Source organism: Acinetobacter variabilis (genome assembly GCF_000369625.1).
Taxonomy (GTDB): Bacteria; Pseudomonadota; Gammaproteobacteria; order Pseudomonadales; family Moraxellaceae; genus Acinetobacter; species Acinetobacter variabilis.
This window is the reverse complement of the sequence record NZ_KB850116.1, coordinates 57,051-103,500: the sequence shown is the minus strand read 5'-3', so window position 1 is coordinate 103,500 and position 46,450 is coordinate 57,051. Positions and strand designations below refer to the sequence as shown.

General features: G+C 39.2%; 38 protein-coding genes and 3 pseudogenes. 14 read left to right on the top strand and 27 right to left on the bottom strand.

Annotated elements, in window-relative coordinates:
* Nucleotides 1–240 (top strand): integrase core domain-containing protein (locus tag F897_RS15955; protein ID WP_005237546.1); only part of this gene is annotated, 240 nt, incomplete at its 5' end.
* A gap of 321 nt (nucleotides 241–561) precedes the next feature.
* Here F897_RS15955 and F897_RS15950 read toward each other — a convergent pair.
* The 12 genes from F897_RS15950 to F897_RS15895 form a co-directional block, all read right to left on the bottom strand.
* Nucleotides 562–1,494 carry an IS5 family transposase gene (locus F897_RS15950; RefSeq protein WP_002002847.1) on the bottom strand — a complete coding sequence of 311 codons (933 nt, stop codon included), beginning with the start codon at nucleotides 1,492–1,494 and terminating at the stop codon, nucleotides 562–564.
* Between the two features lie 110 nt (nucleotides 1,495–1,604).
* Entirely contained in the window at nucleotides 1,605–2,831 is a 1,227-nt protein-coding gene (gene actD / locus F897_RS15945; RefSeq protein ID WP_004781038.1) for a putative acinetoferrin export transporter ActD, read from the bottom strand.
* Between the two features lie 52 nt (nucleotides 2,832–2,883).
* On the bottom strand, nucleotides 2,884–5,121 hold the full coding sequence (locus tag F897_RS15940) for a TonB-dependent receptor (RefSeq protein WP_004954509.1): 2,238 nt from the start codon (nucleotides 5,119–5,121) through the stop codon (nucleotides 2,884–2,886).
* Between the two features lie 9 nt (nucleotides 5,122–5,130).
* On the bottom strand, nucleotides 5,131–6,366 hold the full coding sequence (locus F897_RS15935; RefSeq protein ID WP_004683789.1) for an MFS transporter: 1,236 nt from the start codon (nucleotides 6,364–6,366) through the stop codon (nucleotides 5,131–5,133).
* Nucleotides 6,363–6,734, bottom strand: a complete 372-nt coding sequence (actB, locus tag F897_RS15930) for a protein ActB (RefSeq protein ID WP_004281762.1) — start codon at nucleotides 6,732–6,734, stop codon at nucleotides 6,363–6,365. Before actB ends, F897_RS15935 begins: the two co-directional genes overlap by 4 nt.
* A complete protein-coding gene (acbD, locus tag F897_RS15925; RefSeq protein ID WP_004639035.1) occupies nucleotides 6,731–7,369 on the bottom strand; it encodes an acinetoferrin biosynthesis acetyltransferase AcbD in 639 nt (212 codons plus the stop codon). The genes actB and acbD overlap by 4 nt, the downstream gene beginning before the upstream one ends.
* A 27-nt stretch (nucleotides 7,370–7,396) precedes the next feature.
* Nucleotides 7,397–9,214 (bottom strand): acinetoferrin biosynthesis protein AcbC, encoded by a 1,818-nt coding sequence (acbC, locus tag F897_RS15920; RefSeq protein WP_004781127.1) that lies wholly within the window; start codon nucleotides 9,212–9,214, stop codon nucleotides 7,397–7,399.
* Complete coding sequence (gene acbB, locus F897_RS15915) at nucleotides 9,211–10,692, bottom strand: acinetoferrin biosynthesis monooxygenase AcbB (RefSeq protein WP_004781126.1); 1,482 nt, start codon at nucleotides 10,690–10,692, stop codon at nucleotides 9,211–9,213. Before acbB ends, acbC begins: the two co-directional genes overlap by 4 nt.
* Complete coding sequence (acbA, locus tag F897_RS15910) at nucleotides 10,685–12,469, bottom strand: acinetoferrin biosynthesis protein AcbA (protein ID WP_004781124.1); 1,785 nt, start codon at nucleotides 12,467–12,469, stop codon at nucleotides 10,685–10,687. Before acbA ends, acbB begins: the two co-directional genes overlap by 8 nt.
* 405 nt (nucleotides 12,470–12,874) lie before the next feature.
* Entirely contained in the window at nucleotides 12,875–14,164 is a 1,290-nt protein-coding gene (locus F897_RS15905; RefSeq protein ID WP_000137810.1) for an ISL3-like element ISPpu12 family transposase, read from the bottom strand.
* Nucleotides 14,165–14,185: 21 nt separating this feature from the next.
* The gene (gene lspA / locus F897_RS15900) at nucleotides 14,186–14,641 is read right to left on the bottom strand and encodes a signal peptidase II (RefSeq protein ID WP_227541509.1); all 456 of its coding nucleotides are present in this window, start codon (nucleotides 14,639–14,641) and stop codon (nucleotides 14,186–14,188) included.
* 60 nt (nucleotides 14,642–14,701) lie between these two features.
* Nucleotides 14,702–15,598, bottom strand: a complete 897-nt coding sequence (locus F897_RS15895) for a cation efflux transmembrane domain-containing protein (RefSeq protein WP_004781121.1) — start codon at nucleotides 15,596–15,598, stop codon at nucleotides 14,702–14,704.
* A gap of 95 nt (nucleotides 15,599–15,693) precedes the next feature.
* On the opposite strand from F897_RS15895, the gene cadR reads away from it, so the two are divergent.
* Entirely contained in the window at nucleotides 15,694–16,101 is a 408-nt protein-coding gene (cadR, locus tag F897_RS15890) for a Cd(II)/Pb(II)-responsive transcriptional regulator (protein WP_004726831.1), read from the top strand.
* Between the two features lie 245 nt (nucleotides 16,102–16,346).
* Here the strand turns inward: cadR and F897_RS17260 are convergent.
* Both F897_RS17260 and F897_RS15880 read right to left on the bottom strand, forming a co-directional pair.
* Nucleotides 16,347–17,000 (bottom strand): annotated as a pseudogene (locus F897_RS17260) (IS5 family transposase).
* 251 nt (nucleotides 17,001–17,251) lie between these two features.
* Complete coding sequence (locus F897_RS15880; protein ID WP_004658364.1) at nucleotides 17,252–17,473, bottom strand: helix-turn-helix domain-containing protein; 222 nt, start codon at nucleotides 17,471–17,473, stop codon at nucleotides 17,252–17,254.
* A 194-nt stretch (nucleotides 17,474–17,667) separates the two neighbouring features.
* Here F897_RS15880 and F897_RS15875 point away from each other — a divergent pair, with 194 nt between their 5' ends.
* A complete protein-coding gene (locus F897_RS15875; RefSeq protein WP_004658363.1) occupies nucleotides 17,668–17,919 on the top strand; it encodes a hypothetical protein in 252 nt (83 codons plus the stop codon).
* 252 nt (nucleotides 17,920–18,171) lie between these two features.
* Here F897_RS15875 and F897_RS15870 read toward each other — a convergent pair whose 3' ends face one another.
* The 3 genes from F897_RS15870 to F897_RS15860 form a co-directional block, all read right to left on the bottom strand.
* Entirely contained in the window at nucleotides 18,172–18,393 is a 222-nt protein-coding gene (locus F897_RS15870; RefSeq protein ID WP_001986288.1) for a hypothetical protein, read from the bottom strand.
* A gap of 33 nt (nucleotides 18,394–18,426) precedes the next feature.
* Entirely contained in the window at nucleotides 18,427–19,626 is a 1,200-nt protein-coding gene (locus F897_RS15865; protein WP_000059658.1) for a tyrosine-type recombinase/integrase, read from the bottom strand.
* Nucleotides 19,627–20,019: 393 nt separating this feature from the next.
* Nucleotides 20,020–20,733, bottom strand: coding sequence for a phosphoribosyltransferase (locus F897_RS15860; RefSeq protein WP_001986287.1), 714 nt, complete (start codon nucleotides 20,731–20,733; stop codon nucleotides 20,020–20,022).
* Nucleotides 20,734–21,590: 857 nt separating this feature from the next.
* On the opposite strand from F897_RS15860, the gene F897_RS15855 reads away from it, so the two are divergent.
* From F897_RS15855 to F897_RS15830, 6 genes and pseudogenes are all read left to right on the top strand, one after another.
* Nucleotides 21,591–22,301, top strand: a complete 711-nt coding sequence (locus F897_RS15855) for a hypothetical protein (protein ID WP_001052588.1) — start codon at nucleotides 21,591–21,593, stop codon at nucleotides 22,299–22,301.
* Between the two features lie 12 nt (nucleotides 22,302–22,313).
* On the top strand, nucleotides 22,314–23,420 hold the full coding sequence (locus tag F897_RS15850; protein ID WP_000482094.1) for an ImmA/IrrE family metallo-endopeptidase: 1,107 nt from the start codon (nucleotides 22,314–22,316) through the stop codon (nucleotides 23,418–23,420).
* Between the two features lie 246 nt (nucleotides 23,421–23,666).
* Nucleotides 23,667–24,308 (top strand): annotated as a pseudogene (locus tag F897_RS15845) (SOS response-associated peptidase).
* Nucleotides 24,309–24,419: 111 nt separating this feature from the next.
* Nucleotides 24,420–25,046, top strand: a complete 627-nt coding sequence (locus F897_RS15840) for a LexA family protein (RefSeq protein WP_000038643.1) — start codon at nucleotides 24,420–24,422, stop codon at nucleotides 25,044–25,046.
* A 14-nt stretch (nucleotides 25,047–25,060) separates the two neighbouring features.
* Nucleotides 25,061–26,356, top strand: a complete 1,296-nt coding sequence (locus F897_RS15835; protein WP_001190352.1) for a Y-family DNA polymerase — start codon at nucleotides 25,061–25,063, stop codon at nucleotides 26,354–26,356.
* Between the two features lie 4 nt (nucleotides 26,357–26,360).
* Nucleotides 26,361–26,579 (top strand): hypothetical protein, encoded by a 219-nt coding sequence (locus tag F897_RS15830; RefSeq protein ID WP_000550047.1) that lies wholly within the window; start codon nucleotides 26,361–26,363, stop codon nucleotides 26,577–26,579.
* 312 nt (nucleotides 26,580–26,891) lie between these two features.
* Here F897_RS15830 and F897_RS15825 read toward each other — a convergent pair whose 3' ends face one another.
* The 3 genes from F897_RS15825 to F897_RS15815 are packed head-to-tail and all read right to left on the bottom strand — an operon-like array spanning nucleotide 26,892 to nucleotide 32,913.
* Entirely contained in the window at nucleotides 26,892–30,092 is a 3,201-nt protein-coding gene (locus F897_RS15825; RefSeq protein ID WP_002046149.1) for a site-specific integrase, read from the bottom strand.
* A 4-nt stretch (nucleotides 30,093–30,096) separates the two neighbouring features.
* Nucleotides 30,097–32,436 (bottom strand): hypothetical protein, encoded by a 2,340-nt coding sequence (locus F897_RS15820; protein ID WP_002058482.1) that lies wholly within the window; start codon nucleotides 32,434–32,436, stop codon nucleotides 30,097–30,099.
* Between the two features lie 12 nt (nucleotides 32,437–32,448).
* Nucleotides 32,449–32,913 (bottom strand): hypothetical protein, encoded by a 465-nt coding sequence (locus tag F897_RS15815; protein WP_000911011.1) that lies wholly within the window; start codon nucleotides 32,911–32,913, stop codon nucleotides 32,449–32,451.
* Between the two features lie 274 nt (nucleotides 32,914–33,187).
* On the opposite strand from F897_RS15815, the gene F897_RS17250 reads away from it, so the two are divergent.
* The 5 genes and pseudogenes from F897_RS17250 to F897_RS15795 all read left to right on the top strand — a co-directional run bounded on the left by F897_RS17250 (nucleotide 33,188) and on the right by F897_RS15795 (nucleotide 37,062).
* Entirely contained in the window at nucleotides 33,188–33,355 is a 168-nt protein-coding gene (locus F897_RS17250) for a YhfG family protein (RefSeq protein ID WP_002125865.1), read from the top strand.
* A 12-nt stretch (nucleotides 33,356–33,367) separates the two neighbouring features.
* Nucleotides 33,368–33,964 (top strand): annotated as a pseudogene (locus F897_RS15810) (putative adenosine monophosphate-protein transferase Fic).
* A gap of 349 nt (nucleotides 33,965–34,313) precedes the next feature.
* A complete protein-coding gene (locus F897_RS15805; protein ID WP_004726728.1) occupies nucleotides 34,314–34,571 on the top strand; it encodes a hypothetical protein in 258 nt (85 codons plus the stop codon).
* 920 nt (nucleotides 34,572–35,491) lie between these two features.
* Nucleotides 35,492–35,797, top strand: coding sequence for a helix-turn-helix domain-containing protein (locus F897_RS15800; RefSeq protein WP_000366814.1), 306 nt, complete (start codon nucleotides 35,492–35,494; stop codon nucleotides 35,795–35,797).
* Nucleotides 35,797–37,062 (top strand): type II toxin-antitoxin system HipA family toxin, encoded by a 1,266-nt coding sequence (locus tag F897_RS15795; RefSeq protein WP_005237543.1) that lies wholly within the window; start codon nucleotides 35,797–35,799, stop codon nucleotides 37,060–37,062. The genes F897_RS15800 and F897_RS15795 overlap by 1 nt, the downstream gene beginning before the upstream one ends.
* A 783-nt stretch (nucleotides 37,063–37,845) precedes the next feature.
* Here F897_RS15795 and F897_RS15790 read toward each other — a convergent pair.
* From F897_RS15790 to F897_RS17990, 7 genes are all read right to left on the bottom strand, one after another.
* Nucleotides 37,846–38,211, bottom strand: coding sequence for a copper-binding protein (locus tag F897_RS15790; RefSeq protein WP_004726733.1), 366 nt, complete (start codon nucleotides 38,209–38,211; stop codon nucleotides 37,846–37,848).
* 33 nt (nucleotides 38,212–38,244) lie between these two features.
* Nucleotides 38,245–41,391 (bottom strand): efflux RND transporter permease subunit, encoded by a 3,147-nt coding sequence (locus tag F897_RS15785; RefSeq protein ID WP_005237521.1) that lies wholly within the window; start codon nucleotides 41,389–41,391, stop codon nucleotides 38,245–38,247.
* 13 nt (nucleotides 41,392–41,404) lie between these two features.
* Nucleotides 41,405–42,904, bottom strand: coding sequence for an efflux RND transporter periplasmic adaptor subunit (locus F897_RS15780; RefSeq protein ID WP_000945694.1), 1,500 nt, complete (start codon nucleotides 42,902–42,904; stop codon nucleotides 41,405–41,407).
* The gene (locus F897_RS15775; protein WP_005237512.1) at nucleotides 42,904–44,208 is read right to left on the bottom strand and encodes a TolC family protein; all 1,305 of its coding nucleotides are present in this window, start codon (nucleotides 44,206–44,208) and stop codon (nucleotides 42,904–42,906) included. Before F897_RS15775 ends, F897_RS15780 begins: the two co-directional genes overlap by 1 nt.
* An 80-nt stretch (nucleotides 44,209–44,288) precedes the next feature.
* Nucleotides 44,289–44,684 (bottom strand): hypothetical protein, encoded by a 396-nt coding sequence (locus tag F897_RS15770; RefSeq protein ID WP_002071399.1) that lies wholly within the window; start codon nucleotides 44,682–44,684, stop codon nucleotides 44,289–44,291.
* 112 nt (nucleotides 44,685–44,796) lie between these two features.
* On the bottom strand, nucleotides 44,797–45,717 hold the full coding sequence (locus F897_RS15765; protein ID WP_005237511.1) for a copper resistance protein B: 921 nt from the start codon (nucleotides 45,715–45,717) through the stop codon (nucleotides 44,797–44,799).
* Nucleotides 45,704–46,450, bottom strand: a 747-nt coding sequence (locus F897_RS17990) for a multicopper oxidase domain-containing protein (RefSeq protein ID WP_005237510.1), incomplete at its 5' end; no start/stop codon positions are given. The genes F897_RS15765 and F897_RS17990, both read right to left, overlap by 14 nt.

Here is a 46,450-nt window from a genome sequence, read left to right as displayed (position 1 = left end):
CAAATCAGTATGGATGGTAAAGGTCGATGGGTAGATAATGTGATGGTTGAACGATTATGGCGGAGCGTTAAATATGAAGAGGTGTATCTCAAAGCTTATAGCAGTGTCACAGATGCGAAAAAGCAATTAAGTGCATATTTTGAGTTTTATAATTTGAAACGACCTCATTCGAGTCTAGACAAAATGACACCAAATGAGTTTTACTATGATCAGCTACCCCAACAAAACAAGGTGGCTTAACTAGAGCGGAATATCACTTATAAATACGCTTTTAGTTGTTCAAACAAGTGGGACCACCTCTCAGGCATGGAACATGACTGTTCACGTAAAAAGCCCAATCTAGTGTGATCGGGCTTTTTGTTGTGTAATTATATGATTGATTTTAAATGAAAAATTAAAATAATTTCGTATAAGCTGTATTATGTTAATTTTAGAATAAATTAAGAATTATCCAATTGAAATTAAAAAAAATATATATTTATAATTAAATGAACATCCAAGTTAAGAACGGCTTTGTTGCACAAAGATTTGAAAGGCAAAGCGCCCCTAATTGAGCCAAATTTAAGGCGTAACTTGGGTAAGTGGTCGACCTAATTCCGTAAATCTGTTGAGGACTGCTACACGTGCATGAACCTCATTGACTTGGCTATCAAAGCTCCTTGCACTGAGTTTATCTCCTAATAATTTGATGCAGTGCATTTTAGTCTCAACCAAACTTCGGCGATGATAGCCTGACCATTTTTTCCATAGTGTCCTACCTAAACGTTTAATTGTTCGAAGTAATTCATTTCGCTCTAGCGAGCTACTCTTTGTATCTTTCCATGGTTTCGCATTTTTTCTAGGTGGAATCACCGCATGCGCTTGCCGATCTGCAATGACCTGACGGCATTGCTTGGTGTCATAAGCTCCATCAGTATAAACAGAGTCAATCCGCTCATCTTGTGGAATCTGATTAAGTAAATCACCAAGCACCTGTGAATCACTGACATTATTGGTTGTAAGCTGAACTGCTCGTATTTGTAGGGTTTTAGCATCTATACCAATATGAAGTTTACGCCATTGGCGACGATATTCAGGTCCATGTTTCTTGCGTTTCCATTCGCCCTCACCTAGAAACTTCATGCCTGTAGAGTCCATGAGTAGATGCAGCCCATCGCTACTTTTTTGGTAGCTGATTGCAATATCAATATGCTTTTGTCTTCTACAAAGCGTACTGTAATCTGGTGCGGTCCAATTTAATCCGCAAAGTTTAATCAGACTTTGCACAAAGCCAGTGACTATACGTAAAGATAGACGGAATAAGGATTTAATCATTAAGCAGCATTGGATAGCTGCGTCGGAGTAGGTTTGATTTCGCCCTTGTTTGCCTTTTGATGGAGCATACCATTGCGTAGCAGGATCAAACCAAATGGCAATATTTCCGCGACTCATGAGTGCTCGGTTATATGCGGGCCAATTGGTTGTGCGGTAGATTTTGTGTGTAGGCTTCTTCATTTGAAAATTATATCGCTGAAAAAGCCTTTACAGATAGGTTTGTGCAACAAAGCCTTACGAGACTGCAATCATAAAAATTTAATATTCTCTGTCTTTCAAGCATATTCGATTTAGGAGTTAACCTTATTGCTTATCATCGTATTCTGATTTGAATAGGATATGATCAACAAGTAGACCGCCACTGTGACCATCAATATTAAGAGTAAATAAAAAGGTAAGTGAATGCCGAACTGATATAGAAAAGTGCTCAGTAAAGGCGCCACAATGTGACCAATCGCTTGAGTAGCTGTACAAATACTTGCCATTTTGACTTGAGCAGCTTGCGTAACAGATTGAGCCGCCCCTGTGGTAAATGCAGGCAAAAGGCTTGCCACTCCGACCCCATAAAATAAATAACTTATTTGAAACATCCAAATATGGATTGCACTTAAAGATAGGATGAGTCCAATAACCATGCTAAACGTACCCACCAATACCAAAGCTTTCAGTTTTAAATGAAGTACTTTTACAATCAGGATCTGAGTAATCACTAAGCTAAAACCAACAATGAGCATACATTGGGAAAAATAAATCGCACTTTGTTGTGAGCTTAAATGAAAATGGTCTTGAATATAAAAACCTGCCGTCATATTGAGCGTCACGATAGCCATATAGGTAGTAAATCCTAAAATAAGCCAAGGAATAGCTGGTTTTAATGAAAATGAATGCTCTATTTTTACAGGCTGTTTTTGATCCAATATTGTGTTTTGTTTACCCTCATCATGTTTAAAATACATTGTGATAATCAAACTAAAAATCACCAATAAAATAACTGCAATCCACATTGGCAATAAAATTCCACCGAACAATAACACTGAAGTTAGAAATGGGCCGACGATCATACCTAAACTATTCATCGCACCATACATTGCCATTTTTTGACTGCGTTGTTGTTCCTCTGTGACATGTTGCATGACATAACTTTGTAGACCTATTTGTGGCATAGCCATAAAACCACCAGTACTTGCTCGACTAATCACCAACAAAGCAAAAACTATCATTACGGGTAATGTTTGTTGTATTCCCCAATAAAGAATCGCTGTAAATATAGCCCAAGTAATGGTCATGCCCAAGAAACCATAATTCATTAATTGATAAGGAGTCTGTATTTTTTCCCCTCTGGCAATCAGAATAGATGCAATCGCCATACAAATTGCACCCGCTGAAACAATTACTCCGCCCTGTACTTCTGTTAAGCCAAGCTCACGAATTAATGGGGCAAGTAAAGGTAAAATCATTGAAAAACAAGTACCGTTGGCTAGAGTTGCCCAAGCCAATAATTTAAAATTTTGTTGCATAGGTAGTATTCATCAAAAGAAAAGGCATCTAAAAGATGCCTTCTGGATAAGATTAGTACTTGAGAGTGTAGCTCAAACCATAGGTACGACCTTGAGCAGCCAAGCTCGAAATATCGCCGTAAACCGTTGAAACTGCTTGGCTATAAACAGACTTATAGTCCGTATTCCACACGTTATATACACCAAAACCTAAAGTTCCTGGACCTGCTTTTGCATTGGCAATCACATCCATCACTGCAAAACCTTTGATTTCTGCTGGAGGACGAGTACTACCATTCGCAATCGCATCTTTACGTGCTTCATCCGTACCATCAATAGCCAAAGCTTGTACTCGTAAACCTAAACCATCATTGAATTGCCAGTCTGAATAAACCGTTGCTTTCAAAGGTGCTACACGAATTGCATCTAACTCTTGCCATTTACCATTTGAGTTTTTGAACTGACCACGTGTATAAGCTAAAGTCCCACCTACATTCCAATCATCTGAAACGGTATATTTGACATTACCTTCAATACCATACACGCGTTCATCTGTATCAATAACTTCAATTGCAAAACTTGGAGGACCAAATTTCAATGACTTATCAGATTTGTTATAGAACGCAGTGATCCCTGTGCTTAACGCATCATCTTGTAGACGCCAGCCCAGCTCAAAACTATTTACTTTGATTGGATCAATTGTTTGGTTACTTACGACAAAGTTTGCAGGGACATCTCTTAGCATACGTTGTACATCAGGTAAATTTGCACCTTGCGAGAAATTTGCAAACACCTGTTGTGCATCAGTTAAATGATAAAGTGCGCCCACATTAAAGAGTGTTGCATCATGCTTAACTGAACCACCTTTTAAGGTTTTAGCTTGGTATGTTGGAACGAAATCGGCAACCATTGCTTCAGAATATGGAACTGAGTCTTTAACATCACTATCGATGCGCTCATGACGAATACCTGCTTGTAGATTTAAGCGATCAGTTGCTTCAAATTGACTTTGTAAGAAGAAACCAAGCTTTTCAGTATCTACCTCAGGACCAAAAGCATAATTATTTAGGGGCTTAAACTTTAGACCATTACTACTGATAAAAGTATTTAGATCATAAAGTTGTGCTGTTTGTTTGCCATTTTCCTTATCGTAATCCACACCATAAGTTAGATTTAATGCACGTTCTGCCAGATTGAGTTTACTTTGAAGTGCTAAACGAGCACCAAAAACATCAATATCTGTTTCTGATTGGGTAACAATAAATGTTCTTCCACCTGGAATGGATGCATGTGCTAAAGCATTTGCACTTGGGAAGAATCGCCCTTTTTCAGTACGATAATACGCCTCTGCATTTAAAGTCTGACCAAGAAAATCCTGATTTTCATATTGTGCATTTACTGCACTGCGCTTAGTACGTGGTTGAGTATCAAGCTCTAAACCTTTTACAGCTTTTTGACTAGGTTTTGCCCCTAGAAGTAAAACAGATAAGCCTGGACCATAATCAGCGCCATATTCACTGTCCTGCTCATCGTTATAGTATTGCGCACCGATACTTAATTTTTGCTTATCTGCCAACTGCCAGCTTAAACGACCATTCACATCTACAGTTTCAGTATCTTGACGATCTGTTTGTGCAACTTCTGGACCTACACGATCACCTCGACTATCTTGAATTTCACCGCGTTGTGTATAGCTAGCACCTATAAAACCACTCCAATCCCCTTGGTTAAATGATGCAGACTGAAACGCTTCATAAGCTAAAGCATCACTTTTGAAATTATCACCTGAAGTAACGCCGAGTTTGGTTTCAAAATTTACACCATCACCCGAACCTCTTTTGGTGATGATATTGATGATCCCACCTGTAGCACCTGCACCATAAATACTACTTGCACCTGACACGACTTCAACACGTTCGATCATGTCTGGGCTAATGCTATTTAATTGGCGTGAACTATCGCGTGAGCCCGTTTGCGGAACACCATCAATCATATATTGCACTGTACGACCACGCATGGTCATCCCATAGTTACTGGTCGTACCTGAACTTGGTGTTAAAGATGGAACCAACAGTCCTAAAATATCTGCGGTACTTTTACCAGCAGCAGCTTGTTTTGCAATGTCTTCTTGGCTAATACTGTAAACAGTTCCCGCAATCTCAGCGATACTTTGAGCTGAGCGAGTTGCTGTCATAACAATCGGTGCCAGTTGATTTACGGTTGAAGTCTGCTCGACATTTTGAGCATAAAGTTGCGTACTGATCGCCAAGCTGAGCAGTGTTAATGATGTCGAAAGTGAACGAACTTTCATAAATGACCCCTAGATGAGTTGTTGCGTTTGTTTTGCTTTGCGAATAAGCAGTTGACTAAGCAACACGCTTAAAACAGATGAAACTGCGAGAATGAGATAGAAGTTTCCATAACCAAATGCTTTGGCTAAGAAACCTGAGACTGCACCGCCAATAAAATAAACCAATAGTTCGAAGCAAACTAAAATCGTAAAATCAGTACCAGCTTGTTCTTTGGAGCTGGTCTGCATGAAATGTGCATATAAGGCTGTCATTGCGATATAGCGGATGGCAAGAATGACAATGACAAAGCCACCAAGAAGTAAATGCCATTGATTCAACCAACTGAGTAAAACTGCAACACCCAACAAGGCGTAAACCAAACTGCGTGCCCAACCAGCCCAGATCAGCAATTGTGTTGCGGCTATTTTTTTTAATAAAAATGCAGCTGAAACAGCGGCTAATAATCCAATCCCTGCACCTATTACAGACATCAGCACGCCGATTTGTGACAACGACCATTTCTGATCAATCAGCATCGGATTCAGCATCGCCATAGCCGGTGCTTCGACAATTCGATAACATACGATCAAGGCTAATGCCCATAACATTTCTGGACGTTTAAATGCACGGATCAGACTTGGCGGCTGTTTTGAGATTTTCTCTACATTTGATTTTTCTTTAATCTGGAAAATAGCCAACATCGTCAATGCTGTCATAGCGGCTAAGGAAATCAGTGCAGTTTGCCAACCATAAAGCTCATACAGCCATAAAGTTGCTGCTCCACCAACCATACTGCCAAGCGCAACACCTATACTTTGCGCCATACTGCCTAGTCGATACTCAGATTCTGAAAAGGTTTCGACCGTATAGCCATCAATTGCGATATCTTGAGTTGCAGCAAAAGTTGAAATCCATAAACCGACAATAACAAATACACCAAGACCGTAATCGAATTGGGTAAGTGCCAAAGCAACGACCCCCAACACCAAAGCTATTTGCGTAAACAAAAGCCAAGTTTTACGTTTACCGAGTTTTTTGAAATAAAAACGATCAATTAGTGGTGCCCAAAAAAACTTGAATGCCCAAGGAATATAGAGCAGCGACAACATGCCAATCCAACGTAAATCTACGCCTTGATGACGCAGAATCGCAGGTAAGGCCACATTATAAAAATACAGTGGTAAGGCATGCGCGAGATATAAAACCACCACGACACTCAGGCTCAAGGCTGAGACTTTCTGAATATTTAATGAATTTTGATTCATAAATACCTCTGCAAAGCCCATTGTGTGGCTTCAGCTTTATCTACGCTCACAAAATATGGAACATGCCAAGCTTTGTGCAGAGCTGGTGTATCCAATCGAATACGATCTTCTTCATCTTGAGCAATACGAGCAAAACCCAAACAATATTGGTAAAAATCTTGTTTATATTGCTTATACCATTTGCCTTGGATTGCTCTATATTCCTCCGGAAATTCTGTATTTGCATCGGTTTGCATGATCAACACAAAATTTCGCTGATGTTCGAAATAGTGCTGAATCCGTGCTAACCATTGTTCAAATTCTGCAACAGAGACATTCGCCGCAAAGCGCATGTCTAAGATATGCATTTCATTGATATATAAGCTCATGTAACACTCAGGAATTTGGCTGGCTGATCTGCTAGCTGTTGTTGTGATGTTTGGTAATATTCCCCAAACTTGTGATAAAAAGTTTCTCGGAAGCAGTAGTACAACATCGCTGTTTTTTCAGGCATCGGTATTAACCGTTGGCTTTCATAACAAAGTTCTGCCACCACTGCTGCATAAGGTTTAACGGTATGATCTGGCTCACCCACAATTTTTTTAGCTTTCGAATGTTCAAAAATGTAAAAACTGAGTAACCGAATGGTTGGTCGCAAGAAGCCTTTGCCAAACACAGATTTGTCACCAAACAGGAGATGCCAACCGAGATCATTGTCATCACCATCGTAATAACGGCCTAAACGATCTCGTTTACCTTCATAAATTTCGGTATAGCCCACATCTTTGCCATCAATTCCGACGATTAATAAGCGGTGATGGTCATCTGCTAACATTTTGTCGAAGTAAACTTGTAACTCTAGTTCCGATTTATTTAACTGCCACTGAGGAATTACATGTGGCTCATGCATCCATTGATGTAATAAAGGAATATCCTGAGGATATTGCACTTGGCGTAAGTAGTACTGTGTACCATCTTCAAAGTATTCAAAATAATCTGGTAATTGCTGAGAGATTGTTTTCATATCGAACCTATAAAATGACGAATAAAATTAGCCCGCTTTTGCTTGGCGAGGTTGTTCTGCCCATGTTTTCAATGTTTCTGGGCTAACTGGATTTGCAATAGGATCAAGGAAGACAGGAACAGGACGTTCTGCTTCATCGTTATAACTTGTGGTAAATAGACGTACACGGTTTAAACAAATTTTGGTGTAACTTGGACGCAGCATGGCGAATTTATCAGCACGTTCAGCCAGTTCTGGGTGTTTTTGGTTAAATTCAACAATCGTGTTGGAAATGGTCTGCCAGAAATCAAGCTCAGAATATTCAGGATAGTCTTGCAAGAACACATTACAGATATAGCGGTAATGCACCATGAACAGACCTGTGAAAATAAAATGGCTTAGATCAGTCGCTTCATGACGGAGTAATAAATCTGCTTCAGATGGTAACTGAGCTAACTCAGGAAAATCCTCATCCACTAAATTGATGTCATCAATGAAATCTTTTAATACCATGGCTTTCGGCACACCATTTTCATGTACCAACATTGTGTTCTCACCGTGTGGTGAAAATGCTAAACCATAACGATATAAGCAAAGTAATAATGGACTCATGCTTACTTGAGCAAATTGTGCTAACCAATCCAAAGGACTTAAACCTGATGCTTGGATCAACACGCTCAGGATCGATTGACCTGAAATATCACGGTGTAACAATGCTGCTTGAGATAACACTTGATGAGATGGATCAACATAACGATCAACACTTTCACGCCATAAACAACCGAACAGCTCTTTAAATTGATACGGTGCACCGTCAATGCGGTCAAAACACGGCTGATGGATAGTTAAAGTCGCAACTTCACCTAAGAAAATCACACCTGTATTTTGTAAGTCTTGATCTTGTTGATGAATTCTTTTTAACCATGCGGTCACTGCTGGAGCTGCTAGATTACGCTTTGAGGGTAATCCACGATAAACAGCGGTATTAAAAATACTGACAGGCAACTTAATGTAATGGCGTTGTAGGTTTGACGTATTGCATAATGTGCGGATTGATTGCATCGGCACATAGCTATCTTGGCTGATATTTAACTCAATAATTTTCTGATCCACAATCTCATTGGCATAAGTCGGAACAAGCCATTGATGCCATTGCCAAGCATGTACGGGAATCAAAAAGTAATTTTGTGGATCTAGGTTTTTTTCTTGGAGAATATTGATGAACTGCTGTAGTTCATTGGCATCAAATTCATGTTGATATAAACCGCAGGCACTCCAATCTTCAGTACTTCGATACTCTGCTAAATCACGATGTACGGCTAACCACAACACTTTAACTTCAGGTGAAAGCTCTGGTGCAGCGCTTAAATAATCATCATAACCAAAACCCATACGCCCTTTACTCATGATGAGCCAAGGATGACCACGTAGCATGCCTTCAACTTTGTAATGTGGCTCTGTCAAAACCGCTATACTTGGCAAACGTGTTTCATTGAACAAATGTGCTTCTGCCAGCCAAGTATTATTCATTTCTTTGATCAAATACGCTTTGGTAAATGGCTTAACATTAGAACTGTCAGACATTGCGACAATAAACTCATGTAAGTTCCAAGCAGGTTGATCATTTTCCTGACTATGAGTCACATCACGTACCGAAGCTTCCTGAATATTCCAGTGTCCGAGTAGATATTGATTTCCTTGAAACTCATACTGACGATTGCCTAAATCTAAACGATAACGCCCTGCTGACAATGCTTTAACTTCAATAATTTCTTCGTATAGAAACTCTGCAATCGCCATTTCAATAAGACGTTGTCCTGCGGCACGCCATTGCTGCTGATTAATTTTTAAAGTTGCAAAGTTCATATCAGTTTCTCATATGTTGAATGTACAGAAGCAGTTTGTGTATGTGTGTTTGCACCACGACGATTAGGATGCGCCGTCATCACGTTCTGTTCTGTTTTCTTGAAAATTGAATGGTTTTTATTGGGAGAATTTTCGCAAAGGCACTCGTTTGATTGTGCTTTGTCATCTGCCATACAAATTTTTGGATTTTGAGAGAGATTAAAGTGTTGGAATGTCTGCGCTTGATTGCCTAATTCATAAAGAGGCTCAGCAAGCAATTGATTAATGATCTTTGCTGCACGATAAGCACCAAGACCTAAATCAGGTGTGCCGACACCATGACTATGCATTTCCTGATTTTGAACAAAAATATGACCATTCAGCCGATGTACAACACGATAGTCGTCTGTAATCTGCCAACGCTGTTTATGATCAAACTCGATGTATGGCTTGAGCAACTGCATAAAACCAAAATCAGGTGTGAAATAACCCGTCGCGGCTACAAGAAAATCACAGTCGAGATGAAAAGACTGAGCTGTAGCACGATGCTGGAAATGCAGTCGGATTTTTTGTGTATCCAATGCTTCTGCATCTTTCAAATCACATTGACTATGTAAATGTGTCTGTAAGCTTTGACCTGCAATACTGCGGTGATAAAGTCTTTGATAAATTTCCCGAATGGTTTTTGCACTAATTCCCTTGTATAACAAGGCTTGTTGCTTTAACTGCTGTTCCTTTTGCTGCGCAGTCAAATCATAAAAATGCTGTGCATAATCTGGACTAAAATGTTCCAAACCTAATGGCGCATACTCCATCGGGAAGAAACCTTGAGAACGAGTAAACCAATGCAAATCAAACTGATGATTAACAGTATCTTGCTGTTCATCAAATAAGTCGATAAACACTTCAGCTGCAGATTGTCCAGAACCAAGTACGACCACATCGCCATGTAAATCTGTATCGGCATGCGTCATATACTGTGCTGAATGCAGACATTGTTGTGGACGGACTTTCTGAATCTTTGCCAAACATTCAGGCAAATATGGCACATTACCACTTCCAATCACTAAATGACGGCATAAATAACTTTGCTGAACACCGTTTGATTCAACGACTACTTTAAAACCTATCGTTTGAGGTTCAATCTTTAGAACCTGCGACTGGTATTCGATACAATCAAGTTGTTCTGCAACCCATTGGCAATAGTGGTTGTATTCACAACGTGGAATATGTGGCTGCTCTAAAAAGTAAAACTTATACAAACGTTGCTGATGACGCAGATAATTCAAAAAACTAAATGGACTGGTTGGATCAACCATCGAGACTAAATCTGCCATAAATGGCACTTGTAATACCGTATTAGGTAGTTGCATACCTGCATGCCAATCAAATTGCGCCTTTTGCTCAAAAAATACGTAATCGAGTGAGCTTTTGTTTTGTAGCAAACTAGCAAGACTTAAATTAAAAGGTCCTAGACCAATTCCAATAAAATCAAGCATAACTGACATCCTTCTGTGAAATACGCAGTGGATTTGGCAGTTGCACGTAAACAGATTGATTTTCTACAGGTGCGATCAACTCGTCTAATTCATGCAAACGTGTCAGCAAGTTGCCTTTATAAGGCAGCGTTGAATTGAACAGTAGTCCTTGTATTAAGGTACTCTCAGGATATTGCTGTAATTGCTCTTCTAAAAATCCAGTTAGATGCGCTAACAATTCATCTTCAGTGATATAGCCTGTTGCACCGATGGCATTAATAATCCCGAACAAAGTATTGCCAAAGAAATAATAACTAAAACGTTCATCAACAAAAGCTTTCGGACCTACCGCAAAGGCTTTTTCTTTCAGTTCAGGAAGTGCTTGCAGAATTTCAGTGGCAAATTCTTCAATATAATAAAAACCTTGGTTATCACGTAACCATAAAGTTTTAGGAAAATGGTTTTCGAGTTCTAATAATACATTTTGTTGATGTGACTCAAATGCCATACCATAACGATGGTATAGATACATCAAAGGCTGCAAACTGACTTCGAGGAACCGATTAAACCAATCTGAAGCAATCTCTGAAACTTCAGCATCAGGATGGGCTTTCGCAATTTTTGCAAATAAGGCATTAAAACGATTTAAAGGCTTGATCGGATGATCTTGGCACAAAGATGCGATACAAGTGACTTGTTGTTGTGGATGGAATGGTTGATCTCGGAAAATACAAATACTTTCATTGATCACTTCATCATCGATTTTTAAAGCGATCCAAGCTGGATCATTGACTGCTTTTAGACTTGGACACTGTTTAAGAATATTTTGCCCAAACTCACTATGCCACAGACGATGTGTCAATTCACCACGATGACATTCTTTGGCCAAATTCACTCGAATAGAATTGGTAATCATCACTGAAAGTGACGGCTTCATCATCCAAGGTGCATTGAAGCTCGCTAATGTGCGTATGGAAGTGGTTGGAGAGAATTGCCAACCACGCAAGCCCAAATCAATCAGTTGCCCTGTTTGCTTTAATCGTTCAAACCAAGCTTTGCCCTGTAAATAACGCGCTTGCCATGGATGTAAAGGAAGTAACTTATATTCCGCATGTGTCTTTAATAAATTGAGATCACTTTCAGATAAATACCACTGTAACGCAGTTTTTAATTGCGCTGAAATAGGTTCATCAGTCGCACTACCTTCTGCAATATAATCTTGGTGCACTAGCCAATAATGAAGTTGAGTCTTACCTTTATTTTCAGGAGAAAAGTTTAACCAATCTTCATGAACAAAGCCTGTCCTACTTTTTGGCGCGGGATGCATACTATGCCCTAAAATCAAAGCTTGCTCTGTTTCAATAAAGCTTTGCCCTGCTTTTACTAAATCATCAAATTCATATTCACGATTTTGTAAAAACTGTTGTAGCGCATCTCGACTTTGAATCCATTTTTCAACTAATGAAGCAGCATCTAGATGAACAGCGGCTTCTTGAACAAGTTCTTCTAGCAACAACCCAACAATTGCTACAGGACTAAATACCTTAATTTTTTCATCGATGATAATTTGCGGAAGATCTGCTAAGCGATGTCGCCCCACACAGCTCACATAAGATAAAGGGAAAAAGCAACGTGCTTGAATAGAGGTAATCGGTATTGATAACAGCGTCAAACCTTGGCTAAACGTCTGTAGTTGAAGAGATTGCTGACTTTTATGAAGCAAGTGACCTTTGCCAGTTTCTTGCGTATATGCATTGACGAAATGTTGTAACGCCAACCGATTAGCAAGTGAATGCATCTGTCGATATCCTCTTTCAAAAGAGTTAATTTGTTTTTCGAAATGTTTTAGGCCTGAAACACATCTTAAGTACAAGGGAGTTTGTAGTTAAAATAGAACTAATGATAATTATTATCATTTACTATTTCAATTCTATAAAAGAACCTAGAAAAACAACACTAAATCATTGAATTTATTTTGTTTAACAAGGAATATTGCTCAGTAAAGATACAAAAAGATAATAATAATTCTCATTAAATAAAATGATCAGCTTGTAGCCATCAATAGTTTTTATAGATGTATAAAATTTTTAAATAGTCTCAAATGTAATATTTCCCCACATCAAAAATCTAATATGTCAAAAAATGGGGTATACGGATTTAATGGTTGATGGGGCACCTTCACCCCATCAATCTGATACCACCCTCAGATGGTTGATAGATCGACTCCGTAGTTGAGTTCCTCTGCGAAGTCCGGCAGTCCGTAACCGATGGTTTTCTTGTAGAAAGGAGAGACCTTCGCAGTCGGTGCCTTCTTCTTGTGCTTCGTGGTGTAGAGCATTCGTGCCCGCATCACCTCGAAGGAGTAACCGCGCCCTTCACGGTTCTTGTCCTTGGCCAGTCGGTTGATGGACTCCGTGTAAGCGTTGGTGACGGGCATGTCCGTCTCGAAGTAGGTCATGGTCTCTTCGCGCCAGTTTCCCACTGCCCTGACCAGATCGCTCCAGACTTCCTTTTGGCCCTTCGGGATGGTGGCTATCCACTCGTCCAGAGCGGCTTCTGCCTGGAGCCGTGTGGTGGCGTCCCAGATGCCGTAGAAGCGCTCCTTGTGCTCGTAGGCGGCCAGCAGTTGCGGGAACGCGCCTGTCCAGGTCTCCATGATGAGGCGCTCCCGGTCTGAGACTTCGTGAGCGCGTTTCAGCAGGATTTTCCGGTCTCCCTTGAGAGTCCGGCTCTGGGACGGTTTCAGCTCCTTTCTGAGGTCCTTGCGCACTCTCTCTAGGGCATCGTTGGCCATGCGCACCACATGGAACTTATCGACCACGATACGGGCCTGGGGCAGCACAGCCTTGACCGCTGCCCGGTAGGGGTTCCACATGTCCATGCTGACGATCTCGACCTTCTGCCGGTCTTTCAGCTTCATCAGGTAGTTGGTCACCACGTCCTGGCGGCGGGTGGCCAGCAGGTCGAGCAGGGTTCGCTCCTCAATGTTGGTCAGAATGCAGCGGTAGCGCTTGTTCAGGTATAGCTCGTCAATGCCCAGGATGCGGGGCGTCTCGAAGCGGTGCCAGCGCCCCAGCAACTCGGCGCGGGCGTTGAAGATGTCGCGCACCGTCTTCTCGTCCAGGCCGGTCTGTGCCGCCACAAAGGTGTAGGGGTGGTTGAAGGATTCCTTCTCCACGTACTCATGCAGCCGCAGTGTCATACGGAATCCGTCCACCATCTCCGGTAGCTGGGGCCTGAATGTTGTCTTGCAGGCCCGGCAGGTGTATCGGCGGCGGACCACCCAGAGAGTGACCCGCTTGCCGTGGATGGGCAGATCACGATAGGGAACGTCACGCTTGCCGAACCGTACGAACTCACCCTGCACGCCGCATTCCTCGCAGGCGATGGGATCGGGCACGTCCACCTGGAAGTGCATTTCGTCGTCGGTTGATTTGCAGCCCAGTACTTGGTATTGCGGCAGGTGAAGGATGTTGTCGGGAAGTTCGGTCATGGTGTTGTATAGGCGTAGGTGTCAGTCAGATCCATCCGACTCGGCATTGGTGTTTGCTTTTTTACCCAACAAGCTGCTGGAAACTAAAAGTAAGGCACCGAGGACAATTGCAATATCAGCCAGGTTGAAGGCCGGCCAATGCCAGTCTCGCCAATAGAAATCAAAGGAATCCACAACATAGCCGCGAAAGACCCGGTCAATCAGGTTGCCCATGGCGCCACCGAGGATAAGACTGTAAGCGATGGCTTCTCCTTTATGACGATTTTCAAGGATCAGCTTGATCAGAAAAATCGAGACCACTACCGCGATTCCGATAAAAAAGTAGCGCTGCCAGCCTCCACCATTCGCAAAAAGACTGAATGCGGCACCGGTATTCCATACGTGTACCCAGTTAAAGAATGAGGTCACTGAAATAGACTCGCCATATGCCATTGATTGTTGCACCAGCCATTTTATGGCCTGATCAGACGCTGCCAGCAGGCCCGATATGGACAACAGAGCGTACGGTGACAGATGTTTGCCAAAAATGGACATTGCTTAATCCTTGAGCGCCAGAATGCGTCTAGCACCGTTAAGTACAATTACCCCCGCGATGGTGCCGATAATCAGATCCGGATAATTGGACCCGGTCCACGCGACCAGAGCGCCGGCGGTGATGACCCCCAGGTTGATCACCACGTCGTTGGCCGAGAATATCCAGCTTGCCTTCATGTGCGCCCCGCCCTCCCGATGTTTGGATATGAGCAGCAGACAACTGGTATTGGCAATCAATGCGACGAATGCGATAGCCATCATCACCAGCGATTCAGGCTCACTACCGAATACAAAGCGTCTCACCACCTCTATGAGTACGCCCACAGCCAAGATCAGTTGCAGTACACCAGCAAGATGCGCGGCACGTACCTGCATTTTCACGCTATGTCCAACCGCATAAAGGGCAAGCCCGTACACCGCCGCATCGGCAAAATTGTCCAGGGATTCTCCAATCAGGCCGGTGGACCGGGCGATCAGACCGGCAGTCATTTCCACCACGAACAGAAGTGCATTGATGCCGAGCAACCAGCGCAGGGTCCCGGATTCTTGCTTAGCAGAAGCTGCCGAAAACTCGGCGGCCTTGATGGTCTCCGGATTTGCAGCGACGGTTTCCTGAAGCGAGGCGCCTAGCCCCAAGGTCTTCAGTTTCGAGGTGACGGGCTCGACCTCACCGTCATGCACGACCTTCAACCGGCGGTTCGACAAGTCGAAGGACAGTGCCCGAATCCCCTCAACGCCGTTCAGGGCCAGGCGAATCATGCGCTCTTCTGATGGACAGTCCATCTTCGGCACGGCATAAACACTGACCCATTCCCCCGACGCATCGGAGGAGGCCTGCATATCGGTATCCGCCGCAGGCCTTGCATGGTCGCCACAGGGGCCTCCGCAGTTTTTACTCATGATATGACTCCACTTGAATGTGATCGGGTTTTCATTTAAAACTATATAGTAGCTATAATGTCAATAGCGTAGAGAATCCGTTGCGGAGGAACCCGATGCGTATTGGTCAGTTGGCACAGTCAGTAGGGGTAGATACACAGACGATCCGCTTCTACGAACGGCAGGGCTTGTTGCCGCCGCCTGGTCGGCAGGAGAACGGTTACCGTGTCTATACCGAGAAACACGTTGAGCGGCTGGCCTTTATTCGTCGCTGCCGCATCCTGGATCTGTCACTGGCAGAAATTCACGAACTAAAGCGCTATCAGGACGACCCTTATCAGTCCTGTACCGCTGTCAATGCCTTGCTCGATGATCACATCTCTCATGTGCGCTCGCAGATAACCGCTCTACAGGCGCTTGAGAAACAACTCGTTTCACTAAGAGCGCGTTGCAACGATGACCGGGAAGTTAAGGCGTGTGGGGTTCTTGCTGGAATTAGCGAGGGAAGCATGCATCAGCAGTAGGTTGGAGTGCCAACCAGATAATCCGATGAGATGCCGGTTTGCCTCACTCTCATGCAAAGGTAAGATCAACCATTTAATCCGCTTACCCTATTTTTTTTGCTTTCACCTTATCCAAAATTCACCACCCCATAATTGAAAATATTTTGAATTATAAGCCCTTAGGGTGCTCATAATCCATAAATCAATTTCGAAGTTCTTTGTTGCATAAAGCCTTTAAAGATTGAGTTTTCCTAAGCAACTCAAATTTAAGTTACAACTCGGGTATTAGGTCGGCCTAATTCCATAAATCTGTTGAGGACTGCTACGCGAGCATGAATTTCACTCATCTGACTAGGAAAGCTTCTTGCCATTAATTTATCGCCTAATAATTTGATGCAGTGCATCTTTGTTTCGACCAAACTTCGGCGATGATAGCCTGACCATTTTTTCCATAGTGTTCTACCTAGCAGGGTTTTAGTATCTATACCAATATGAAGTTTACGCCATTGGCGACGATATTTCGGCTAATGCTTTTTACGTTTCCATTCACCTTCACCTAAGAACTTCAAATCCGTGGAATCAACGAGTAGATGCAGTCCATTGCAACTCTTTTCATAGCTAATTTGAATATCAATATGCTTTTGTCTTCTGCGAATGGTTGAATAATCCAGAGCTGTCCAATCTAATCCGCAAAGTTTAATCAAGCTTTGGACAAAGCCAGTCACCATGCATACAGAAAGACGAAATAAGGATTTAATCATGAGATAGCACTGAATGGCTATGTCAGAATAAGTTTGATTTCGACCATGTTTTCCTTGTGACTGCGAATATCATTGAATCTTAGTATCAAACCAAATTGTAAAATTACCATGATTGATCAAAGCATGATTGTAGGATGACCAATTCGGTGTACGATAAATTTAGGTGTAGGCTATTGCTGTATAAGACCTTATCGGTAGGTTTGCGCAACAAGGCCTCAAAATCCCACCTTAAAATGCAAATAGCAAAAAAACTCTACCATTCGATTGATTTCATTTTAGAAGTAATGAAATTAGTATCTGTTTGTAATGATATTTTATAAAATTCAATATTAGATCTGCAGAGAAAAACTTATCAAACTAAGTATTGGCTAGTCTTTTTCTTCGAAAAACTTATCAAACGAAGTATTAAGTTAATCTTTTTCTTCAACTTCTTCCTTAAACTCAAACAAATCATTCATCGTACAGTTAAAGTACTTACACAACTTATCGGCGACTGGTAATTCAATACGTACAGCACGGTCATAATACATACTTGTGAGCGTGTTGCGATTGATACCTGTTGCATGCACCACTTCACTTAATTTTAAAATTTTTCTATCGCCCATGAGGCTAGATAACTTACAAGTAATCATATTTAAATTAATTTACAAAAAATAACTTGCTGTGGGTTATTTGAAGTTGTTGACTGAGTAATACTTTGCTAAAATTAACCTACAGCAGGTTATTACAACTTATAGAAAGTATATTTTATCCATTTCAACTAAATTATAACTTTTTAAATATAAGGATTGAACCTGCATTAGATTATTTTGTGGAGATGACCGCCGTGTTACCAAATGAGTTATTGATCAGCCAGCAAGCTCGTGACTTAGGAAATCAATTAATTAAAGAAATGAACATCAATAGAAGTTATGGAATGGCTAATTTTCTTGGAGTAAATACTTGCTATGATAATCATCAGGCTGTACTTATTTGGACATTTCAACTGCTTGAAAGGGAACCTGCCTTAAATGAATTAGCAGAAATTAAAAAATATTTTCTTTTAATCTTTCCAGATAGTGTTTATCAATTAGCCTAAGTTGTTTTTAAAATTAATTTATTAAATAAAAAGCACTAAATCAAAGAAAGCTTTATTTAAAAATACCTATTAATTCAAAAACATACCATTTACTGAATATATGAAGCATAGGTTCCTGCTCTATCACTCACTCGTACTAAAATTACATCGCTCTTTTTACTGATACTAAACAATTTATGTCCACGCCACGTTCTGCGGCTTCGAGGGCTAGTTTTTGTTGAACCACTGAGAACAAGGACAACAAACTGCCTACTATATTTTCCCGGAGAGTGGTGTAGGAACTTTTTCATTATTGCTAATCATATCAGCGACAACATCAGCAACGAGCTCCTCTATTCCTGAGAATGCTTTAGACTGATCCGCATCAAGCCAAGACAATGATGGAAACTCAGCACACAACCCAACATACTCATTATATTCTGCTGACCATGTAACACGGCAAGTATATTGTTTACTATCCATTTGAAACCCCATAATGTTTTAAGTCTATGTATAAAAGTACGATTTTCACTTAGCAGTACTTAAATAATCACCCCACCACTGCATCATTTCAGTCCGCTGGGCTAAATAGTCAGCGTGATTATAGCTGGCACGGGTACGGTTCTTATCAATATGTGAAAGTTGTGCCTCAATCCAGTTATCCTGGAACAAACCTGAGTCATTCAAAATGGTACTAAAAGTGGAACGTAGTCCATGAGAGGATAATTGATGTTTTCCATAGCCCATCTTACGTATAGCCATATTTAATGTATTAAAATGAATCGGTTGATTATGTTTCCGTGGGCTAGCAAAAATGTACTTTTCACCGTATGACCATTGCATGACGTCTTTTAAAATATCTAAAGCCTGATCTGAAAGTGGAACTAAGAAGTCGGGAATCTCATGGCCTAATATGACTTTTCGTCGAAACTGTTTAATATGCAAGGCAGGTATTTTCCAGATTTTTTCATTTAAATCAAAATGATGAGGCTCAGCCAATAACAATTCAGCCCCTCGCACGCCAGTATGTAATTTGAACAGCAGTGCTTTTTTAATAATCGGATGGGCATCCAATTTTAATAAATTTTTCTTAAAATCTGATATATCCTCCGCTTTCAAATACGGATAATTCTTCTTGATTTTACTGTTAATGGCGATTTTATTTAAACCATGCGCGATGTTGAATTCACAATAACCCATCGCTACAGCGTAGTCATAAATTTGGTTCAAATAACTACAAGCTTTCTTGACAGGTTCTTTTACTTGGCGTCCCTCTATTTTTTTGATTACTGAAACCAGGTCATAACGCTTGATGTTTTGAAAAGGTAAATCCTGAAGGTCTGGATAAATATCTTGCTGTAAACATCTTTCTGCTAACTGTAGTACACCGCAGCGGGGTGAATCATTAAATGCATTTTTCAGTTTGAACTGCAGCCACTCCTCCCCTACCTTACGAAAGGTGATGACATTAGAGACAGTATCATGCTCAAAACAATAATTATTGTCTTTAAAGTCATCTTTGACTTGTCGTGCCTTTTTCAGCGATAAATCAGGATAAAGCCCCAACTGAATGCGGCGACGTTTTTTTGTTTGTGGATCTGTATAGCGATAGCACCAAGATTTTCTTCCAGTCGGCTCAATCTTCAGGCTAAGTCCATCTTCATCGGATAAAAAACAAGTTTTTTCCTTGCAATGAGCTTGGCGAACTTTAATTTCAGTAAGACTCATGAAATTTAAATGAAACCTATCAGCGGATTGACGAGATCCATTATATCAAAATAGAAGAAAATATATATGATGCGTACACTACGCATCATATATATTTGTAATATATTGTTTTATATATTTAATATTTTAAGTATTTGTATTTTAGTAACCATTATAAGTACCACCTCTTCTTTAAGTTCCCAACAACTCACTTTTTCTGTCATCAATGTTAAATAAGTCTTGTGCTTTAAATTCTTAGATGACCTCCTCTACCCTTTATTATCATTTTTATAAAAGTAACTATATGTACTCATTAAAATTTGTAGAGCTCAAAAACAAAAAAGACCGCTATATAGCAGTCTTTTAACTTAATTAAATAATAATTAATTCATTTTCATCATAAGTGCATAAGCATCACGTTTGTTTTGACGCAATGATTCTATCTCGGACTTCGTCAGCTGTTTTACGAGAGTTGAGGATATACTTTGCTTCCCACTCTGTGAGCCTTTCGAAATCGTACCCGTAAATCGATTTCCACCATGCTTCAAGATTACCATATACATCCCTCAATTGCTGAAGAGTTTCTTTACTTAGAGCTAATTGTGATGAGTATTGTTTACCCGTCAGTGCATATGCTCCAATAACTTTATTCGTCCCAGTTGTTTCAATATGACCTTTTAATGCTGCAAAAGTACCACCTTGGGTCTGGGTATCATCAACAATAATAACACATTTATCATTGTTTATTGTCCCATCAAATGCTGGTGGGTTGGCTAATCTATGCCACCCATCACCGCCAGTTCTTGATACTTTTATAGCTTGAACTATATTCGTATCAACTTCAAGCCCAAGTTTCTTTGCTATAACTGCTGAAGTAGCTAAAGGAATCATATTACGACCGACTGCTTCCTCAGCATGTACAGGTACTATAATAGTTTCCCGACCATCGATAATTCTTTCTAGTTCAGCAATCGCCTCATCCGAAACTAAATCTTTAGCTAAAATATACGCACTTTCAACATCCCCTGCTTTAGCAGCTTCATACATGTAATGAGAGGTTGCATCTCCAAGACCACGGTCAATAACCGTTTTAGGAAACATATTCCAATCTGTGCGATATAACTTCATATTTTTAAATAAGTTTTAATGATGGCTAGCATTAAATTTTACACTAAATTTACCGCTAGCATCTCTTGGATATTATTTTTCGTATCAGGCAGCACTCTCAAAAGCCGTTTGTTTGGACAGTCCCCATGATCATACACGAGGCAGCTTCAAATACTTATGGGCCCATCCTATCCAGTTGTATCTTCTTGCATCACATGAATATTGTATACTCATTTTGACTACTTGAAAATTATGGAACATCGTCAATAAAAACAATAACTCTAGAGTCTTTAGTCGACATTCCTAAAAAGGTAAATTCAACATTTCTTTCCATATCATTTCTTTGTGTCTCTGGATGAACAAAAGAAACATAGCTTATTTCAAAGAATCGGGCTAGGGTTTTTATGCCAATGATTTTGTTCTCTTCATTAGCAATTAAAACATCTAATTCCAGATCAAACTCTTCTAATTATTTAATTAAATCTTTAACTTTCATTTTACTATCAACCTCTATGAATTATTTAAAAAATTAGCACAATGAAGCTTGTGAAAAAAATGGATTTGAACAAAATTTTTTAGCAAAAAAAGCATAGCAACCAGAAAAATCTTTCCAGCAATCAACAAAAATATCCCCGTGTGCTTCCAGTTTACAACATTTTGACTACCACACTGCCCACAGTAGTAATAATAGCCTTTGATACGGCCACCGCATTCAGGACAATTTTTATGATTAATGAATAAGTTACTCAACGTCTCTTCTTCAAAATTCTTATTATCAAGTTGTAAGTGAAGATAGCACACATTTATAAAAATGTCTTTTTTAAAACATCAAAAGATGTTATAAAAAAGACATTCGCTACTTTAGGATAACTTTTAAGATGAATTTAAACCTCCTTGATGAAGAATCAATCCAACCTTCTGAACCCACGCCATGTGATTTTTTCAAAGGTGAAAATGCTATCAAAAAAGCTAAACAGTTAGGATTACCTGATCTCGAGTTAGTCAGAAACGCTATTATGATCGGTGATGCTGACTATAGAACAAATACTCACTATAACCGTGCACGCTTTATTGCACGATGGGGGAAAATTGGAGAACAGATTGCTTTACTGCTTCGACAATCTGATCCTGCTTGGATATTCCACAATGACAGCCAGCCAAGAATTGAGAATACAGTAAAGAAAATACAAATTATCTTTATGAGCGGGAATATTGCATTGGGGTTAGCTGATCAAGTTGTATCAGCACACTGTGAAAAAGGATTAATGACATTAAATAATATTAAGGAGAATCAGTCTGCTTATGATGATGAGACAAAATTGAGAACATGGATTTTATACTTTCCTTCAGCATCACATCCAGCCTATAAAGACATTGATATCCCAAATATTCCTTTTGAATTTGCATACCCAACTAGCTTCGTACAGGACTTAAAAGCGAAAAAAATTTCAATTTTACCAAGTGACCATACTTGCAGAATTGCATTTGAAATAGATAATACAGTTCCTGTAAAAACTGATCCTAAGCCAGTATTGGAACCATCTAATGAAATTAAACCAGATGATTTTGATATTCAGCTTGTAGTTTAATCTGAGGTTAATGTGTTTAATAAAGATCGTTTACGTATTGCTAAAGAATTACGAGGACTTAGCAATACCGATTTCGCAGAAAAATTGAGTTGCTCTATCTCTAAGGTAAAGCAACTTTTAGACGTGGATAAAGAAATCAATGAAAATGATCAAGATGATATATGCCGTGTATTAAATTTACCCAAGTCATTCTTTGCAGGTAATGACACACAACCACATGAAACAGACCAAATCTTCTATAGATCGGTTGCTCGTATTAAAGCACAGCATAGAAAAGCTAATGAGGCATATACTCTTTTAGCAATAAATATTAACAAGTACTTAAATCAGAAAGTAAAGTTACCTACTTTTCACCGTCCTGATTTAGATATTACTGAGTTTTTGGGTGAATCTAAGTATGCCGATCACCTAGCGTCAGAGTTGAGAGGTTTATGGGCTTTAGGTAATCAACCTATTAATAACATTGTTTCGTTGTGTGAGCTAAAGGGAATCCGTGTCTTTAGATTACCGACTGAAATTCGAGAAATTGATGCACTATCTTTTTTTGATGATGAAAGTGGTAGCCCTTTCATATTTCTAAATACATTTAAGTCTGCCGAAAGAGCCCGCTTCGATTGTGCACACGAACTTGGTCATATCGTTATGCATACGCATAACAAAAAAATTCGTGTCGAGAAAGATAATCGTGTTCTCGAAACTGAAGCGGATCAATTTTCATCTGAATTTTTAATGCCAACAGATGCATTTCTTTCTACTGCTCCACGCTATTTTTCACTAGAAAATATGATTGAGTATAAAAAGATTTGGCGAACATCCCTGAAGGCTATTAACTATAAAGCTCACAAGCTGGGATTAGTTAGTGATTGGGTTAATCGTAGTAACTCTATAAAGATCAATTCGTTGGGCTACAACATTAATGAACCTGAAGAAACTCATCGAGATGAGAGTTTGATGTTGCCCAAAATTATCTCTGTTTTAGCCTCACAACCATCTTTTGATAAAAATAAAATGCTTGATGAAATTGGAATCTCTGAAGAAGATTTTAATCAATTAACATTTGATGCTTTAGCTAAAGTTGAGCCCCCGAAGAAAAAACATAAGTTATATATTGTCGAGTAATACAAACCTTCCTTAAAAATAATGCGCCTTACGGCGCACTATTTATGCAAAATCCTGATTAATTTTTTTATGACTTCACGCCCAACGTAGTTTTGCATCCCATAAGTCATACTTTAACTGAAAATGTAACTTGCCCCATCATGACTTTTTTCATATAGCCTACTTGAACTGACACCATAAATCCCATGTGTTCCATAAAGCATCGTATACAATTTCAGATAAATTCTTTAGTTATGTGATCAGGCTATGTGCTCAAATTACCTATTTCCAAATAAAAGAAATTTGACACTCTTAGGTGTCGATACAAGCCAGTTTGATCTTGAGCTTAAGGATCATGTATTCCCTTCCTATCATGCTCCAATCATTCTGAACGGCTCAGATCACTTAGAGCTTGATATTGCAAAGTTTGGATTACTACCGAGCTGGGCGAAAGAATTGAAGTTCAGCAGTCATACTTATAACGCCAGAACTGAGTCTGTAGCAGATAAGCCTAGCTTTCGACATGCTTGGAAGTACAGCAAGTTCTGCCTAGTCCCAGTACAAGAATTTTATGAGCCGAAATACATCAATGGCAAGCCACACTGATACACCATCAAGCGTAAAGATGATCAGCCTTTTACTGTTGCAGGGATCTATGATGATGCAGTGATTAATGGCAATAAGGTACGTTCCTTTTCAATGTTGACCATCAATTCGGACCATCACCCTTTTATGAAAAAATTCCATGCACCGAAGGATGAGAAGCGATCCATCATCGTTATTCCAGAACAGTACAGAAAAGACTGGCTAACAGCCGATCATGAACATGCGCATGAATATTTCTTTCAAATGCCCGATGAATTCGTCACATTTCCACGCGATGAGCAGAAACAAAACGTCTTATTCTGACACATCCTTGTTTATCCACAACTTTTTAAATTTGAATTTTAAACGCTGTTAGTAATATCCTATTTAAACAAATTCTACTTCCAAACACGCCTCGTAGCGTAGGAGTATCTCATGTCTAAGAAGTTGCCTATTTACTTCTCTGACGACGCATGGTCATCTTTACAAGAGCTCATGGGTCCAGAGGGTAAACCAAGTCCTACCATCAACACCGTGCTTGAACAAATCGCTGTTCAAAATGAGCTTGTTGAAAAATTAGGGCTTACTGCTGTCCTACCCAAATCCAAAGTATCTATTCCCGTCTCTTTAGAGCGTATTTCTGCAGGTCCGGCCTTCAGCACCAAGGATGAGCAAGACAAAGCACTCGATCTGAATGAGTTCCTGATTCACAACCCTATTTCTACTTTTATTGCCTATGTAGACAGTGAATCCATGCTCGATGCTGGCCTAGAGATTAATGATCCAATCATTATTGATCGCAGTATTGAAGCCAAGCATTACGATATCGTGGTTGCCCTGATTGATGACAATGCCTCGACCATTAAGCGGCTGATGATCACCAATAAGATGTCCAAGTCTGAAATCAAAGAAATATTTGGAGATGAAGATTATCCGCTTCCAGAACTTTGGTTGAAGGCTGAAAATTCGAATTACAATCACATCATTCCTGATGATAGTCAGACCATATCAATCTGGGGTGTGGTGACTTTTAATTTAAAGCGTATTTATCACCGCTCATAAAAAGAAGAATAACCATGCAAAGTGAAAATGAAATATTCGCGTTAGTCGACGTGAATAATTGCTACGTCTCGTGTGAGCGTGTGTTTAATCCTGCCTTGAATGATCGCCCAACCATTGTGCTCAGCAACAATGACGGCTGTGCCGTGGCCAGAAGCCAGGAAGCGAAAGACTTAGGCATCAAGATGGGTGTTCCTGTATTCCAAATTAAAGAGCTGATCAAACAACATAACATTCAGGTGCTATCCAGTAATTTCTCCTTATATGGCGAAATGTCCAAGCGCTTTATGGAGCTGCTTGGGGACTATGTTGCACCAGGAGATCAAGAGGTCTATTCCATTGATGAATGCTTTCTGAAGCTCACAGCTTACGAGCATCTATTTGACCTGACTGTATATGCTCAAGACATGAGGGCTAAGGCTTGGCGTTGGTTAGGCCTACCCTGCTGTATTGGAATTGGTCGCTCTAAAACCGAAGCCAAGATTGCCAATCATCTCGCCAAGAAAAACAAGTTCTTCAATGGGGTCTGTAATCTGGCCCATATGGACCCATGCTCTACAGAAACGCTACTCGCGCAGGTTGATGTGTCTGAGGTTTGGGGCGTAGGCAGACAGAACTGTAAGAAGCTCAATACTATGGGTGTTCAATCTGTGCTGGATCTGATCAATGCCAATCCTAAAGAAATCAAAAAGCAGTTTAGTATCGTGATGGAAAAGACGGTGCTTGAGCTACAGGGCCTTTCTTGTATTGACCTTAGTGATGATACTGTAGCGAAGAAGCAAATCATCAGCAGCCGTTCATATGGCAACCCAGTGTATGAAATGGATGACATTAAAGCTTCGGTTCGGCTTTATGTGGCCAGAGCCGTGAAACGAATGCGGGAAGATGGCTCAATCTGCAAGATGATCGGCGTGTATATCCAAACCAGTCGCTTTGATAAGACAGAGCGCTACTCGCCTTACATCGTCGTTCAAATGCATGAGCATACGGATGATCTACTGCTCATCACCAAGGCCGCGATGAAAGGCATCGATCAGATATTTAAGAAAGGCTTTAAGTATAAAAAGGCGGGAATCGTGCTGCTCGAAATTACAGATCAATCCAAGTTTGTGCCCGATCTATTCACGGACTATTCACATAAGCAAGAGCGAGAAAGGCTTTCAGATGCCATCGAAGCCATCAGTGAACGGTTTGGGAAGAATCTCGTCACGCTAGGCATTGCCAACAATAAAGAAGCCACATGGCACATGAATCAAAACCTTAGATCACCTTCGTATTTAACCAAATGGTCTGACTTACCAAGAGTAGGATAAAAACATGCACTTATTTAAATTAACTGACGAACAACTCGCACAAATTCTTATCCCGAAACGATTTGTACCACCTACTCCACCTGAACATGAAGGCAAGAATATGGTCTATGTATTTGATAGTGAGGATAAGTTTGAACTGACTTATGATGAGCTGGTGGAAATCATTAGCAAAGCTAGAATGGCTGGTCCGAAGTTGATACCTGTCTTAGGCACCGTGAATTAAATTGTGCAGTGTTCGCACGCCACTTGAAACATAACTTGATTGGAAATGAATTTGGGCTGAGAAAAATTCAGTTCAAATTTAACCTGACGGGCACACTAAAAAATGGGTAATTGTCAGATCGAGTTTGGACTACAACACTTTAGCTCATCGATTTACCATACCGCTAATCTTCACACCATTTTCGTAAATCCAGCGATCAAACTGTGATACTACATTCCGCTTATTAATCCAAGTCAGCATGGTGCTTTTCATAAAGGCAGTTTACTTATAAACAGGGAAATTTCTAAACAATTCCCCTTTAACATGCTTAGGCTATTTGATCCAGAGTTCATCTTTTTGCATCATTTTTAACATTAAATTAAATATAACCAGCGGAGTAACATTTTTTTTGTTAGAGCCGACAACTCTTTGAAAACTAAATTTAACGGTTCGCTCAGGAGCATCCAAATTAACTGGGTAGTTTTGTTTTTCTAAATACAGATGATCTCCTAACATTGGCTCTATACCAGTAATAAAATTAACAATTTGTTGCTCATCACCTTTCATTCGGCATTGAAAATGTAGAAAATTCTTACGCAGTTTTCCAAATAATAATAATATTTTAAGCGCCTTAACCATGTTCTTTTCTTTCAGTGCATCTTGCTGCCTATCATCTTTATAATGAAAATCAAGGAGAGGAATTATTTCATCTGGACGAGTCAGTTTTTTAGCCTTTTCGTAAAGTTCATCAAACCAACTCTCTTCTAAATTCTTACTATAAACATAATTCGTTTTTAAATTAAATTTTTGGCGATCCATCCATTTAGTGCTCATCCATTGACATCGTTGCATCCATTCTTGAGCTTGGGTATCTTCGCTTAAACGACCTTCTCTAAAACTTATCAAACGTTGAAAAGGTGTCAGAGTACTCTTCTCTATACTAAACTTCTTTTCTTGTCGGCCAGCCATCGTAACTGGCTGTGTTTGCTGATAAGAATTAAACCATTTCTGCTGCTGAGTATAACGATTTAGGTTTATGTAGTCTGTACTTGACTTCACTGGACTAAAACACTGTTCTAATACTTTTTTTGAAATGATACACGGCGAATTATAAATTCGATCGACTGCTAATAAATCCAAAACATGAAGGTAATTTGAAGCCGTTTGCTCAATACTGCTATGCCCCATCCAAGAGGCGAGCACCTGCCATTTATGTTGAATAATCTCTTCTTGAGCACGTGCTTTCATACCAAACAATAAATCCCTCATCTTTTTTGCTTTTACCCAAGGACAATCTGTGTAGGTCTTGATCATTTCTTTTGAACCGAGCAAAGTTATTGCTAGATAGTTAGCAGCACTGTGGCGTAATGTATGAAAACTAAAGCCATGATGCATACCTAATATTTGACTAAACAAATCTACTGTAATTTTGCTGATACATTGATCAGTTAATACACGATGATTCACACTAAAAAGTAGATCATCCTGCTGATTAACCAAATATTGCTCATAACGATGTTGTATGTAACGTTGTACTACTAAAAACTCATGTTCTGACAATGCAATTTTCAATGGTATTTGACGATTCGCACTTCGCGTTTTCAGACGGCGATATGAATTGTCTTGGATATGAAGCGTGATATTATTAAAAACTGTATTTTCTTTTTCTTTATAAAGTAGCTCTGGGCAAATAATATCTTGTATTTTAAGACAACGAACTTCATTTAATCGAAGTCCAGTTCTATAACTTAGTAAATACATCAGCTTTAAACAACTCAGATGATCGACCCACTCTGATGCCGTTGGCTCTTGACTTAAATTTTCTAGTTTTTCCAATAATTTGCCAAATAGCAAAGGACTCACTAGCCGTGCATTGCAAATTTGTAAATGCTTAAAACTTGAATTCTGTAACACCAATACCCCTGGAGCATCATAATTCTCTATACAGAATTGATGAAAATCTTTTAGGCGACCAAAACGGTATTCTGCGCTTTGGTGCATCTTACGAGAGGTTTTTCCTTTCACCGAATCTCGTTGAACTGCTTTTTCATCACGTTCACTGCTGTATTTCAATAGCTGCCGATATAAATCCTCATAGTCATCTATGGATTGTTGCTTTAAATCTAATTTATTGAGCCAAATCTCAAATATAAATTCTTTGCCAAACGATCCTAAGTAGCTTTCAATAGTTGATAATTGAAGCCCTCGTTTTTTTAAATGCATTAACCAGTGAATTAAGCGTAGTTGAGCATCAATTAAAGACTTTTCCTCCGTATTAGCATCAACTATCTTCTCCTCTAACACCCTTCTAGTTTCTTGCCAAAAACGTAGCGTGCGTTCTTCTTTATTCCTCTTTTTATCTAAACGCTCAACTTTTTGACCTTTACGTTTCTTTTGACCAAACAACATCAACTCATACGGAATCGTTTGTAATTTGCTTTGAACAGTCGGAACTTCAGGAAGTAACTGCTCTTGTTCAAAATGAATAGGGCGATTATCTGGTTCTGTGACTTGATTGTAATCATTATTCCACAGCAATCTAAATTCGGATGGCCTTAAAGCAACAGTATTAATCTCTTGCTGAAGCACATTACTCAAAAATATATCTATGCTGAGGTTTGGATTAAATTCGAGTACCATTTGCACATCATTAAATGCACGAAATCCACGGCGTTTAATTTGATATTGCAGATCCCCAAGACTTTTTTTCCTGCCTATCTTACTCAAGCTTTCTAAAATACAATCTTCAACTGAATGTTGCAGACAAAATTCTTTCTGAGTAGCTTTCAACTTTTTTAAATATTGCAAAATGAACTGCGCATATGGGTTAAAAAAAACATGTTTCCATTGGTACAACTTTCCCTGTTCTACATCGTTGCCATATTGAGAGTTTTCAACACGATAATGTAGTAACAATGGATTAGTGATTTTTTTGTAGTCCGAATGGTATAACCGAAAACAATTCAGATCTGTACCAAGCTCAATGGCCTCCTGCAATTGCTTCTGAATAGCAATCAAATGCTGTTCATCTGCACAGCCTGAAATATATATAAAACTTAAGCATAAATTTCCCCATAAGTACTTTGGTTCATTCCAATATTCAAATGAATCTTGCCAATACTGCCTTAATTCCTTAAGTACATGGATATGTAGATGCCCCTGTTCTAACCGTGACTCTGTACTCTCAATTTTTCTAGGCAGTACGATCCGTTTAGTATGTGGATTTAGCTTAATTCTGTATGATTTTTTATCTACATTCTGGTTGAATTGCTTCCTTCTTTTATTAAATTCATCTTCAGTAAATTGCATCAGTTTTGATTGTTCGTCTCGGCTCAACTTTTGACTCAAACAATCAACACTATCTTTAATGTCATGCCATTTTTCAGCGATCTGCTGATCAAGTTTTTGCTGCATTTCTTTCGTCAATACTTCAGGTGGAGAAGGCTGTCTATCTAGCGACTTTTTCACCATTTTATGAATATCAACAAATAGATCATCTAGTTGTGGTTTTATTAGTTCTTTGATTTTTTGCATACAACTATTTTCGCTCTAAGTGTTTAATCGATAAAGATTTGACATTATCTTGCAATTGCTGGCGGGCTTGCTGTACATAGACATTCGGGATAAGTGAAGAATGCGGATGAAAAGCCTCTCGGTCACGTTGGTCATGACCATACAGGGCCTGAATTAAGTGAAAAGCTAATGCTGGTTTACCCTCTTGCTGCTCATGCATCAAAAAGTTCATGTCAAAATGACGTAACCAATTCGAATACATATTCTTTGGAAAGACTCCTTGCATATATGAATTCACCCATTTTCTCGATAAAGGGATTAACTTAATTTTCCTGCTCTGCCATTCTTTGACAGTTATCGGCAAGATATCTTTACTAAAAATGACCTTACCAAAAAGATCATTTACAGTTATCTTCTTCTTTGCAAAGACTTGTCTAAAAAATGAACCGTACGCTTCAATAATTTGTTCTAAAAAGGCAGTGTAATTTTGCAGTGTTTTTATGAAAAAATCAGATAAAGGGATAAAACGACCATCTTTTCTTGCTTTACTATTTTTTTTATCATTCACATATAAAAGCTTGAGCTCAACACAATAATCATCCAAATTCCCCAACAGGTTTTTTTTAGGCCGACTTGCCAAACTCAACAAACTGATATGCCACATCCAACACGCATATGCATTAAGTTGATTAATAATGTGCTTATCTTCTTGGATGTTTTCGTGACAATGTCTATGTAAAATATGGAATTGCTCTTTCACAAAATTGGGTTCAAGTGCCAGTTGGCTCCCTATCCTTCCTATAGATAATGCAGATTGCACTTTGAATTGTTGTTGCAATATTTTTAGTTCAGCCGTGTCTTCAGTAAAATGTGTGGAATGTGGTGTAAGTGCTTTTTCTAAAAAGGCTAGATATGTGCTACTGAGTTGAGTTTTCGGTAGCCCGCCATAATAGATACCAGGCATGTGATGCTGACTATCCCGCCCAGCAATTACATGAGCAAGATATTCATTATATGTTTCATAATATATATGAAAATATAATTGAGCCTGCAGTTTTTCTACAGTGATCGAACCTACAAACCGATTATCAAGCCAATTCTTAAGTTTCGTATTAATGTGTGTTGATGAAATTAGTGGATTCGATGCTTGTTCTATATAGTCAAACCAAGCAGAAGGTAAATGTAGTTGATGTGTCATCACTTCATTCCACCGCACATGATTTAAGCTCTTAATCTTCTGCTCTGTAATTTTAAGATTTAATTTGAGTAAATATTCGCGACGTCTACTTGAACCATTCTGGATCAAAATTCCATCTTGAATAAGCTCGTTAAAATCCATCAGTGCGACGGGTGATAATCCCGTCAAAAGTGACAATAAACATGCTGCAGCGATTGCAGCATCCCTCCAGTGCCCGGATAACTCGGTTCTCAACACATAAACAATTTGCTTCAGTATATCTGGCGCCAAATAATGTGGATTTGTAACAAAAGGAGCATGACGGCGCTGGCGATGCCGCATTAGATGCGTCGCATTATCGCTGAGTATATAATTTAAATTTTTAGACTTTTCATCTTCTGAATAAAACTCCATTTCAGGATCTAATAGATCAACTTCACCCTCTTCATCTTTGTGAAGAGCGGCATCATAAATACTGATCTTTGCGTTATGTCCAATATCTACTTGCTTACCCGTTTTAATTTCACGAAATTTTTTGAGTTCATTTTTCGTCGGCCATTGCAAAACTTTACTTTTTTTTGACTTACGCTGACGATGAACAACACGACGATCATCAAGTCTTTTAAAAATTATTAATAGAGCCGATAAATACTCTATGGCTTGTACTTGTTTGAAATCTTTAATATTAAAAAGTTGATTACGATCCTCCTTTTTCAAGTTACGTTCGTACATGACATAGCGATTTAGTAGCTCACTGCATTCTTGAAATAATTCAGCATGATTAGAATCCAGAACATATCGTGATACATAGCGAAAGAGATCACAAACATGTTTTTGCTTATTCTCAGCTTTATCAATTTTTGCAAATTCTTGATACTGCCGATATGTTAAAAAACTCGCTTGTAGAATCAAATAACGTTCAGACGACAGCTCTTGAGTATTACTAGTAGTCGGGCATGCAAAATAACTTAAAGAAGCTAGATAATAATATTTACCTAATTGTCTAGAACTAGATATATAGCCATATATCTGTTGTGCTTCCTTATATAGAGCATGGGCTTTTTCACGTAAATCATCTGATAGATCGACAAATTGTGTATTCACAACATGATTGCGTAATAAACAATAATCTTTTTGGAATTTTTCTGCTAAATCTAAGAATTGCTCTTCTGTTTCAATCTTTGGCATATTCGCTTTCGCTTAATTTTTTATCAAATTGCATTGGTTAAATTCATTACGATCTGAACAATTTGGTAAAAGTTGATCTTTTATTGAACTCTTTGTCAGCTTAAAAAATCTAGCAAAAAATTTAGCATCCAGCTCTTTCTGAGCTTTTCTCTCAAAGCACAAGTGTTGCTGTGATTTTTCGATAAAATCATCAAGATTATGTATCAACTGTAAGATTGCAACATAATTAGAATGTACACGTAAGCATGGCTCCGTTTGCATTAATAGCAATATTTTTTGCCAAATTTTCACATAGATTATTTTGAACTTTGCTTGTACTACTACTTTCTGGCTCTGTTTAATCTTTTTGATTTTCAGTAGTTCTGAGTTAATTTTTACTATCTTAAATTGAACATTTTGTCGCTCAAAGCAAAAGGGCATGATAAATTGCCCCATAAATATCTCTATATTTTTTACTAAATAGTCAAATTTTAACATTTTTATCGATATAAAAAATGAGCATATCTTTGTATATTAAAATTCATTTAATTTATCAACTAAATTTTCTCAAAATTACAATTATCAACAAATACATATGGTTTACTTATCATGGGTGGTCTAAATTTTAAAAATTCTTCCACTTTTTTTTAGTTTTCTGTTATTACATGAAACAATACCGTTGTATTACATTTTGAAATGCTGTGTATGCAGCATTGATCAAAAAGATTCTCTGCTATACTTACTTCACGTGTAGCATCAATGGAGTTTCGAAATGCTCAGAACCACTGAACAGAAAAAAAAATATATTCAAGCGACACGTGCGCAAAACTATCAAGCCAGCCTAAAGCTTGAAGGCATTACAACGACAGCTCAAACAACTCAACAAAGTAAAGCTGAAATCTTGCAAAAATATAAGAAGTATTCGCAACCCGAAACTTAGTCAGGTGCATGTATGGATAAATATGGGGAAATGGGTGACAGCCTGTATTGTTACCCTGGCACAAATATCCTAAAGAACAAACTCAATATTCATGATGAACAAATTTTAGAATAAGCTGAACTAGAACTGTCTGGATTGGCAAGTAACTTAATTGAATATGCTGAACCACCTTACGACTTACAATACTTAAAATCAATTCATGCGCAGCTCTTTGGCGACTTATACGACTGGGCAGGAAAGTTAAGACAAATCGATATTTCCAAAGGTGACACCCGTTTTTGTAATTTTTCCCGTATTGAAATTGAAACCAATAAACTACTCAAACCGCTTCAAGAAAAAAAATACTTTCAAGGCTTAGCACCACAACAACTGATTCCTCAACTTGCCGACTTGTATTGTGAGCTTAATGTCATACACCCATTCCGTGAAGGTAATGGACGTACACAACGGATTTTCTTTGAGCATCTGATTGCTCATTGTGGTTATGGTATTGATTGGTCTCGCATTGACTCTCAACAACAATGGATTCAAGCCAATATTGAAGGTTTTTATGGTAATTTAAATCCATTAATTAAGATTTTTGAAATATGCTTTATTCAAAATACCTAAAATTTAAGTAGTCGAAGCCCACAATCCTTAATGAGCCATCATCTTTGCTTCAATCCACTGATTAATTTCCCAAATAAACCAACAATCACGATTCTTAGAAATCTTAATACTCTTCGGGTAATTTAGGATCGTAATATTCAGATTACTTATCCAGAATTGAATAGATCGTTAACTTAGATAGACTTTTAAGCAATGTAACTTGCCGCATGTTTATCAACATATGTCTCAAAAAAGTCTGCCCATACATAGATTTATGGCGTTTAGTGCTTAAATTTCAGATTAATCTTCGTCTGATGACCTGAATGGATGTTACAGATTACATGCAGGTGAATTACTCTGTGGCTGTATCATGGCTTTTGTGCAATCCAATCCATTTGATCCGAATGTTCTCTTTTGCAATAAAGCAGCCTCTTCTGCTTTTCCTGAACCAACGAACTATGTCATTGATTTGATTCAACCGACAACAGTGATGCTGAATCAAATCTCCAAAGAAGGGATTAAATGCAAGAAATGTGGTAAGAAAAAGATAGGGGATGGAAGTTATTATCCGTCTAATTGGAACCAGCCCATGAGTCGAGATCAGTTGAGTAAGAATCATTTTAAATGAATAAGAGAAGGATGGCTTACCTCACTTCTCCGAATAACAATGCTATGCTTTTCAACCAAGGTTATAAATTGGCAACTACATTTCATTCTTCTTCATGCTGGTCCTATAGCCTGTAGACAATTACTACATCATTTGCATTCAATGCTCAATACAGCCTGTCAGCAGAACCGCAGCGATACTTTTTTTCGTGCATACATGTAGTGTTTAAATCCATTCATTTTTCAATGATCCTCTGCCGTTTATCACATTTATGGTCGATCTTTAACCTTGTGAAAAATGCACATACCGATCCCTTCAAACTGTCAAATTTATGTATGCATGACATTTAAAGAAAATTATCTGATCAATTTTTTTAGGTAAAATTCATCAAGAAAAAAGTTATTATTATTCCTAACATCACCAATAACCACATAAAAACAATAATTTAATAAATTATTCTTCCAATTTTTTTATATTTAGTGTTATTACCTCTAAATCCATGTTTACCACCTTCTATTACATAAGTAATTTAGAAGTATACACGATATAAATTGCTTGCCCTCACACCTCTCCCCTCTCACGCCCAAAAAATTTATACTGAAAGGCAGATTAAGCCCGTTCGAGTTACATATAGCCGCATGCTATATTGAAAGCATTAAGAAAATATCCTCAATATTTATAGGATTTTTAAAGTATGAACTAATTTTCGAAGAACCCTTTCTAAGTAATGTGACCTATTAGGAAAAATGAAAATACTGAAATCTCCGTATCAACAATCAGTCAAAGTACATCCTGATGATTTTCTGTAACCGATACCCAAGGACTATACCTACCCTTCTGATGTGCTGTGCAACAAAGCCCTCCTTAGCCACACTATAGCTATAGATTAATTCCATTATTTTGTGATTTAATTAAATTATTCATTCTTAAGACCCAATTTAATGGATTTATATTTCACTAAACCAGAAGAAGTTGTGACTCTTTTAGGTGAGCGTTTACGTAAGCAACGACTCTTTCTGGAGATGTCTCAAGCTGAGGTAGCAGCACGCGCTGGTGTCGGCGTGAATACAGTTTCGAATCTTGAAGCGGGACGAAATGTATCTGTTGAAAATTTAGTCCGTATTGCAATGGTCTTGGGTCGATTAAACGAACTTCAGGAACTATTTAAACCTCAGCTTAACAGTGTGAATGACATTCTTCGCTATGAGAGTCAAAGTAAGCGCCACCGTATTAAGAGGAAGGGATAATGCTCAATAGACTTAATGTTTATTACAACGGTTGGGGCGAATCATGGTTATGGGGAACGCTGATTAGTTCAACAGCCACGACAGGTAGACCCACCATTGCTTTTGAATATAGTCCAGAAGCAATACAGCAAGGTGTTGAGCTCTCTTCTTACTTGCTGCCTTTAAAAGGTCTACCATTCAGACAAGGTTTTCCTACTCATCAAATGGGACTCCCAGGTCCAGTCTATGACGCTTTACCAGATGGTTGGGGCATGATGTTGATGGATCGATATTTCAAAAAAATTGGCTTAAATTCAGCACGAATTGGACCTTTGGAGCGTCTGACCTATATTAGTAGTCACGCAATGGGTGCCCTCTCCTTTGAACCTTGTGTTGCTGACATGCAAACCTCAGAAAATATCCCTTTACAACAACTGGCCCAGGAAGTTCAAGAAGTACTCAAAGGTGAAGGTGGTGAATTTCTACAGCATTTATTGGTCATGGGTGGCTCCCCTCAAGGTGCCAGACCAAAAGCGTTGGTTTACCGAGATCCTGTCAATTTAGAGTTTTCGACTCAAGATTCTGATCAACATGAAGCCTGGCTGATTAAGTTTCCTGCTCAGCAAGAGCATCCTGAAGTCTGCGCCATTGAAGCCGTCTATGCAGAATGTTTGCGACTTTGTGCAATTGAGACTCCAGATACCCATTTCTTTAATTTGCCCAATGGTTTAACGGCTTTTGCTTCTAAACGATTCGATCGTCAAAATGGTATGCGGATTCCAATGCAGAGTTTGGCTGTATATACAGGAGCAGACTATAAAGTTCCAGGTAGCCTAGACTATCGCAATTTTCTCCGGGCAACCTTGATGTGTACGCAAGATGTACGAGAAAGATTGCATGCTTTTAAACGTGCTGTGTTTAATGTGCTTTTCAATAATCGGGATGACCATACTAAGAACTTTTCATTTCTCATGGAGAAAAATGGTCAATGGAAATTGGCTCCAGCCTATGATGTGACCTTCTGCGAGGGTCCAGGTGGTTATCATCAAATGGACATTATGGGAGAAGCGCTCAATATTTCCCGAAATGACATACATAAACTCGGTACTTCAGAAGCTAATCTGACTACTCTAGAAGTCGATGAGATCATCTTGACCATGCGTGAAATTGCACTTCAATTTAGTCAAATTGCGCAGCGCCTGTATCCCCATCAAATTCGAGAATCTACCCTACAGATGATTCAATCACGGATTCAACAGAATATTGATTTTTTAACTGAAACCTAAGCGTAAATATAAACTAAGCGCCAACCATCAACTGCAAATAGACTTTGATATAGTTAGTCGCTACATAATCTGTAGAACCTGTGAATTAGCTCTCTTTATAATCACGAATATTAGATGGATCACCGCTAAGATATATTCTGCAAACGTGAAATCACTACATCCAGATCGAAAATCACTAAGAAAAAACTGTCACCAAAAAAAGGTCTGCACTATGGATAGATGCAGACCAAACTCTGGATAACTACCAGCACGAGAAATATGTCGCAATTTTGCATAGACATGAATTTGATAAAATCAGCCCAGAAAGCCAGAAATTCATAAAAACTATTTCATCAATCCCCTATAACTTAATCACGTTCATGGTCGATCTTAAATCTTGTGAAAAGTACTCATGCTGACCTAGCCAAACTGTAAAACTCATGTATTCATAGCCTTTAAATGAATCTTTCAATCGGTATATTTAAGGTAAAAACTAGTAATCAGAAGTTATTATCACCCCCATATAAAACAAGGATCAACTTAAAAACAATAACTTAGTAAATTATTCTTCCATTTTTTTTATATTTAGTGTTATTAGGTCAGGTGGCCTAACTTAAATAAAAAACTCTCCGACAAACCCGGTACGGTTCAAATGCTTTCTTGCCTTACAGTGGAATTGATAAAATAAAATTCAAGAATTGAACTATATAAACTGGAATTTTTAAAGCGATCTTATTTAACTTCTATAAAAATGCCAATAGCGTCTAAAGGATATAGCACTACTGGCATCATATACTAAGGCTGTTATAGATTTTTAGCCTTCACAGTGATGACTATATAATTTTCTCCTTCTGCTTTTAATTCAAAGTCAACTTTGTCTCCTACGGTTAAACCATTTAATAAGGATGGGTCAGCAACTTTAAAGCCCATCTTCATTGCTGGCCAATTAATCGCAGGAATTGCTTCATGGTCGAGTGTTAAAATATTTTCTTTCGTATCAATAGCAGTAATCACCCCAACGGCTTGAGCCGTTGTAGCGGTAGAAGACTCCTTATTCATCTGCTCCATAGGTGCGTCTGCTTTCTTCTGCTCTGATGCTTCATTTTTACTACATGCGCTTAATGCAGCAATAGTGGTAACAAGAGCAATAATTTTCATGAATTTCAACATAATAAAACCTCTTTAGACGAAATAATAAAACGATCAATGTGTTGATAGTTTTCTTTTGATTAAAAGCTGATATACAGCCGGGATAACAAACATTGACAGTAGAGGAGCTGAAATCATGCCCCCAACCATAGGTAAAGCAATACGGCTCATCAATTCAGAACCTGTCCCAGTCCCTAAAAGTATAGGAATTAAGCCTGCCAAAATGACGGCAACCGTCATGGCTTTAGGACGAACGCGTAGTACAGCTCCTGTTCGGATTGCATCATTGAGTTGTTGCTCCGTTAAGGATGTTGTTGAAGAAGATAGGTTTTGCTGTGCATGTTCAACTGCTTGCTTCAAATAGAACAACATGACTACACCAAACTCAGCAGCAACACCTGCAAGTGCGATAAAACCAACTGCAATCGCAACTGAAAAGTGAAAACCGCTCAAATACATGGCCCATATACCACCAATCAAAGCAAAAGGTAGCGTTGCCATAATCAGAACTGCATCTTGTACTTGTCTAAAAATCAAATAGAGCAGTAGAAAAATAATCATCAATGTAATTGGAATGATGACTTTTAAACGCGCATTAGCACGTTCCATAAACTCAAATTGCCCTGTATAGCTAATGCTCATGGCAGAGGAGCGTTTTACTTTTTGATCAATAGACTGCTTCAAATCTTGCACAACCGAAGCTAAGTCACGTCCCTGTACGTCTACATAAACCCAACCGCTTGGGCGAGCATTCTCACTTTTTAGCATTGGAGGGCCATCTGTAATTTGAATATTGGCAACACTACTTAATACAATTTGTTGTCCAGATTCAGTTACAATCGGTAAATTTCTCAAAGCTTCCAATGAGTCTCGAATCTCTCGTGGATAACGTACATTAATAGGATATCTTGCTAATCCCTCAACAGTTTCACCAATATTTTCCCCGCCAATCGCAGATGATACAATTTGCTGCACATCGTTGATATTGAGGCCATATCGTGCAGCCTGCATACGGTTAATATCGACATCAACATATCGACCACCTGTGAGTCGTTCAGCCAAAGCCGAGCTAACTCCGGGCACCTGTTTAGCCACTTGTTCAATTTGCTGTGCTACCCGATCAATATCTTGCAGATCATTTGCTGAAATCTTAATCCCGATTGGACTTTTCACCCCAGTTGCCAACATATCAATCCGGTTACGAATAGGTGGCACCCAAATATTCGTTAAACCCGGTACTTGAACTGCTTTATCCAGTTCTTTTACTAATTTGTCAGGTGTCATACCTGAGCGCCATTCAGACCGTGGTTTGAACTGAATCGTGGTTTCAAACATTTCTAAAGGCGCAGGGTCTGTTGCTGACTCAGCTCTCCCTGCTTTACCAAATACTGTCGCAACTTCTGGAACCGTTTTAATCATTCGATCTGTTTGCTGTAACAGTTCTGAGGCCTTAGCTGCGGACAATCCTGGTAAAGCTGAAGGCATATACAGTAAATCACCTTCATCCATATTCGGTAGAAATTCTCCACCTAATCGAGTTAAAGGTAAAAGACTAATAAGGAAAATTAGCAACGCACCAAATAAAGTGGTCTTTGGATGAGCTAAAACCTGATCCAACATAGGTCGGTATATTTTGATGAGGAAACGGTTCAATGGATTACGCTGTTCTGAGGGTAATTTCCCGCGGATCCAATAACCCATCAAAACAGGAATCAGGGTAATGGATAAACCAGCTGCCGCTGCCATGGCATAGGTTTTGGTAAACGCCAGAGGCGAGAACAAACGTCCTTCTTGCGCCTGTAAAGTAAAAACAGGAATAAAAGATAAGGTAATGATAAGTAAGCAGAAAAATAAAGCAGGACCAACTTCACTGGCGGAACGGGCAATAATATTCCAGCGTGCTTGAGTTTCTAATACTTGATTGGGATGTTCATGCTGCCAAGTCTCTATATGCTTATGTGCATTTTCAACCATCACAACCGCTGCATCAACCATAGCGCCAATAGCAATGGCAATCCCCCCCAATGACATGATATTGGCATTTAGGCCCTGATAGTACATGACTAAGAAAGCCGACAAAATCCCAAGTGGTAAAGAAACAATAGCTACCATTGCTGATCGTAAATGCCAGAGGAAAAGTCCACAGACTAAAGCCACGACAATAAATTCTTCAATTAATTTATGACTGAGATTCTCGACTGCCCGATCAATCAGTTTACTGCGATCATATACAGGAACAACTTGCACTCCTTTAGGTAAACTTTGTTGCAATTCAGCCAGTTTTGCTTTCACAGCAGTAATCGTTTCACGTGCATTCTTACCGGCCCGTAAAATCACAACACCGCCAACAGTTTCACCTTGTCCATTCAGCTCAGTGATACCACGACGCATTTCCGGTCCGAGTTGAATTGTTGCAACATCACCTAAAGAAACAGGAACACCCAAACTATTTGTTCGTAGTGGAATCTGGCGAAAATCATCTAAAGTTTTTAAATAACCAGAAGCTCGTACCATATATTCAGTTTCAGCCATTTCAAGGACTGAACCACCAGTTTCCTGATTAGCCTTTTGAATCGCTTCAATGACATTGTTTTGTGTAACACCTAAAGCCGCCATTTTGCTTGGGTCTAAGACAACCTGATATTGCTTCACCATTCCCCCAATCGTGGCAACTTCAGCCACATTGGGTAATGTCTTTAGTTCATACTTTAAAAACCAGTCTTGTATGCTTCTCAGTTGTGAAAGGTCATGTTGTCCTGTTGGATCAACTAACGCATATTCATAAACCCAGCCAACGCCTGTGGCATCTGGCCCTAATGAAGATTTCGCATTTGCAGGAATTCTTCCCTGAATCTGATTTAGATATTCCAATACACGCGAACGGGCCCAATAAAGATCGGTATGTTCATCAAAAATGACATATACAAATGAATCACCAAAAAAAGAATAACCGCGAACAGTTTTAACACCGGGCACCGATAACATGGTTGTTGTTAAAGGATAGGTCACCTGATTTTCAACAATTTGTGGTGCCTGACCGGGAAAATTAGTTCGGACAATCACTTGTACATCAGACAAATCTGGCAAAGCATCAACCGGTGTATTCTTTACAGCCCAAGTTCCCCAAGCTGCCAAAACTAAAGCTGCCAACAAAACAAATATGCGATTCGCAATTGAAAAACGAATAATACGAGCGATCATAATAGTTCTCCCGTTAGTTCTTCAAAGATGCCATAGACATCTTGGAAATGTCAGAAATAACGTAAGCATCTCCAACTTTTGTAAAACTAAAGTTGACCTGGTCACCTTGCTGAATTCGGGTAAATGGTTGTACGGGCTGTTTAAAGCTCATGGTCATAGCACCCCAGCCCAACTCAGGAATAGCTTGGTGTGAAATGGTAATATCTTGATTTGTGACTTTTTCAACTTTACCAAGACCTTGATATGTTGACCTCTTAATCGTTTGAGATGATGCAATTGGTTGCCCAGTGTTGAGCTTATCCAATACGCCTTGCAAATTTGCTTCAGAATCAATCAGAAATTGTCCTGAAATCACTACTCTCTGACCAGCTTTCAACCCTTGCAGGACTGCAATTTTATTGCCATCACTTTGCCCTAACTGTACAACAACTGGTTCAAAACGTCCTTGCTCACGCCCTACAATGACAACATTCCGAGTACCTGTCCGTATAACAGCTTGCTCTGGTACAACCAAACTGCTTTGGGGATTATTTATTATATTGACAGAAGCAAACATCCCTGGCTTAAGTTGACCACTAGGATTTGGTAATTCAATCCGAACTTTAATAGTTCTTGATGTTGTATCTAAGGTAGGCAAAATGTCGATAACTTTGCCAGTTACTTTTTGAGAAAAAGCAGCAAAATTGGCTTCTACACTCATACCTCGTTTGATTCCAGCAATTTGTTTTTCAGGAACGGCTGCCTCTAGCCAAATCGGGTTGATACCTTTAATTGTGGCCAAGGTTTGTCCCATAGCCAAAGCCATACCATTGCGGACTTCTAGTGAATCAATAAATCCACTAATGGGAGCTTGCAAAGTTATATTAGATTGCACTCGACGAGTTCGCTCAACTTGATGAATCACATTTTGTGGTATTCCTAAAAGCTGCAAACGTTGACGGCTTGCTTGAATAAGGGAACGATCTCCAGTACGGAGCACAGCTAAAAATTCAGTTTGCTCTCCAGTCCATTCGGGTATTGAAATATCAGCTATAGGGCTTCCTTCGGTCACCATATCTCCAACAGCATGCCCATACACTCGCTGAACAAAGCCACTTGCTCTAGTTTGTAAAATAGCTGTTTGCCGTTCATTTGCTTGTAATATGCCATTAGTAAACATGGCATTTCCAATTACAGCCTGTTCAACAGTGCCGTAACGGATGGCTAAATTTTGTTGAAGAGATGGATCTATTTTGACTGTAGGACGACTTTCATCCGTCATCGCAGTATTTTCGTCTGCATATTTAGGTACCAGTTGCATGTCCATAAATGGAGACTTGCCTGGCTTATCAAAATGATGTTCTGGTTTCATTGGATCGTACCAATAAAGCACTTTAGCATCCTGCTTCTGGCTTACCAATGCCGATTGAGAACCCTCTTCCTGATGAGCAAACCAATATCCGGCACCGCCACCTACGACAAGACTAATTGTGGCAACTCCCATGACAGTCATTGCCAATTTATTTCTTAACATTATGGCTGCTCCTCAGCATGGTTTAAGGTCGGCTCTTCAAAGGCAAAATAAAGTTGTGCTGTTGTAATTGCTTGTTGTTGTTGAAGATCAATAAGACGCAGCTGTTGTTCTAAAAGAGCTTGCCGGGCGGTAATGACATTGGACAAATTGCTTTTGCCTGCTTGGTAACTTGCTAACTGTAAACCCACTTTTTGTTTGGCGAGTGGAATACTTGTCTGTATCGTACGCTTAATTTGTTGACCAAGCGCATCAAGATCAGATAACCCATCATCCAGCATGGTGAGATGTTCACGGTATTGAACTTCTTGATCGGCAATGATCCGGTTTTGTTCGGCTAAAGCTGCCTGAACGAGCGGCCCACTACGTCTTTTTGAAAATACTGGAAGCTCTGTTGTGAGTTGAACCCCGATCATATCGCCAAATTCGCGTGCTCGATGCTGATAAGCAAGCTCAATCCCCCAATCTGGTTTCTGTAAAGCCTGAGCTTGCTTCAGTTTTGCTTCAGCAGTTTTCTTTTCTGCCTGAAATGCTTTTAATTCAGGATGTTGATGCAAATGATGATATAACTTTGATGAATCAAGATGGATGGATGGAGCTTGGTCAGGTAAGGTTTCAATTTGAGTAAGGTTTTCGGTAGGCTCTGCACTGATCAAGCGATGCAACTCTAGCTTGGCTTTATTTAAATCACGAAGCAAATCATCCTTCTGGTCAAGCAATACCGTGGCTTCTTGTTTTGGATCAAGTGCATCAGCAACCATTGTCCGACCAGAGGTGACCTGTGTTTGGGTCATCTGAGAAAGTAATCGATTCTCTGAAAACAGTTCATCGTATAGCGCCAATTTACGCTCAAGATAAAAACGTTTAAACCAAGCAGATGCAACTTTTTGACGTAACTCAATACGTAGAATCTCAGTTTGAGCAGTGACTGAACCCAATTCAGCTTTTGCTAACTCGACCTCGGCTTGTCTTTTGGCGCGGTTTGGAAAATCTTGCATAACGCCAATTTTCTGCATGGTCATGCCATCTTGTGTGACTGACCATGACGCATCACCAGATATAGGATAATTCTCCAAACCGACAAATAATTTAGGGTTGGGTAAAATACCTGAAGCTAAAACTACATTCTCAGCCCCTTCAATTTGGGCACTATTTACTCTTAAAGTTGGAGCATATTGCTCAGCAAGCTTCAAAGCTGTATCCAAAGTCAGTGGCTGGGCATAGACTTGACCATAGACTAGAGAAAAACAGATCACACCTATCGGCCATCTCACCCTGCGAGATAGCTTTTCTTTATAAAATTTCATATTTTTAGCTCTAAAATGATATACACGCGCACGCGCAGAACATCCATAAAAAATGCTATGAATGACGAAGAATTATCAAATTAGTTAGAGCGTGGGGGCTTCCATAAACCTGAAGGGTATGGAGCAGGAAGATTTTGATCTGGAAAATAAAAGACTGATCGCTCTACGGGTGAGAATACCGTTGAGTGCAAAATGCTTTGAGGATCACTGGCGTACGCAATTTTGGCAAAAGACATAATGCAATCTTGCTCAGACATACAGGAAGGATCATGTAGCGTTTTTTTGACCTTTGCTTCAACTTTCATACAGTCGGTATGCATCATATCCTGGTTTTGAGATGCTTCCATTTGCATGGATTTCATCTGTTCAGATGGCATTAAACACCGCTTATGTACAGACGAAGCAGCAGCAGCCGATCCTACTAAAAGGATAGCAAACGATAAAAACAGCGATAGGCATGTTTTTAACCACTGCATAGAGATAAGACCAAAATTTAAGCTTTTTTAGTTTTACAGATTCGAAAGGAAATGACAACAATTTCATGAATAGTAGCCGAAGCTACCATTCATGATTCCAAGTCATATTATTTTAAAAAACTAATTCGATACCTGCACCATATTTCCATCCCTTTTCAGACTCTGTTGCCTCTTGCATAGAAGTGGCTTTCTGTCCTTTTTCATATTGGTAAGCAACATCAATGAAAGGTTTAATTCGCTTAGTAATCTCATATCGGGTTTTGATACCAGTTTTAAGTTCTGATAAACCTGATTTTGCAGCATAGTTAGAATCATCGCTAAATATTACATCTGCTTCGATATAAGGTTGAGTAATAAGTTTCTGAGTTAAAAGCAAATCACGTTCTAATTCAAAACTTGCTCCCCAAAAATTATTCTCACCGCCATAAAGATATGCTTGTGTTTCAAAGAAATAAGGAGCTAGACCTAATATACCAATAACCCCATCCACTCGATCGCTGCTGCTGTTATTTTTATCTTCACTATATCTTACCCCAGCTTGTACATCCCAAAATGGGGCTACGTTACGGCTATAAAGTGCTGATACAGCATATTTTGGATCATTACTTTCTGACTTTTCCGAATTGGCTTCAATAAATAGACGATTTTCATCTGTTCCAATTAAAGTTTCAAACTTTGTTCCTAGGTTGCCCTTACCGTCTTCATCAACCATCCATTCATTTTCAAATTTTGTCGTTTGATAAATTTGTCCACCATGTTCTTTAAGATGATTGTCATGAGGTGAGTTAGAGTTCTCAAGCGCAATCTGGACACTCTTATCCCCCATATTCGCATTTTCCATTGAATAATATTCTGGATAACGCTCTTGAAGGGAATACTTTAATCCTCCAGATTCCTGTAAAAGAATTTTCATATTTTTTGTAATATTACTGTCTTGTACAGGAGTTTCATTTTTAGCGAACGTTAGATTTGATAATCCAAATAGCGCAATCATCAAAGTTGTTTTTGAAAACAAATTATTAGTGATGTGCATGTGGATTTACTCCCTTCTCATTTACTTGGGACTGAGGAACAGTCTTTGTAGAATTACCATCTTCCACTTGAGCTACAATGAGTTTATTCATCATTCCTGCACTCATATGGTAAAGCAGGTGACAATGAATAGCCCACTCACCTAACTCATCAGCTGTGAGTAGAGTGGTTATCGTTTTCCCAGGTGGAACAATTACCGTATGTTTGTTTGGCATATTGCTTGGATCCTGACCATTCTCAAGCTGCATAAACATGCCATGTAAGTGCATTGGGTGAGCCATCATACTGTCATTGACAAATTTTAAGCGAATACGTTCACCATACTTCACCACTAGTGGGTCGGCTTCATTAAATTTTTTACCATTTATTGTCCAAATATAACGCTCCATGTTTCCACCAAGACGGATCTCTATTTCACGTTCAGCTGCACGAGTGTCTTTTTGAGGATCTAACGATTGCAAATCACTATATTGCAATGCTTTATTACCTTCAGGTGTTGAAGCATTTGCCCATCCAAATACGGTATTATCATTCTTGTCTGAAGCCGCCTTAACAGTAGCGCTATTCATCGGCATATCATGATCCATACCTTTCATAGAAGACATATCATGATCCATACCTTTCATAGAAGACATATCGTGATTCATATCTTTCATTGAAGACATATCATGATCCATACCTTTCATAGAAGACATATCGTGATTCATGCCTTTCATAGAAGACATATCATGATC

What these genes read in the sequence shown, in the direction of transcription:
- F897_RS15825 (WP_002046149.1), bottom strand. Translation starts at nt 30,092, where the DNA reads ATGCAAAAAATCAAAGAACTAATAAAACCACAACTAGATGATCTATTT.
- F897_RS15830 (WP_000550047.1), top strand. Translation starts at nt 26,361, where the DNA reads ATGCACTTATTTAAATTAACTGACGAACAACTCGCACAAATTCTTATC.
- acbA (WP_004781124.1), bottom strand. Translation starts at nt 12,469, where the DNA reads ATGCATTCACTTGCTAATCGGTTGGCGTTACAACATTTCGTCAATGCA.
- F897_RS15790 (WP_004726733.1), bottom strand. Translation starts at nt 38,211, where the DNA reads ATGTTGAAATTCATGAAAATTATTGCTCTTGTTACCACTATTGCTGCA.
- F897_RS15775 (WP_005237512.1), bottom strand. Translation starts at nt 44,208, where the DNA reads ATGAAATTTTATAAAGAAAAGCTATCTCGCAGGGTGAGATGGCCGATA.
- F897_RS15820 (WP_002058482.1), bottom strand. Translation starts at nt 32,436, where the DNA reads ATGCCAAAGATTGAAACAGAAGAGCAATTCTTAGATTTAGCAGAAAAA.
- F897_RS15950 (WP_002002847.1), bottom strand. Translation starts at nt 1,494, where the DNA reads ATGAAGAAGCCTACACACAAAATCTACCGCACAACCAATTGGCCCGCA.
- F897_RS15865 (WP_000059658.1), bottom strand. Translation starts at nt 19,626, where the DNA reads ATGAGTCTTACTGAAATTAAAGTTCGCCAAGCTCATTGCAAGGAAAAA.
- acbC (WP_004781127.1), bottom strand. Translation starts at nt 9,214, where the DNA reads ATGAACTTTGCAACTTTAAAAATTAATCAGCAGCAATGGCGTGCCGCA.
- F897_RS15835 (WP_001190352.1), top strand. Translation starts at nt 25,061, where the DNA reads ATGCAAAGTGAAAATGAAATATTCGCGTTAGTCGACGTGAATAATTGC.
- F897_RS15870 (WP_001986288.1), bottom strand. Translation starts at nt 18,393, where the DNA reads ATGGGGTTTCAAATGGATAGTAAACAATATACTTGCCGTGTTACATGG.
- F897_RS15855 (WP_001052588.1), top strand. Translation starts at nt 21,591, where the DNA reads ATGAATTTAAACCTCCTTGATGAAGAATCAATCCAACCTTCTGAACCC.
- F897_RS15780 (WP_000945694.1), bottom strand. Translation starts at nt 42,904, where the DNA reads ATGTTAAGAAATAAATTGGCAATGACTGTCATGGGAGTTGCCACAATT.
- F897_RS15800 (WP_000366814.1), top strand. Translation starts at nt 35,492, where the DNA reads ATGGATTTATATTTCACTAAACCAGAAGAAGTTGTGACTCTTTTAGGT.
- actD (WP_004781038.1), bottom strand. Translation starts at nt 2,831, where the DNA reads ATGCAACAAAATTTTAAATTATTGGCTTGGGCAACTCTAGCCAACGGT.
- F897_RS15935 (WP_004683789.1), bottom strand. Translation starts at nt 6,366, where the DNA reads ATGAATCAAAATTCATTAAATATTCAGAAAGTCTCAGCCTTGAGCCTG.
- F897_RS15805 (WP_004726728.1), top strand. Translation starts at nt 34,314, where the DNA reads ATGGCTTTTGTGCAATCCAATCCATTTGATCCGAATGTTCTCTTTTGC.
- F897_RS15895 (WP_004781121.1), bottom strand. Translation starts at nt 15,598, where the DNA reads ATGAGTAAAAACTGCGGAGGCCCCTGTGGCGACCATGCAAGGCCTGCG.
- acbB (WP_004781126.1), bottom strand. Translation starts at nt 10,692, where the DNA reads ATGCTTGATTTTATTGGAATTGGTCTAGGACCTTTTAATTTAAGTCTT.
- F897_RS15815 (WP_000911011.1), bottom strand. Translation starts at nt 32,913, where the DNA reads ATGTTAAAATTTGACTATTTAGTAAAAAATATAGAGATATTTATGGGG.
- F897_RS15905 (WP_000137810.1), bottom strand. Translation starts at nt 14,164, where the DNA reads ATGACCGAACTTCCCGACAACATCCTTCACCTGCCGCAATACCAAGTA.
- F897_RS15795 (WP_005237543.1), top strand. Translation starts at nt 35,797, where the DNA reads ATGCTCAATAGACTTAATGTTTATTACAACGGTTGGGGCGAATCATGG.
- cadR (WP_004726831.1), top strand. Translation starts at nt 15,694, where the DNA reads ATGCGTATTGGTCAGTTGGCACAGTCAGTAGGGGTAGATACACAGACG.
- F897_RS15940 (WP_004954509.1), bottom strand. Translation starts at nt 5,121, where the DNA reads ATGAAAGTTCGTTCACTTTCGACATCATTAACACTGCTCAGCTTGGCG.
- F897_RS15880 (WP_004658364.1), bottom strand. Translation starts at nt 17,473, where the DNA reads ATGATTACTTGTAAGTTATCTAGCCTCATGGGCGATAGAAAAATTTTA.
- actB (WP_004281762.1), bottom strand. Translation starts at nt 6,734, where the DNA reads ATGAGCTTATATATCAATGAAATGCATATCTTAGACATGCGCTTTGCG.
- acbD (WP_004639035.1), bottom strand. Translation starts at nt 7,369, where the DNA reads ATGAAAACAATCTCTCAGCAATTACCAGATTATTTTGAATACTTTGAA.
- F897_RS15840 (WP_000038643.1), top strand. Translation starts at nt 24,420, where the DNA reads ATGTCTAAGAAGTTGCCTATTTACTTCTCTGACGACGCATGGTCATCT.
- F897_RS15860 (WP_001986287.1), bottom strand. Translation starts at nt 20,733, where the DNA reads ATGAAGTTATATCGCACAGATTGGAATATGTTTCCTAAAACGGTTATT.
- F897_RS15785 (WP_005237521.1), bottom strand. Translation starts at nt 41,391, where the DNA reads ATGATCGCTCGTATTATTCGTTTTTCAATTGCGAATCGCATATTTGTT.
- F897_RS17250 (WP_002125865.1), top strand. Translation starts at nt 33,188, where the DNA reads ATGCTCAGAACCACTGAACAGAAAAAAAAATATATTCAAGCGACACGT.
- F897_RS15765 (WP_005237511.1), bottom strand. Translation starts at nt 45,717, where the DNA reads ATGCACATCACTAATAATTTGTTTTCAAAAACAACTTTGATGATTGCG.
- F897_RS15770 (WP_002071399.1), bottom strand. Translation starts at nt 44,684, where the DNA reads ATGCAGTGGTTAAAAACATGCCTATCGCTGTTTTTATCGTTTGCTATC.